58 protein-coding genes, 2 tRNA genes and 1 pseudogene (2 of these 61 only partly in view) are annotated in these 55772 nt (G+C 57.0%); 27 read left to right on the top strand and 34 right to left on the bottom strand.

Translation table 11 applies throughout. The annotated features are described in order from the left end of the window. The 3 genes in view from CU103_RS26280 to cobG are tightly spaced (each overlapping or abutting the next) and all read right to left on the bottom strand, a layout consistent with a single transcriptional unit that may run on beyond the window. Nucleotides 1-372, bottom strand: the beginning of a protein-coding gene (locus CU103_RS26280; RefSeq protein WP_106667051.1) for a precorrin-2 C(20)-methyltransferase. Its footprint begins 375 nt before the window's first position; 372 of the gene's 747 nt are visible here — the first part of the coding sequence; it begins with the start codon at nucleotides 370-372; the stop codon falls past the left edge of the window. Next, nucleotides 372-998, bottom strand: a complete 627-nt coding sequence (locus CU103_RS26275) for a precorrin-8X methylmutase (protein WP_106666983.1) — start codon at nucleotides 996-998, stop codon at nucleotides 372-374. Before CU103_RS26275 ends, CU103_RS26280 begins: the two co-directional genes overlap by 1 nt. Then, nucleotides 991-2373, bottom strand: coding sequence for a precorrin-3B synthase (gene cobG, locus CU103_RS26270; RefSeq protein WP_106666982.1), 1383 nt, complete (start codon nucleotides 2371-2373; stop codon nucleotides 991-993). The genes CU103_RS26275 and cobG overlap by 8 nt, the downstream gene beginning before the upstream one ends. A gap of 117 nt (nucleotides 2374-2490) precedes the next feature. On the opposite strand from cobG, the gene cbiE reads away from it, so the two are divergent. From cbiE to CU103_RS32920, 10 genes and pseudogenes are all read left to right on the top strand, one after another. Then, nucleotides 2491-3705, top strand: a complete 1215-nt coding sequence (cbiE, locus tag CU103_RS26265) for a precorrin-6y C5,15-methyltransferase (decarboxylating) subunit CbiE (RefSeq protein ID WP_106666981.1) — start codon at nucleotides 2491-2493, stop codon at nucleotides 3703-3705. A gap of 187 nt (nucleotides 3706-3892) precedes the next feature. Further along, complete coding sequence (locus tag CU103_RS26260) at nucleotides 3893-4939, top strand: DUF475 domain-containing protein (RefSeq protein WP_106666980.1); 1047 nt, start codon at nucleotides 3893-3895, stop codon at nucleotides 4937-4939. A gap of 92 nt (nucleotides 4940-5031) precedes the next feature. Beyond that, entirely contained in the window at nucleotides 5032-5832 is an 801-nt protein-coding gene (locus CU103_RS26255) for a mechanosensitive ion channel family protein (protein WP_106666979.1), read from the top strand. 92 nt (nucleotides 5833-5924) lie between these two features. Beyond that, nucleotides 5925-6512 (top strand): ANTAR domain-containing response regulator, encoded by a 588-nt coding sequence (locus CU103_RS26250; RefSeq protein WP_106666978.1) that lies wholly within the window; start codon nucleotides 5925-5927, stop codon nucleotides 6510-6512. A gap of 8 nt (nucleotides 6513-6520) precedes the next feature. Next, nucleotides 6521-7810 (top strand): CmpA/NrtA family ABC transporter substrate-binding protein, encoded by a 1290-nt coding sequence (locus CU103_RS26245; protein WP_106666977.1) that lies wholly within the window; start codon nucleotides 6521-6523, stop codon nucleotides 7808-7810. A 356-nt stretch (nucleotides 7811-8166) separates the two neighbouring features. Beyond that, entirely contained in the window at nucleotides 8167-9411 is a 1245-nt protein-coding gene (locus tag CU103_RS26240; protein WP_106666976.1) for an MFS transporter, read from the top strand. Between the two features lie 23 nt (nucleotides 9412-9434). Further along, nucleotides 9435-11888, top strand: coding sequence for a nitrite reductase large subunit NirB (gene nirB / locus CU103_RS26235; protein WP_106666975.1), 2454 nt, complete (start codon nucleotides 9435-9437; stop codon nucleotides 11886-11888). Between the two features lie 5 nt (nucleotides 11889-11893). Next, nucleotides 11894-12226 carry a nitrite reductase small subunit NirD gene (gene nirD, locus CU103_RS26230; RefSeq protein WP_106666974.1) on the top strand — a complete coding sequence of 111 codons (333 nt, stop codon included), beginning with the start codon at nucleotides 11894-11896 and terminating at the stop codon, nucleotides 12224-12226. Nucleotides 12227-12231: 5 nt separating this feature from the next. Further along, a complete protein-coding gene (locus CU103_RS26225; RefSeq protein WP_106666973.1) occupies nucleotides 12232-14898 on the top strand; it encodes a nitrate reductase in 2667 nt (888 codons plus the stop codon). Then, nucleotides 14870-15811, top strand: a pseudogene (locus CU103_RS32920) (precorrin-2 dehydrogenase/sirohydrochlorin ferrochelatase family protein); the annotation flags it as partial. The gene CU103_RS26225 and the pseudogene CU103_RS32920, both read left to right, overlap by 29 nt. Here CU103_RS32920 and CU103_RS26210 read toward each other — a convergent pair. Both CU103_RS26210 and CU103_RS26205 read right to left on the bottom strand, forming a co-directional pair. Continuing rightward, nucleotides 15793-15869, bottom strand: a tRNA-Arg gene (locus CU103_RS26210). The pseudogene CU103_RS32920 and the gene CU103_RS26210 overlap by 19 nt on opposite strands. 77 nt (nucleotides 15870-15946) lie before the next feature. Beyond that, a complete protein-coding gene (locus CU103_RS26205; protein ID WP_106666972.1) occupies nucleotides 15947-17116 on the bottom strand; it encodes a M20 aminoacylase family protein in 1170 nt (389 codons plus the stop codon). A 161-nt stretch (nucleotides 17117-17277) separates the two neighbouring features. Between CU103_RS26205 and CU103_RS26200 the strand changes: the two genes are divergently transcribed. Both CU103_RS26200 and CU103_RS26195 read left to right on the top strand, forming a co-directional pair. Then, a complete protein-coding gene (locus CU103_RS26200; protein WP_106666971.1) occupies nucleotides 17278-18393 on the top strand; it encodes a D-alanyl-D-alanine carboxypeptidase family protein in 1116 nt (371 codons plus the stop codon). After that, nucleotides 18393-19550, top strand: a complete 1158-nt coding sequence (locus tag CU103_RS26195; RefSeq protein WP_106666970.1) for a CobW family GTP-binding protein — start codon at nucleotides 18393-18395, stop codon at nucleotides 19548-19550. The genes CU103_RS26200 and CU103_RS26195 overlap by 1 nt, the downstream gene beginning before the upstream one ends. A 1-nt stretch (nucleotide 19551) precedes the next feature. Here the strand turns inward: CU103_RS26195 and CU103_RS26190 are convergent, their stop codons facing one another. From CU103_RS26190 to CU103_RS26175, 4 genes are all read right to left on the bottom strand, one after another. Further along, nucleotides 19552-19776, bottom strand: a complete 225-nt coding sequence (locus tag CU103_RS26190; protein WP_106666969.1) for a sulfurtransferase TusA family protein — start codon at nucleotides 19774-19776, stop codon at nucleotides 19552-19554. Nucleotides 19777-19795: 19 nt separating this feature from the next. After that, on the bottom strand, nucleotides 19796-21052 hold the full coding sequence (locus tag CU103_RS26185; RefSeq protein ID WP_106666968.1) for a L,D-transpeptidase family protein: 1257 nt from the start codon (nucleotides 21050-21052) through the stop codon (nucleotides 19796-19798). A gap of 284 nt (nucleotides 21053-21336) precedes the next feature. After that, complete coding sequence (locus tag CU103_RS26180; protein ID WP_099997835.1) at nucleotides 21337-21612, bottom strand: HU family DNA-binding protein; 276 nt, start codon at nucleotides 21610-21612, stop codon at nucleotides 21337-21339. A gap of 205 nt (nucleotides 21613-21817) precedes the next feature. Further along, on the bottom strand, nucleotides 21818-22759 hold the full coding sequence (locus tag CU103_RS26175; protein ID WP_106666967.1) for a LysR family transcriptional regulator: 942 nt from the start codon (nucleotides 22757-22759) through the stop codon (nucleotides 21818-21820). 167 nt (nucleotides 22760-22926) lie between these two features. Between CU103_RS26175 and CU103_RS26170 the strand changes: the two genes are divergently transcribed. After that, on the top strand, nucleotides 22927-23880 hold the full coding sequence (locus CU103_RS26170) for a ring-cleaving dioxygenase (protein WP_106666966.1): 954 nt from the start codon (nucleotides 22927-22929) through the stop codon (nucleotides 23878-23880). A gap of 23 nt (nucleotides 23881-23903) precedes the next feature. On the opposite strand, the gene CU103_RS26165 is transcribed toward CU103_RS26170, so the two are convergent. The 4 genes from CU103_RS26165 to CU103_RS26150 all read right to left on the bottom strand — a co-directional run bounded on the left by CU103_RS26165 (nucleotide 23904) and on the right by CU103_RS26150 (nucleotide 27430). After that, the gene (locus tag CU103_RS26165; RefSeq protein WP_106666965.1) at nucleotides 23904-25466 is read right to left on the bottom strand and encodes a VOC family protein; all 1563 of its coding nucleotides are present in this window, start codon (nucleotides 25464-25466) and stop codon (nucleotides 23904-23906) included. 216 nt (nucleotides 25467-25682) lie between these two features. Then, nucleotides 25683-25832 (bottom strand): DUF1127 domain-containing protein, encoded by a 150-nt coding sequence (locus tag CU103_RS26160; protein ID WP_106666964.1) that lies wholly within the window; start codon nucleotides 25830-25832, stop codon nucleotides 25683-25685. A 162-nt stretch (nucleotides 25833-25994) separates the two neighbouring features. Next, complete coding sequence (locus tag CU103_RS26155; RefSeq protein ID WP_106666963.1) at nucleotides 25995-26432, bottom strand: low affinity iron permease family protein; 438 nt, start codon at nucleotides 26430-26432, stop codon at nucleotides 25995-25997. An 89-nt stretch (nucleotides 26433-26521) separates the two neighbouring features. Further along, nucleotides 26522-27430, bottom strand: coding sequence for an SDR family oxidoreductase (locus tag CU103_RS26150; protein ID WP_106666962.1), 909 nt, complete (start codon nucleotides 27428-27430; stop codon nucleotides 26522-26524). A gap of 95 nt (nucleotides 27431-27525) precedes the next feature. Between CU103_RS26150 and CU103_RS26145 the strand changes: the two genes are divergently transcribed. Then, nucleotides 27526-28116, top strand: a complete 591-nt coding sequence (locus tag CU103_RS26145; protein WP_106667050.1) for a TetR/AcrR family transcriptional regulator — start codon at nucleotides 27526-27528, stop codon at nucleotides 28114-28116. Between the two features lie 12 nt (nucleotides 28117-28128). Here the strand turns inward: CU103_RS26145 and CU103_RS26140 are convergent, their stop codons facing one another. From CU103_RS26140 to CU103_RS26090, 11 genes are all read right to left on the bottom strand, one after another. Further along, nucleotides 28129-29007 carry an SDR family NAD(P)-dependent oxidoreductase gene (locus tag CU103_RS26140; RefSeq protein ID WP_106666961.1) on the bottom strand — a complete coding sequence of 293 codons (879 nt, stop codon included), beginning with the start codon at nucleotides 29005-29007 and terminating at the stop codon, nucleotides 28129-28131. 121 nt (nucleotides 29008-29128) lie between these two features. Beyond that, complete coding sequence (locus CU103_RS26135) at nucleotides 29129-29911, bottom strand: hypothetical protein (RefSeq protein WP_106666960.1); 783 nt, start codon at nucleotides 29909-29911, stop codon at nucleotides 29129-29131. Between the two features lie 10 nt (nucleotides 29912-29921). Next, the gene (locus CU103_RS26130) at nucleotides 29922-30509 is read right to left on the bottom strand and encodes a protein-S-isoprenylcysteine O-methyltransferase (RefSeq protein ID WP_106667049.1); all 588 of its coding nucleotides are present in this window, start codon (nucleotides 30507-30509) and stop codon (nucleotides 29922-29924) included. Between the two features lie 115 nt (nucleotides 30510-30624). Continuing rightward, nucleotides 30625-31251, bottom strand: coding sequence for a hypothetical protein (locus CU103_RS26125; protein WP_106666959.1), 627 nt, complete (start codon nucleotides 31249-31251; stop codon nucleotides 30625-30627). A 157-nt stretch (nucleotides 31252-31408) separates the two neighbouring features. Beyond that, nucleotides 31409-31540 (bottom strand): ABC transporter, encoded by a 132-nt coding sequence (locus CU103_RS32305; RefSeq protein ID WP_106666958.1) that lies wholly within the window; start codon nucleotides 31538-31540, stop codon nucleotides 31409-31411. 212 nt (nucleotides 31541-31752) lie between these two features. Continuing rightward, nucleotides 31753-32349: a L,D-transpeptidase gene (locus CU103_RS26115; protein ID WP_106666957.1), complete on the bottom strand. Its 597-nt coding sequence runs from the start codon at nucleotides 32347-32349 to the stop codon at nucleotides 31753-31755. A gap of 199 nt (nucleotides 32350-32548) precedes the next feature. Further along, nucleotides 32549-32625 (bottom strand) — tRNA-Arg (locus tag CU103_RS26110). Nucleotides 32626-32835: 210 nt separating this feature from the next. Beyond that, nucleotides 32836-33789: an acetyl-CoA carboxylase carboxyltransferase subunit alpha gene (locus CU103_RS26105; RefSeq protein WP_106667048.1), complete on the bottom strand. Its 954-nt coding sequence runs from the start codon at nucleotides 33787-33789 to the stop codon at nucleotides 32836-32838. A 138-nt stretch (nucleotides 33790-33927) separates the two neighbouring features. Beyond that, on the bottom strand, nucleotides 33928-34425 hold the full coding sequence (locus CU103_RS26100) for a hypothetical protein (protein ID WP_146147874.1): 498 nt from the start codon (nucleotides 34423-34425) through the stop codon (nucleotides 33928-33930). 45 nt (nucleotides 34426-34470) lie between these two features. After that, nucleotides 34471-35397 carry a site-specific tyrosine recombinase XerD gene (gene xerD, locus CU103_RS26095; protein ID WP_106666955.1) on the bottom strand — a complete coding sequence of 309 codons (927 nt, stop codon included), beginning with the start codon at nucleotides 35395-35397 and terminating at the stop codon, nucleotides 34471-34473. 4 nt (nucleotides 35398-35401) lie between these two features. Next, the gene (locus CU103_RS26090; RefSeq protein ID WP_106666954.1) at nucleotides 35402-35563 is read right to left on the bottom strand and encodes a histidine kinase; all 162 of its coding nucleotides are present in this window, start codon (nucleotides 35561-35563) and stop codon (nucleotides 35402-35404) included. 144 nt (nucleotides 35564-35707) lie between these two features. Here CU103_RS26090 and CU103_RS26085 point away from each other — a divergent pair, with 144 nt between their 5' ends. The 3 genes from CU103_RS26085 to CU103_RS26075 are packed head-to-tail and all read left to right on the top strand — an operon-like array spanning nucleotide 35708 to nucleotide 38744. Then, nucleotides 35708-36328, top strand: a complete 621-nt coding sequence (locus CU103_RS26085) for a shikimate kinase (RefSeq protein ID WP_106666953.1) — start codon at nucleotides 35708-35710, stop codon at nucleotides 36326-36328. Beyond that, nucleotides 36325-37458: a 3-dehydroquinate synthase gene (gene aroB, locus CU103_RS26080; RefSeq protein ID WP_410010337.1), complete on the top strand. Its 1134-nt coding sequence runs from the start codon at nucleotides 36325-36327 to the stop codon at nucleotides 37456-37458. The genes CU103_RS26085 and aroB overlap by 4 nt, the downstream gene beginning before the upstream one ends. Beyond that, nucleotides 37455-38744: an HlyC/CorC family transporter gene (locus CU103_RS26075; RefSeq protein WP_106666952.1), complete on the top strand. Its 1290-nt coding sequence runs from the start codon at nucleotides 37455-37457 to the stop codon at nucleotides 38742-38744. Before aroB ends, CU103_RS26075 begins: the two co-directional genes overlap by 4 nt. Nucleotides 38745-38769: 25 nt before the next feature. Here the strand turns inward: CU103_RS26075 and CU103_RS26070 are convergent, their stop codons facing one another. Next, on the bottom strand, nucleotides 38770-39072 hold the full coding sequence (locus tag CU103_RS26070; RefSeq protein ID WP_106666951.1) for a BolA family protein: 303 nt from the start codon (nucleotides 39070-39072) through the stop codon (nucleotides 38770-38772). A 133-nt stretch (nucleotides 39073-39205) separates the two neighbouring features. Between CU103_RS26070 and CU103_RS26065 the strand changes: the two genes are divergently transcribed. The 4 genes from CU103_RS26065 (at nucleotide 39206) to CU103_RS26050 (ending at nucleotide 43847) form a co-directional block, all read left to right on the top strand. Further along, entirely contained in the window at nucleotides 39206-39853 is a 648-nt protein-coding gene (locus CU103_RS26065; RefSeq protein WP_106666950.1) for a J domain-containing protein, read from the top strand. An 89-nt stretch (nucleotides 39854-39942) separates the two neighbouring features. Next, a complete protein-coding gene (gene cobS / locus CU103_RS26060; RefSeq protein WP_106666949.1) occupies nucleotides 39943-40929 on the top strand; it encodes a cobaltochelatase subunit CobS in 987 nt (328 codons plus the stop codon). A 13-nt stretch (nucleotides 40930-40942) separates the two neighbouring features. Next, nucleotides 40943-42829, top strand: a complete 1887-nt coding sequence (cobT, locus tag CU103_RS26055; protein WP_106666948.1) for a cobaltochelatase subunit CobT — start codon at nucleotides 40943-40945, stop codon at nucleotides 42827-42829. Between the two features lie 193 nt (nucleotides 42830-43022). After that, nucleotides 43023-43847, top strand: a complete 825-nt coding sequence (locus CU103_RS26050; protein ID WP_245449006.1) for an esterase-like activity of phytase family protein — start codon at nucleotides 43023-43025, stop codon at nucleotides 43845-43847. Here CU103_RS26050 and CU103_RS26045 read toward each other — a convergent pair. Both CU103_RS26045 and rpmB read right to left on the bottom strand, forming a co-directional pair. After that, on the bottom strand, nucleotides 43820-44470 hold the full coding sequence (locus CU103_RS26045; protein WP_106666946.1) for a VUT family protein: 651 nt from the start codon (nucleotides 44468-44470) through the stop codon (nucleotides 43820-43822). The genes CU103_RS26050 and CU103_RS26045 overlap by 28 nt on opposite strands. A gap of 98 nt (nucleotides 44471-44568) precedes the next feature. Next, a complete protein-coding gene (gene rpmB, locus CU103_RS26040; protein ID WP_099997886.1) occupies nucleotides 44569-44868 on the bottom strand; it encodes a 50S ribosomal protein L28 in 300 nt (99 codons plus the stop codon). Nucleotides 44869-45140: 272 nt separating this feature from the next. On the opposite strand from rpmB, the gene CU103_RS26035 reads away from it, so the two are divergent. Both CU103_RS26035 and yddG read left to right on the top strand, forming a co-directional pair. Then, nucleotides 45141-45947, top strand: coding sequence for a DUF3108 domain-containing protein (locus tag CU103_RS26035; protein ID WP_106666945.1), 807 nt, complete (start codon nucleotides 45141-45143; stop codon nucleotides 45945-45947). A 65-nt stretch (nucleotides 45948-46012) separates the two neighbouring features. Beyond that, complete coding sequence (gene yddG, locus CU103_RS26030; RefSeq protein WP_245449012.1) at nucleotides 46013-46840, top strand: aromatic amino acid exporter YddG; 828 nt, start codon at nucleotides 46013-46015, stop codon at nucleotides 46838-46840. Here yddG and CU103_RS26025 read toward each other — a convergent pair. Both CU103_RS26025 and gloB read right to left on the bottom strand, forming a co-directional pair. Next, nucleotides 46837-47271, bottom strand: coding sequence for a cupin domain-containing protein (locus CU103_RS26025; protein ID WP_106666943.1), 435 nt, complete (start codon nucleotides 47269-47271; stop codon nucleotides 46837-46839). The genes yddG and CU103_RS26025 overlap by 4 nt on opposite strands. Next, entirely contained in the window at nucleotides 47271-48056 is a 786-nt protein-coding gene (gene gloB / locus CU103_RS26020) for a hydroxyacylglutathione hydrolase (protein ID WP_425350659.1), read from the bottom strand. Before gloB ends, CU103_RS26025 begins: the two co-directional genes overlap by 1 nt. Nucleotides 48057-48151: 95 nt before the next feature. Here gloB and CU103_RS26015 point away from each other — a divergent pair, with 95 nt between their 5' ends. Beyond that, entirely contained in the window at nucleotides 48152-48892 is a 741-nt protein-coding gene (locus tag CU103_RS26015; RefSeq protein WP_106667045.1) for a class I SAM-dependent methyltransferase, read from the top strand. 125 nt (nucleotides 48893-49017) lie between these two features. Here CU103_RS26015 and metW read toward each other — a convergent pair whose 3' ends face one another. Together metW and metX are read right to left on the bottom strand one after the other, a co-directional pair. Then, entirely contained in the window at nucleotides 49018-49632 is a 615-nt protein-coding gene (metW, locus tag CU103_RS26010) for a methionine biosynthesis protein MetW (protein WP_106666942.1), read from the bottom strand. After that, entirely contained in the window at nucleotides 49629-50816 is a 1188-nt protein-coding gene (gene metX, locus CU103_RS26005; protein ID WP_106666941.1) for a homoserine O-acetyltransferase MetX, read from the bottom strand. Before metX ends, metW begins: the two co-directional genes overlap by 4 nt. 192 nt (nucleotides 50817-51008) lie before the next feature. On the opposite strand from metX, the gene hisC reads away from it, so the two are divergent. Together hisC and CU103_RS25995 are read left to right on the top strand one after the other, a co-directional pair. Continuing rightward, complete coding sequence (hisC, locus tag CU103_RS26000; protein ID WP_106666940.1) at nucleotides 51009-52115, top strand: histidinol-phosphate transaminase; 1107 nt, start codon at nucleotides 51009-51011, stop codon at nucleotides 52113-52115. Nucleotides 52116-52118: 3 nt separating this feature from the next. Then, nucleotides 52119-53051 carry a prephenate/arogenate dehydrogenase family protein gene (locus tag CU103_RS25995; RefSeq protein ID WP_106666939.1) on the top strand — a complete coding sequence of 311 codons (933 nt, stop codon included), beginning with the start codon at nucleotides 52119-52121 and terminating at the stop codon, nucleotides 53049-53051. 46 nt (nucleotides 53052-53097) lie between these two features. Here CU103_RS25995 and CU103_RS25990 read toward each other — a convergent pair whose 3' ends face one another. Continuing rightward, the gene (locus tag CU103_RS25990; protein ID WP_162707287.1) at nucleotides 53098-54117 is read right to left on the bottom strand and encodes a DUF2125 domain-containing protein; all 1020 of its coding nucleotides are present in this window, start codon (nucleotides 54115-54117) and stop codon (nucleotides 53098-53100) included. A 211-nt stretch (nucleotides 54118-54328) separates the two neighbouring features. Between CU103_RS25990 and CU103_RS25985 the strand changes: the two genes are divergently transcribed. Beyond that, entirely contained in the window at nucleotides 54329-54856 is a 528-nt protein-coding gene (locus CU103_RS25985) for a gamma-glutamylcyclotransferase (RefSeq protein WP_106666937.1), read from the top strand. On the opposite strand, the gene CU103_RS25980 is transcribed toward CU103_RS25985, so the two are convergent. Further along, on the bottom strand, nucleotides 54846-55631 hold the full coding sequence (locus tag CU103_RS25980) for a lysophospholipid acyltransferase family protein (RefSeq protein WP_106666936.1): 786 nt from the start codon (nucleotides 55629-55631) through the stop codon (nucleotides 54846-54848). The genes CU103_RS25985 and CU103_RS25980 overlap by 11 nt on opposite strands. Nucleotides 55632-55707: 76 nt before the next feature. Beyond that, nucleotides 55708-55772 carry the end of a YdcF family protein gene (locus CU103_RS25975; protein WP_245449005.1) on the bottom strand. It continues 646 nt past the right edge of the window, so 65 of the gene's 711 nt are visible here — the last part of the coding sequence; its start codon lies beyond the right edge, outside the window; its stop codon occupies nucleotides 55708-55710.

Raw genomic sequence — 55772 nt, 5'->3', positions numbered from 1 at the left:
CAGCCGGTCATGGATATACATGAAGGAGCCATAGAAGAAGGGATCACCTTCTGCGATTACCGCCACATCCTGCCCCGCATCGAGATGCGCACGCAGGACGCCGGTGATCTCACCATAGAAATCGCTGACAATGGCTTCGTAATTCATGTGCGCAGGCAATATTTCGGTTGTGACCGGATAGATGAGGGGCACCAGCAACTGATTATCGTTGAGATAGCGCTCGACGATGGTCAGTGCATTGCCCTTCTTGCCCTTGGCGGCATGATAGGCGACGACGGGCGCAGCTTGCAGCAGCCGCAACGCCTTCAATGTGATGAGTTCAGGGTCGCCGGGGCCAACGCCCAGCCCGAAAAGCCGGCCTGGTTGCGGCATCATTCTTTCTCCGAAGCAAGCGCGTTGATCGCGGCCGCGGCCATGGCACTGCCGCCGCGCCGTCCATGCACCACGACATAGGGAATGCCTCGGCTGTTTTCGGCAAGCGCGGCCTTGGATTCCATGGCGCCGACGAAGCCGACGGGAAAGCCGAGAATGAGCGCGGGCTTTGGAGCACCTTCATCGATCATTTCCAGCAGGCGAAAGAGAGCAGTCGGGGCGTTGCCAAATGCGACAACCGCTCCGCGCAGACGCGGACGCCACAGCTCCAGCGCTGCGGCCGAGCGAGTATTGCCCATGCCGCGAGCCAACGCCGCAACCGAGGGATCGCTCAAGGTGCATATCACATCGTTGTTGGCGGGCAAGCGGGCTCTTGTCACCCCTTCTGCAACCATGCGCGCATCGCAAAGAACAGGTGCGCCGTTCAGCAAAGCGTTGCGGCCCGCCGTGGCGGCATCTTCGGAAAATGCCAGATCCTGGATCACATCCACCATGCCGCAGGCATGGGCGACGCGCACGGCGAGTTTTTCCAGATCGGCCGGAATACGGCTGAGATCGGCTTCGGAACGGATGATGGCGAAGGAGCGATCATAGATCGCCTGACCGTCGCGAATATAGTCAAGCATTGAATGGCCCCCCAGAGCCGGAATTTTTGCCGATCAGTTCGGCGGCTTCCTCGATAGTGACGTTCGCAGCCAATAGCTTGCCAAAACGCGACGGTCCATTGGTCGCGCGCAGAAAGATGTCATAATGCCCGGCTGACGTTGCGACCAGTGTAACCGGCGTTGCGGATGGCGAGGCGCAGGATTTGCTGCAACCACTCATGTGAACCTGGGGAACGGCGGTTCTATCGCTTAGCAGTGTAGCGAGCTTCAGCCCGTCCGCTTGGGTGGCGGCCAATCCGGAACCGCATCCCGCGGAACCGGAACAACTCACCATCGTCGCAAGAGGCAGCCGCGGATCGGCGTTAAGACCAAGCGATTCGAGATCGACCAAGGCGCTTGTTGCGCGGTCGCTACGGACCTGAGGCAAGAGAATGCTCTGCCAAGGGGTCAGGCGCAATTTGCCGTTGCTGGATCTGTCGGCGACATCCGCAAGCGATCGCAAAAGATCCGGACCGAGCCGGCCAAGTCGGGGCATGGCACCGACGAGGCAGTTTGAACCATCGAATTCGGGCAGGATGCCAAGATGCCCGTTCTGCCGGGGCAGCGCCCTGCGCCAGCCGGCAGGTTCTTCGCTCGCAACCGGAAAACCAAGGCGTTTTTCAAGCTGCTCGACGAGACCATCGCTCCCGGCATCAGCAACCAGATGGCGCAGGCGGGAAGCGGCAGGATGCGACCTGTTCCAGTCGATAAACAGATCGAGAATCGTGGTGACGAGTTCGAATGCATTCTCGGCAGGGATGATCCCGAGGGCTGGCTGATCGCAGGTCGCCGTTGGCGGCACGCCAGCAACGCCAAAGGCGTAGCGCGGCGATTGGTTGCCGGGATCGATTGGGCTCAACCACAGATCATGAGGGTGTTCAACCATCGCCAGCCACTCGCCACCATCAATGAGCATGCAGAATTTTGGTGACAAAGTTTGGTATGACGGGTTCGTTTGCAGCGTTGACAGCAAACGGGCTGCCATAGGCTTCACATCAACCTTATTCTTGTCGAATCCGGCGATCGGGCTGATCATGATGTTGCGAACGTCGTCCCCCTTGTCGGTCAATGGCCCGAGGTCAGCGTCCAGCAGGGCGGCAATCAATGAATTGCCGGTTTCAGGACGAACACCCCTAATCTGCAGGTTGGCGCGATTGGTAATTTCGATAACGCCACTGCCGAAACGCCTTGCCGCATCAGCCACGCCCCTTGCCTGATCGGCGCTAAGGTCGCCGAAGGTCAGCTTGACCCTGCAAATTGAACCATCGAGTGCCTTGGCCATGCGAAACAGCCCTGGACAGGCGGAGCGCCGGTCTTCAATCCTTGATGGCAAGATATGTTTGGATAACAGGTCCATGGTATTCACGGTTTTACAGGATGGCTTGGTGTGTGCCAACCTTCTGATTGCGAGTGGCTTCGTTGACCGATCGAATGCTTTCGGGCATGCATAACACTAAGAATTCATGGAATGATAATGGCGCAGTGGCTGACAATCATTGGGATTGGCGAAGACGGATATGGCGGGCTCGGCCAGAACGCCCGGGAGGCGCTGGGTCGGGCGGAAACCGTTTTTGGCGGTAAACGGCATCTTGAGCTCCTGCCATCAGATATAATGGCGGAACGCATTGCCTGGCCGATGCCGTTTTCAGATGCCTACCCCATGTTGCGCGCCCTGCGCGGGCAACATGTTGTTGTACTTGCGAGTGGCGATCCGATGCATTTCGGTATGGGCGCGACGCTGACGCGCTTCATCGAACATGATGAAATGCGGATACTTTCGGCCCCCTCGTCATTTTCATTGGCAGCAGCTGCAATGGGCTGGCCGATCCAGGACTTGCAACTTCTGAGTGTTCACGGCAGGCCAGTTGAGTCCCTGTTCAAGGCGTTTGTGCCTGGCGCAAGGCTGCTTGTTCTCAGCAATGACGGGGACACGCCAGCGCAAGTGGCGCGAATGCTAAGCCAAAGCGGCTTCCCGTCAGCGCATTTGACCGTATTGGAACACATGGGCGGTGGCGCTGAACAACGTATAGAGGGCGTTTCCGGTACTTGGAATCATCCGCGCTGCGCCGACCTCAATGTGTTGGCGGTGGATTGCGGTGTGCCCACATCATCCGCTCGCGCCTATTCAGTATTGGCTGGCCTGCCAGATGAGGCTTTTGAAAATGATGGGCAATTGACAAAACGGGATATTCGCGCGGTCACTCTGGCGCATCTTGGGCCGCTGCCGGGCGAGTTGCTCTGGGACGTTGGTGCAGGCTGTGGATCGATCAGTATTGAGTGGATGCGGGCGCATGCGGCATGCAGGGCACTTGCCATTGAGGCCAATGAAAATCGTCAGGGTCTGATCTTGCGCAACAGCCGGGCCCTCGGCGTGCCGGATCTCCAGATCGTCTGCGGTGGGGCCCCGGCGGCACTGGCCGGTCTCGCGGTGCCCGACGCAATTTTCATTGGCGGGGGCGTCACCGATGAAGGCGTGATGCAAACATGCTGGCAAAGTCTGAAGCCCGGCGGCAGGCTCGTGGCCAATGCCGTGACGATCCAGAGTGAAGTGGCGCTGGTCGGCTGGCGGGAGGTCTTTGGCGGCGATCTCACCAAGCTCACGGTGTCGCACGCGCAGCCGCTGGGTAGTTTTGATGCGTGGCGAGCCGCTTTGCCAGTGACGATCTATTCCGTTCGCAAACCGGATTGATCTGATTGTTGATGTCGAGCGCGCGACAGGATGGCGACAGGTTTATGTCGTCTAAGGAGTGCGGGAGATTGCAATTTGATGCGAATTCATATTCAAACGGCGCATAAACCTCGGCCGTCCGGGAGTTATCGCTGCCCTGAATCCCCATCGTCTAAAGCAATCAGGGAGTCTCAAGCAGGATTTAAGTATGGCAACCTATAAATATTTCATCTGGCCGTTTCTTTTTACGTTTGTGGGACTGGCGCTCGGCACATGGATCGGTTTCGTATATTCCGGAACTGTGCAGGGCGCGCTTTCGGTACTGTTTATCTGCGCGGTCCTGGGAATTCTCGAAATCTCACTTTCTTTTGACAATGCGATCGTCAACGCCAAGATATTGCGTGATATGACGCCTGTCTGGCAGCATCGCTTCCTGACCTGGGGTATCATCATTGCCGTATTCGGCATGCGAATCATTTTTCCCCTTGCGATCGTGGCGATTGCCGCCTGGATTGATCCCATATCCGCACTAAAGCTGGCCATATCCAATCCGTCGGAATATGCCCGCATCATGCAGGAGGCACATGTCGCCATTGCCGCCTTTGGCGGGACGTTCCTGTTGATGGTGGGGCTCAAGTTCTTCTTTGATCATGAAAAGGACGTGCACTGGATCAAGGTGGTTGAAAGCCACGCTTCGCGGTTTGCTTCTGTGCAAGGCATCGAAGTCGCTGTAGCGCTTAGCCTGATCATTTTCTTCTCGCAGCAATTGGAAGGTGTAGAATCCATTACATTTCTGACCTCAGCGATCTATGGACTTCTTACATTCCTCATTGTTGAAGGCTTGGGCGCCATCCTCGATGCGACGCAGGAACAGATGGATTCCATTCACAAGGGCGGCCTTGGGGCGTTCCTCTATCTGGAAATGCTGGATGCCAGCTTCTCATTCGATGGTGTTATCGGCGCTTTCGCACTTTCGACCAATCTGTTCGTGATTGCCATCGGCCTTGGCATTGGGGCATTCTACGTGCGTGCGCTGACTATCATGATGGTGGACAAGGAAACGCTCGGCCAGTACCGCTATCTGGAACACGGCGCTTTTTATGCGATCCTTGTTCTGGCAGTGATCATGTATTGCCAGACGCTCTTCCATATTCCGGAAGTGATAACAGGCGTTATCGGTGCCGCTTTGATTTTTCTCTCGCTTTGGTCGTCGATCGTCTACCGGCGACGCAACGGGGAAACACAGGAGGCTTGAAGAGCTGCCAACGGGATGCAATGAAAAATACGTGATTAGATCCGGAACGCCTTCTAACGATTGAATTTTCCTGCCGAGAGGAGAATTGTCTTATGGAACTCGATCCCCAGAACGCGTTATCGGCTATCCAGGCGGGCATTCGTCAGGCCAGTGCCCTTATCGTGACCTATTCGTTTTCGGTACTTGGGGCAGTTCTCCTGCTGGTCATCGGATTTGTCGTCGCCGGCCTCGTGGAGCGGTGGATATATGCCGGGCTTGGACAGGTCAGCGGTTTCGACCTGACATTGCGACGCTTCTTCTCGAAGATTGCCCGCTACGTCGTGCTTGGGCTCGTCGTTGTCATGGTACTTGGGCAGTTTGGTATCCAGACAGCTTCCGTTATTGCCGCCATCGGTGCGGTCGGCCTTGCAATCGGTCTGGCGCTGCAGGGCACGCTGCAGAATATCGCAGCCGGGATCATGCTGCTGGCGCTGCGGCCACTTCGGATAGGCGAATATGTGGAAGTGGGCAGTATTGCCGGAACGGTTGAAGAGATCGGACTTTTCGCTACGCGATTGCGCGCTGCCGACGGCATCTACGTTCTTGCTCCCAATTCGACCCTGTGGACGCAACCAGTCAAAAACTTCACGCGAAATGGAGTCCGTCGCAACGACATCACGATTACGGTTCCAAACGCCGACAATATTGACGGAATTCAGAAAACCCTGCTCGGCTTGGCGGAACGGGATGTACGGGTTCGGAAGGAACCGGCCCCGACAGCTTTCGTCGCGGAACTTGGCGATAGCACCATGGACATCACATTGCGCTACTGGACGTCTGTAAGTGATTTCCTGTCAGCCAAAGTGGAATTGAACAAGAGCGTGAGGAACATTCTCAACGGCAGTGCGAAATGAACGGCCAGTGGGCCGCCGGTTCAAGGGCGGATTTCTTCCACTGTGGCTGAATGTAGCATTGCACAATATTCATGCATGCGCAAAAATAAGGCATGAAGGCTGCCTTATCCATCATGATCTTTGACGAAAACCGCATACGCGCCTCCATCATCGAAGAGGGGTTGCGGGAGGCGGGGCATGATCAAGTGGTGGTGCTCAACGATATCGTTGGACTGGCACGCCAGATCGAGGTGATCAGCCCGGATGTCATTGTCATCGATATCGAAACGCCAAACCGCGACATGCTGGAGCATTTGTTTCAACTGACGCGTTCTGTGCGTAAACCCATCGCCATGTTTGTCGATCGTTCCGATAGTTCGTCTATTGAAGCCGCGGTGGAGGCGGGCGTTTCGGCCTATGTGGTCGATGGCCTGAAGAAAGAGCGCGTAAAGCCCATTCTCGATATGGCCGTTAGCCGCTTCAAGGCATTCAGCCGGCTGCAGCAGGAACTGGCAGATGCCAAAAGCGCGCTTGAAGAGCGGAAAATCATCGAACGCGCCAAGGGCATTCTGATGAAGTCGCGAAAATTGTCGGAAGACGAGGCCTATGCGCTCTTGCGCCAGACAGCAATGAACGAGAAGAAAAAACTTGCCGATATTGCGCAAAGCGTCGTCATGGCCGCGGCAATTCTGGGAAGTTAGGAGCAGTCATGAGTTTCATCCGTACTGGGATTGAAAGAAGCGATGGGGCCCGGCTCGCAATGCCAGCTGCGATACGCAGCGAAGGAACGCGGCTGGTTCGTGCAGGATTCATTCCGCTTGTCGACGCCTCGGTGCTCATAGCAGCCGCGGAATTCGGCTTCGCTGCACGTGAAGGCATTCAGCTTGACCTGGTCAAGGATGTCTCCTGGGCCAATATACGCGACCGGCTGGCGTTCCGGCAGTTCGATATCGCACATATGCTCGCACCCATGCCCGTTGCGTCGGCGCTTGGACTTGGTTCCAACCCCTCGCCGGTGATCACACCCTTTTCCCTTGGCCGTGGTGGCAACGCCATTACACTATCGGTGCAGCTCTATCGCCGCATGCAAGCCAAGGCTGGTTTGACCGGGCATGAGGATGCGCTTGCCAATGCCAAGGCGCTCAAGCTGGTAATCGAGGAAATGCGGGAAAAGGGCGAGGCCCTACCGGTTCTGGGCATGACTTATCCATTTTCGTCGCACAATTACGAATTGCGGTACTGGCTGGCGGCGGGGGGCATTCATCCTGATCATGATGTGAAACTCGTCGTCGTTCCGCCGCCGATGACATCGGATGCTTTGTCGGCCGGTGCAATCGATGGGTTCTGCGTGGGAGCGCCGTGGAACATGGTGGCGGTAGCGCGGGATGTCGGCCGGATCGTTGCGGTCAAGGAAGACATCTGGCCATCAAGTCCGGAAAAAGTCATCGGAATGCGGCCCGAATGGGCCGCGCAGAATCCGGAGATCTTGTCACGGTTGCTCGTCGCGCTCGATCGCGCGGCAGCCTGGTGCGATGTTTCCGATAATCGGAGCGAACTGGGGCACGTACTCGCTGAACCGCGCTATCTGGATGCGCCATTCGACATTGTGCACCGCGTCTTGCTCGGCAGATTTACAACAGATCCTGATGGAACCGATCGGACCGTTCCGGAGTATTTTTCCTTCCATCGTGAAGGTGCCAATTTCCCCTGGATCAGTCAGGCGCAATGGATATTCAGCCAGATGGTGCGGTGGGGGCAGGTGGCCTATTCGCCGGAGACCAGCCAGCAAGTGTCCTCAGCCTTTCGTCCAGACCTGTATCGGCATGCTTTGGGCCCGCGTTCCGATATTCCATCCGATGATCTGCGGATCGAGGGCAATGCGACCGATGACGGATTTATCGACGGTGCTGTATTCGATCCGCAGCGTATTGCCGGTTATCTGCAGGGGTTTGATATCGCCAGCCTGGATACACGTTCGGTTGCCCCAAATGAGATTTGAGCGTGGCAAAAAATTGTGCTCTGCACAATAAATTGGCATGGCTTTGATGCAATTGCACAAATGGCTCGCTTTGGATTCCCGACTACGCCACTTAGCCTGACGGCTACTTAGTTAAATAACCATTGAATAACAACAAGTTATATTTTCTCCGTCAAACTGGCACGCGGTTTGCATAACTATTTCTGTTCCGTCAATGATGACAGGAACCGCAGGCACCGGCATCGGGTGCTTCAAAGACATCGACGTCGCTTGGCAAGTTCGTTCCACCAGTCTGGTTCTGGGGAATACGCTTCATCCAGCGGCGTTTTTTTATTGGCTGAACCGGCTGCAAAAGGCCGAAGCGTTTGAGGATCACGATGAAAGACAATCTGCCAATGGGTATTGAAGCAGGAGAGTCGCAGCGAGCCCTGTGGATATCAACTACTGCATTCACGATCTGTTTTGCCGTGTGGACGATCTTTTCGATCATCGGCATTCGTATCAAACAGGAACTCAATCTCAGCGAAGCGGAGTTTGGACTTCTTGTCGGCATGCCGATCTTGACGGGATCGGTCATCCGCGTCGTGCTGGGTGTGTGGACCAGCCGTTATGGCGGACGGGTTGTCTACACGGTTACGATGCTGGCGGCCGCGCTCGCTACGTTCCTCCTCGCCTACGCAAGAACCTATCCAGAAATGCTGATTGCCGGTCTCGGCGTCGGCATTGCGGGTGGGTCGTTTGCCGTTGGTGTTGCTTATGTATCTCCCTTCTTTCCGCCGAATAAACAAGGCACCGCGCTTGGCATCTTCGGTGCTGGCAATGTTGGTGCCGCTGTCACCAAGTTTCTCGCCCCACTTGTCCTTGTTGCTTTCGGATGGCAAGCGGTCGCCGAAATATGGGCTGCTGCTCTTGTCGTCATGGCAATCGTATTCTGGTTCACGACGACAGACGATCCGGCTTACCGGGCGCGCGCGCGTGGTAAAGACCGGCCAAAGAGTTTTCTCCATGAGCTGGCACCCCTGAAAGATCTTCGTGTCTGGCGTTTCTCGCTCTATTACTTCTTTGCCTTTGGGGGCTTTGTCGCCCTTGCGCTCTGGCTCCCGCGCTACCTCGTCGGCGTCTATGGATTTGGAATCGAAGCAGCAGGCATGCTCGCTGCAGCCTATTCGATCCCTGGCAGCATTTTCCGCGCCTATGGCGGTGTCCTCTCCGACAAGATCGGCGCGCGCAAGGTTATGTATATGACACTTGCCGCCGGGGGCGTAGCCACTCTCATTCTCTCGCTGCCGGCCGCGCAAGCCTCGCAACCAGTGCCTCTGGCCATAACGCCAACTGTGTTCGTTGCCGTGATCTTTGTCCTCGGCTTTTTCATGAGCCTCGGCAAGGCTGCGGTCTACAAGCATATCCCGGCCTACTACCCCAACAGTGTGGGCGCTGTCGGCGGTGTCGTCGGCATGGTTGGTGGGCTTGGAGGCTTCATCCTCCCGATCGCGTTCGGGCTAATGAAAGACCTGACGGGCCTGTGGTCGAGCTGCTTCATGCTGCTCTTCCTTATCGTCGCGATCTCTCTCATCTGGATGCATGTCTCCATCCGGCAAATGCAACGCCCTGCCTTCGCTTGAATATCGGTATCGGAAACATACTCATGAAAAAACAGAAGCTCATCATTGTCGGCAATGGCATGGCGCCGGGCCGAGCGCTCGAACACCTGTTCGAGCTGGCGCCCGACGCCTATGACGTCACGATTTTCAACGCCGAACCGCGTGTCAATTATGATCGGATCATGCTGTCGCCCGTGCTTTCCGGCGAAAAGGAATTCGAGGAAATCATCATCCACGGGGATGGCTGGTACATCAAGCACGGGATCATGCTGTATAAGGGCCATAAAGTCGTCAATATCGACCGTGCGGCCAAAACAGTTACTTCCGACGCGGGTACAACCGAATCCTACGACAAGCTGCTGATTGCCACCGGTTCTTCTCCCTTTATCCTGCCGGTGCCCGGTAACAATCTCCCCGGTGTTCTGACCTATCGCGATCTCGACGACGTCAGGGCCATGCTGCTCGCTGCGCAGTCGCGGGCTCGGGCCATTGTAATCGGCGGCGGATTGCTTGGCCTCGAAGCGGCTGCGGGCCTCAAATCCCGCGATATGGATGTGACGGTCCTGCACGTCATGCCGACATTGATGGAGCGCCAGCTCGATCCGGCAGCGGGCTACCTCCTGGAAAAGGCAGTCGAACAACGCGGCATCCGAGTCATGACCAAGGCCAGCACCAAGGAGATTATTGGTGAGAAGAAGGTCGAGGGGGTGTTGCTTGCCGATGGCACGGTGCTGCCTGCAGATCTTGTAGTAATGGCCGTCGGTATCCGGCCCAATGGCGCGCTTGCCAAGGAAGCCGGGCTTGAATTCAATCGCGGCATTGTCACCGATGCCGGCATGCGCACTTCCGATCCGGATATCTTTGCCATCGGAGAATGCGCAGAAGTGGGCGGGCAATGCTACGGCCTCGTCGCGCCGCTCTATGAAATGGCGCGAGTCGTGGCGGCGCAGCTTGCAGGAAACGGCGACGCCGCCTTTGTTCATAGCGAGACGCCGACCAAGCTGAAGGTTACCGGCATCAACGTCTTTTCGGTCGGCGATCTCGGCGAGGGCGACGATCGTCAGGAAATCGTATTGCGCGATGCTTCTGCAGGCATTTACAAGCGTCTTGTCCTCAAGGACGACCGTATTATCGGCACTGTCCTTTACGGCGAAACCTCCGATGGTGCATGGTTCCATGATCTCACCAAGAAGCGTACCGATATTTCGGAGATGCGCGACACCCTGATTTTCGGCCAGTCCTATCAGGGAGGGTCCCCACTGGACCCTATGGCGGCCGTTGCAGCCTTGCCAGATGATGCAGAAATCTGCGGTTGCAACGGCGTTTGTAAAGGTAAAATAACCGGTGCAATCACCGGAAAAGGGCTGACGTCGCTCGACGATGTACGCGCCCATACCAAGGCTTCCGCTTCGTGCGGTAGTTGTACGGGTCTCGTCGAGCAGCTTCTGTCGCTCACACTCGGCGATACCTACAATCCCGCTGCAGTCACACCGATGTGCAGTTGCACGAGCCTCAGCCATGACGATGTTCGCCGTTTGATCAAGGCCAAGCAGCTGAAATCGATTCCGGAAGTCATGCAGGAACTCGAATGGAAAACCTCCTGCGGCTGCGCCAAGTGCCGTCCGGCATTGAACTACTATCTTGTGGCTGATTGGCCGGATGAATATGCGGATGATTATCAGTCACGCTTCATCAATGAGCGGGTTCACGCCAATATCCAGAAGGATGGCACTTATTCCGTGGTGCCGCGCATGTGGGGCGGTGTGACCAACTCCAAGGAACTCCGCGCCATAGCCGATGTCGTCGACAAGTTCGACATACCTGCGGTGAAGGTGACCGGCGGTCAGCGTATCGACATGCTGGGCATCAAGAAAGAGGATCTGCCCGCCGTCTGGGCTGATCTCGGCAAGGCCGGATTCGTGTCGGGTCAGGCCTATGCCAAGGGCCTGCGTACCGTAAAGACCTGCGTCGGCACGGACTGGTGCCGTTTCGGTACACAGGATTCTACCGGCCTTGGTATCCGCATAGAGAAGTTCATGTGGGGATCCTGGACGCCAGCCAAGGTCAAGATGGCTGTCTCCGGCTGTCCACGCAATTGCGCCGAAGCTACTTGCAAGGATGTCGGCATTATCTGTGTCGATTCGGGCTACGAGATCCATTTCGCTGGAGCCGCCGGTCTCGATATCAAGGGGACCGAGGTTCTCGGTCTGGTGAAAACCGAGGATGAGGCCCTGGAGCATGTCGTGGCGTTGACGCAGATGTACCGCGAGCAGGGCCGCTATCTTGAGCGCATCTACAAATGGGCGAAGCGTGTCGGCCTTGATGAAATTCGCCGCCAGATCATGGGTGATGCGCAAAAGCGCAAGGCCTATTTTGACCGGTTTGTTTTCAGCCAGAAGTTCGCCCAGGTCGACCCATGGTCGGAGCGTGTGTCGGGTGTCGACAAACACGAATTCCAGCCCATGGCCACCATCGGCTTTCACCAGGCAGCGGAGTGAGCGTCATGAATGACTGGATTGAAATCGGATCGATTAACGATATTCCGCGCCGGGGCGCGCGCTGCGTAAAGACGCCGCAAGGCAAGATCGCCGTCTTTCGGACCATGGAAGATCAGATTTTCGCCATTGACGACCATTGTCCGCACAAGGGTGGACCACTCAGCCAAGGCATTGTGCACGGAGCCGCCGTGACGTGTCCACTGCACAATTGGGTGATTTCGCTAGAAACCGGCAAGGCTCTCGGCGCCGACGAGGGAAGCGTCAGGACCATTGCCATCAAGCTCGATGGTGACCGGATCCTTGCACTGCTCGAACTTGCCGCCGTAGCGGCGGAATAGACCTTATGGAAAGCGATTCTCCCACCAGTGTTCGCACCACCTGCCCTTATTGCGGGGTAGGCTGCGGCGTTCTCGCCACCAGGGAGGAGAGCGGAGTCATTGGCATTGCGGGCGACCCCCATCACCCCGCCAATTTCGGGCGTCTTTGCTCGAAAGGCTCCGCTCTTGGCGAGACCGTCGATCTGGAAGGAAGGCTGCTCGAACCGCGGATAGAGGGCGAGCCTGCAAGCTGGGACACGGCGCTTGATCTGGTAGCAGGCCGTTTCGCCGAAACGATCAGGGAGCACGGGCCGGACAGCGTGGCATTCTACGTTTCCGGCCAGCTTTTGACGGAAGACTACTATGTTGCCAACAAGCTGATGAAAGGTTTCATCGGCTCCGCCAATATCGACACCAACTCGCGTCTGTGCATGTCGTCTTCCGTGGCCGGTCATCGCCGTGCCTTCGGTTCGGATACCGTTCCCGGCACCTATGAGGACTTGGAACTGGCCGATCTCATCGTGCTCACCGGTTCGAATTTGGCCTGGTGTCATCCGGTGCTTTACCAGCGTATCGCGGCAGCCAAGGCCAGGCGTCCGCATATGCGCATTGTACTCATCGATCCACGCCGGACCATGACCGCAGATATTGCGGACATGCATTTGAAGATCAAGCCGGACGGAGATACGGCCCTTTTCGTCGGGTTGCTCGGTTACCTCGCCGCGCAAGGCGCAGTGGATCGAACCTATCTGGACAGGTACACCTCAGGTTTCGACGCAGCGCTGGCAATTGCCAAGAACCATGATCTGCGTAGCATCTCCGCACGCACGGGGCTTTCCCCGGAGGAACTGCGCGAGTTCTTCGCGCTGGTCACGCGGACCGAGCGCTGCGTGACGATCTATAGTCAGGGTGTGAATCAGTCCACAAGTGGAACAGACAAGGTCAACGCCATCATCAACTGTCATCTGGCGACAGGCCGCATCGGCCGTCCGGGCATGGGGCCGTTTTCGGTTACCGGCCAGCCCAATGCCATGGGCGGCCGCGAGGTTGGCGGCCTCGCCAATATGCTGGCGAGCCATATGCATCTGGAAGACGAAGATCACCGTCAGCTGGTTCAGGAGTTCTGGGCGTCGCCAACGATAGCCTGCAGGCCGGGGCTGAAGGCCGTTGATCTCTTCGATGCGGTGCGGGAAGGAAAGGTGAAGGCGCTGTGGATCATGGCGACCAATCCCGTCGATTCAATGCCGGAAGCCGATCTCATCGTTGAAGCATTGAAGGCCTGTCCTTTCGTTGTGGTATCTGACATCAACGCGGTGACTGATACGACGCGCCATGCGCATGTGCTTCTCCCCGCAGCCGCTTGGGGCGAAAAGGACGGTACGGTCACCAACTCCGAACGGCGGATCAGCCGGCAGCGTCCCTTCCTACCGCTACCGGGCGAGGCGAAGCCGGATTGGTGGATGGTCACACAGGTCGCCAGGCGCATGGGTTTTGCGACTAGCTTTGCCTATGAAAACCCCTCGCAGATTTTCGCAGAACATGCGGCACTGTCGGGAACCGGCAATCGTGGCGGCCGTGATTTCGACATCAGCGCACATGCTGCCATATCGGGAGAGGGTTATAATGCTCTGCAGCCATTTCAGTGGCCGCAAGAACGTGGGAAATCAGCATCGGAGCAACGGTTCTTCGCTGACGGGGACTTCTACACGCCGGACCGTCGCGCGCGTCTTGTCGCGGTGCATCCTGCGAATGATGAAGCATCCGACCCCCGATACCCGTTTGTCCTGAATACGGGGCGTGTAAGGGATCACTGGCACACGATGACGCGCACAGGAAAGAGCGCGCGTCTTTCCAGCCATTTCGCCGAGCCCTTTGCCGAAATTCACCCCCTCGACGCAGCGGAGCTGGGTATTGGCGACGCGACCCTGGTAAGGCTCGCAAACGACCATGGCGCAATTATCGTCCGGGCTTTGCTTACCGACCGGCAGGCGCGGGGCAATGTCTTCGTGCCAATGCACTGGACCGGGCAATTTGCCAGCAAGGCGCGCGTGGATACGTTGGTGACCGCAAACCTTGATCCGGTATCCGGTCAACCTGCGCTCAAAATGGCAAATGTTGCTGTCAGGTCATTTCAGGCTCGCTGGTATGGCTTTGCAGTCATGCGCGAAAAGCCTGCATCCGTCGAAGACTATTGGGCGCTCGCACGAACACAGGCGGGTTTCCGGCTCGAGCTGGCAAGCTGCGAGCAGCCCAGGGATTGGAGTTCATTCGCTCAGCAACTATTCCAGACCGAGGCCGATGTTCCGCTGCTCGCCTATCACGATCATCGTCAGGGTCAGCACCGCATCGCGGCGTTCGAAGGTGAGACACTTGCAGGTGTGCTCTATGTAGCGCGCGAACCGGTCACCGTTTCGCGTAGTTGGGCGAGCGAACAGTTGATGCAGCAATTCGCTGACGCACACCAGCGGTATCAGCTTCTGGCAGGAAAGCCTGGCAAGAACATGCCTGACAAGGGCGCAATCGTCTGCGCGTGTTTTTCGGTTGGAAAGAACGAGATTGCGGCCGCCGCCCGCGGGGGTTGCCATACGGTGGAAGCCATCGGACAGACGTTGAAGGCCGGAACCAATTGCGGCTCCTGCCGTGCGGAAATCAGGGGTATCATCGATGCAAATATTGTCGAAGCAGCAGAGTAATACCTTACCGGCCAGCATTGGCAGCCTGGCGGTGCTGCCGGTCTTCTTCAATCTTAAAGGCAGGCGCGCGCTTGTCGCTGGCGGCAGTGCGGCCGCGACATGGAAAGCCGAATTGCTGGCGGCTGCAGGCGCGGAGGTTCACGTGTATGCGCGGGTGTTGAGCGAAGAAATGTCAGCGCTGATATCGGCATTGCCGCTCGTTTATCATCCGTGCGGCTGGTCCGCGGCCAGCTTTGAGGATGTGGCAATTGCCGTTGCCGATACGCAGACGGATGGCGAAGCGCATGCCTTTCTTACTACAGCCATTCAAAAGGGCGTTCCGTGCAACGTGATCGACCGTCCTGAATTCTGCCAGTTCCAAATTGGCTCGATCGTTAGTCGTTCGCCGGTGGTGATCGGTATCTCGACCGGCGGAGCAGCGCCTATCCTCGGTCAGGCAATCAGACGGCGCATTGAAGCACTTCTGCCGGCCTCACTTTCGAGTTGGGCGCAGCTGGCAAAAGCCGTCCGCGGTCAAATCGGTGATCTGTTGAAACCAGGCGCGCAACGCCGCCGCTTCTGGGAAGAATTTGTCGATCGCGCCTTCGCTTCGGCCGATGCACCGGATGAAGTGTCGCTGATGCATTCTGCGGAGAAGATCGCCGCCAGCCCCGCAATTGCGGCCGTGACTGAAATTACGATCGAATCCGATGATCCGGAACTTTTGACGCTAAAATCAGTACGGGTCATGCAGATGGCCGATGCGATACTGTTCGATGCGTCCATCGCTCCTGCAGTCCTGCAGCTTGGCCGTCGCGAAGCGGCAAAGATCAGTCTTACCGGCGACAGGCAGAACGATGAGGGCTTGGCAGAGCAACTGCGGGCTGAAGGCAAAAATATCGTCGTGCTGAAAAGTGGTGATCCCGACTGGATTCGAACCAGTGGCCTACAGATTAGGAATCTGTCGCTCTATCCTACTGAGCTACGGGACCATATGCCCTGACATACTGTTTTTCGGCGCCGCCGCCAAGTCTGAAGATGCGCAGAAATTTCTGTGTTTTGCCCACAATCAGGACGAGGGCGGCAGCGCGCTTTCCGCCAATTGAACCCAGTAGCTGATACCGTGCGGGATCGCGTCATCGTTGAAATCGTAGGCGGGATTGTGCAGTGATGCGGTGTCGCCATTGCCGATGAAGATGAAAGCGCCGGGGCGTGCTTCCAGCATATAGGAGAAATCCTCGCCCGCCATCATTGGCGCGACCTCGTCGTTGACTGCGTTAATTCCAGCAACGTTCCGAGCCGTTTGTGCCGCAAAGTCCGTCTCACGACTGTGGTTGAATGTCACCGGGTAGTTGCGCGTATAGTGGACAGTTGCGCTCGCCCCCAGTGCGCCCGCGACACCTTCGGAAACTTCGATCAAGCGCCGTTCGGCAAAATCACGCATTTCCGGGCGCAGGGTGCGGACGGTGCCGGCAAGTTCAGCCCTCTGCGGGATGATGTTATGGGCGTCACCGGAGTGAAACCTGGTGACGGAGAGAACGACAGAATCCAGTGGATCCGTGCCTCGAGAGACGATTGTTTGTAGCGCGTTGACCACCTGGGCACCAATGACAACCGGATCGATTGTCCGGTGCGGCTGTGCCGCATGCCCGCCCCGTCCTTCCACCGTTATCGTGAACTCGTCAGTGGCAGCCATGATCGGCCCTTTGCGAATGGCAAACTCGCCGATCGGCAGGCCGGGGATATTGTGCATCCCATAGATTTCCGAGATGGAAAAGCGTTCCATCAGGCCGTCCGCAACCATTTCGCGGCCACCGCCGCCACCTTCTTCGGCAGGCTGGAAGATCACGGCGACAGACCCCTTGAAATTGCGTGTCTGTGCCAGGTATTGCGCGGCGCCCAATAGCATTGCCGTGTGACCATCATGACCGCATGCGTGCATCGCGCCGGTTATATGGGAGGCCCAGGGCTTGCCAGTGACTTCCGTCAATGGCAGGGCATCCATGTCGGAGCGAAGGCCGACTGTCTGGCCCTCGCCGTGGCGTCCGCGTATGATGCCGACGACGCCGGTCCGGCCAATACCGGTTTCGACTACGTCACAACCGAACTGGCGAAGTTTGTCAGTGACAAACCGGGCTGTCTCATGCACATCGAACATCAATTCCGGATTCTGATGCAGATGGCGCCGCCATCCGGAAACTTCGTCTTGCATTTCGATCGCGCGATTGAGCAAAGGCATTTCGAAACCAACTCCAATCCAAGCCTAACAATTCGGTGAACAGAATAAAGGTGTTTTGCCTTTTGCCTGCCACATAAGATAGATAAAGGCATTGCCGCCCGGCGTGAAGCGCGGCTTAATGCCTTTCCAGGTTCTTTATACAGACAGGTCGGATTTCAGGAATGCGGAAAACTGTAGCACTCTTTCTTTCGAGCTGCGTGATATCGACAATTGCAGGTCTACCGGCGGCGCTTGCCGGTGCGAACATTACGGTAGACGTCGGTAACGGCGAAATCCTGTCGCAAGAAGATGCTTTCCAGCGCTGGTATCCCGCGTCGACGACCAAATTGATGACGGCCTATGTTGCGTTCCGCTTGATTGAGTCTGGACAAGTTACACTCGATACGCCGATAAAGATCACCGCTCTTGCTGCCAAACAACCGCCGAGCAAGATGGGATACAAAGTTGGTTCCGAACTCACCCTCGATAATGCATTGAAAATCATGCTCGTGAAATCTGCCAATGATATCGCAATGGCAGTTGGCGAGACTTTGGGCGGCTCGGCTGACAAATTTTCAATGCTGATGAATGAGGAAGCCAGGCGCCTTGGCATGTATGGCTCACACTTCGTCAATCCCAATGGGCTTCATTCGGATGATCACTATACGACGGCACGGGACATGGCGATATTAACGCTGCAGCTGCGCCGCGAATTTCCGCAATATGCGCACTACTTTGACATTGAGGCCATCGACTATGGCGGCAAGAAGCCCCAACCGAATCTGAACGCGCTGATTGGCCGCTTCCAGGGCGCCGACGGCATGAAGACCGGCTTTGTCTGCCCGTCCGGCTATAATCTCATTGGTTCTGCGACCCGCAACGGCAGGACGATTGTTACGGTCGTATTCGGCGAACTAAAGCTGACGACACGCGCGACAAAGGCTGCAGAGTTGCTTGCCAAGGGCTTCGACACCCGTGGTACCGGCACAACGATCGACGCGCTGCGGCCCTATGGTGCGCCGACCCGGGATGTGGCGGTCAACATGCGTCCCACGGTCTGTCCGAAGGAAGTTTCGGGGTCCGATACGTGGGACGGGAAAGATTTGGAAGGGCATATCGTTCAAGGTTCGCCCTACATGAACCGGATGGATCATGAACCGGCCGTGGAAAAGGTGGCATTGCTGCCCGCCAAGATCAATTCCCTTGGAATGGAAATGAACCGGATACCGATTCCGATGCCGAGGCCGGACCGTTCATCCCTGACCGATGCCAGCAGTGCATTGAAGGCGGTAAACTAGTGGTCGACGCTCCCATTCCAGTCTCTGTGTTGACGGGCTTTCTGGGCTCGGGAAAAACTACATTGCTCAACCGGCTGCTAAAGGATCCGGCTCTCGCGGACACGGCCGTTATCATCAACGAATTTGGCGATGTCGGTATCGATCATCTGCTTGTTGAGAAAGCCAGCGAGGGCATTATCGAACTCTCCGATGGCTGCCTGTGCTGTACAGTGCGAGGTGAACTGGTGGACACGCTGGCCGATCTGATTGACCGGCTGCAGACAGGCAAATTGCAACGTCTGAAACGGGTAATCATTGAGACCACCGGACTCGCTGACCCGGCGCCGGTTCTGCACGCCATCATGGGACATCCGGTGTTGATTCAGGCATTTCGTGTCGACGGCGTCATCACAACGGTTGATGCGATCAACGGCATGGCGACGCTCGATGGGCATGAGGAGTCGGTCAAACAGGCTGCTGTTGCTGATCGCATCGTCATTACAAAAACGGATTTGCCGGGAGCCAAGCAGGGCCTTCCCGCGCTGCGGGCGCGTCTGTCCGCGCTCAATCCCGGTGCCGATCTCGTCGATGTCGATGACCGGCGTACCGGCTATGCGGCACTGTTCGAGTGCGGCGTCTACAATCCCGAGACAAAGACAGTTGACGTGCGGCGCTGGCTGAGAGCCGAAGCCTATCGCGATCGCGAGCACGAACGCGGTGATATCGACCACCATCACCACGCGCATGACCACGACCACCGTCATCACGGCCACCATCATCACGATGTCAACCGGCACGATGCGTCGATACGCTCATTCTCGCTGAAGCATGACGCGCCGGTGCCGCTATCCAGCTTTGATATGTTTCTCGACCTGTTGCGCTCGGCGCATGGTGAGAAACTGCTGCGGGTCAAAGGCATCGTGCAATTGGCGGATGATCCGGAGCGCCCGTTGGTCATTCACGGCGTGCAACAGATCTTTCACCCGCCCGCACGGCTTGCTGCCTGGCCGAATGGTATCCGCGAGACCCGGCTTGTCATGATAGTCAAGGATTTGCCGGAGAGTTACGTAACGCAGCTCTTCAATGCATTTCTGGGGCAGCAGCCGCAGATCGACACGCCAGATCGCACAGCATTGTTCCACAACCCTTTGGCAATTTCTGGTGTGAAACTAGGGTGAATCAGCCGCGCTCGATGTGAAAGCGGTGTCCGCCGGCGAGACTAAGGGTTTCAATCAGCCGGTGGCCGTCGGTCAGGCAAAAATTCGGCATGTCGATCACAGCGAGAGGGTCGCTCGTCTCGACCCATAACCGGCTGCCCGCCACCATGTCCTGCAGTTTCCTACGCGTTTTCAGAACGGGCAACGGACAATTCAGACCGCGAAGATTGTAAAGCTCGGCATCCATACAGTGCTCTTTCTGCAGTCTAGTTGCCAATTATCTTCCACCAGGCCTTTTTGGCAGGGGCTGGCTGTTCGGCCGCGGCCGCGGGCGCGCCTGATGTCAGAGCTGCCGTGGTTTGCGGAGCTGATGCCGGCTGCTGAACGGCAGGTGCAGGGGTCGTGGTGGGGATGGACATTGGCGCGGCCGAAGCCGTCATTCTCGTCATGCGAGACCTTTTGGAAGCTTCGCGCTCTTCCTTTGCCTTGTCCGCTGCAACTGCTGAAGCAAGCCGAACCATGACCTGCGGCTTCGACGCCGCATCCTTGTCTTGCGGTGACAGGGAAGGCGGCTCCTGCGTAACGCGCTCACCACGGGCACGACGAGCGCTCCAGTCCGCAATGATCTTTGCCTCGGTAAGACCTTGAATGGAGCGGCTCGGCGGCTGGATCCTGCCCTTGCCTACCATGGATGAGAACGCTGTCTCGTAGCTGGACTGGTAGGACTGGTAGGCCATTTTCAATGATTCGGGCTGATCGGCGGGCGGGCAAGCGCTTGTTGCAGCAATTGGCGCATTGGGATCAGAGGTATGATTGAAGACATATTTCTTCTCGCACACATCCACCTTCGGCGGCACCTTCGTGATTTCGAAGTGATCATAGCCCTCCTTCAGGTTCTTCCAGAAAGCGTAGTTGGGATCATCGCGATACCGCGCCATATTGGCGGCCGTCATGCGGAAGGGAAAGGCCTCAAGCTGGATCGACTCCTGACCGCCCTTGAAGGCATCGCGTGCGAAAGCATAAATCTGTGCAACTTGCCCATCGGTCATCGAATAGCACCCCGACGACGAGCAGGCGCCGTGCACCATAAGATTGGCCCCGGTGCGACCCAGCGTACGGTCCAGGGCATTGGGAAAACCGGTGTTGAACGACAGATAGTAGCTTGATTTCGGGTTCATTTGCGCCGGACGCACTGCATAGAAACCTTCCGGCGCCTGGCGGTCACCCTCGATGAACTTTGGACCGAGTTTGCCGGACCATTTGCAGATCTGGTAGCTCGTGACCATGTCGTAACGGCCATTGTCCTTGCGCTTCCACACTTCAAGGACGTTCTCCTCCTTGAATATTCGGAACATGACGGGCGAGGTCGTGCTCATGCCCTTTGCTTTCATGCTCTTGACGAGCTTATCGGGCAGCTGCGTTCCGGCGCCATTCGGAGAAAGGTCGTCGATCGATGAACCCTGGCATGCCGCAAGGAACAGAGTGAGCATCAATGGCGCAAGAATATGTGTTGGTATTTTCATCGCTGCAGCTACTACCGGTTTGCCAATCTCATTCGCCAAGGTCCAAATCGCGCGGATTTGGCACCCGCAAGTTCATAAATGCATCCGCTATAGTTGATAAAGCCTTACCGCACTTGCGCAAATTGCTCAATCACGCAAACGTCTCCTGCAACAAAGACAGGGCGGATTTATGGCAATTGTTCGAAAACGCCGCTGCGAGACCATGGTAGGGTCAGGACCTAATCAGGCCAATAAAAAAGGCGGTGCATTGCACCGCCCTTTTTTGAATTCACAACGAACGGGTATCAGCCGTTCAGCGCGTCCTTCAGAGCCTTTGCAGGCTGGAAGGCAACCTTCTTCGAAGCGGCGATTTTGATCGTTGCGCCGGTTGCAGGGTTACGGCCTTCGCGAGCGGCGCGCGACTGTACCTTGAACTTGCCGAAACCTGGCAGCGATACTTCATCGCCGGCTACGACGGAATCGGTGATACCTTTAAGAACGCTGTCAACAATCGCCTTGGACTGAACTTTTGTAAGACCCTGATCAGCAACGAGCTTCTCGATAAGATCGGACGTATTCATGTTGGCGGTTTCCTCAGTATATTCGTTGATCGGAGGCGTCTGTATGGCACGCGATTTCCGCCCTGTCATCAGGGATAGCGCCCAAAAAGCTGGTTTATACCCAGTGTTTACAGGGTTTTTTGCGAAACCGGCTATGAAAGTCAGGATTACACTCCCGTGAGGCAGGCAAACGGCGAAAGGTGATTCGGTTGGATGGGGGCCGGAATCAGATGCGTTCCGCGCGAAGAATATCTGTCATATGCCAGATGGGGGGATCGCCGATGTGACGGACGAGATGATCGACGAAGGCACGCACCTTCGCCGATACATGCCGTGTCGGCGGATAGACAGCGTATATTTTATAGGGAAGCGGCCTGGCCTCAGACAAGACGGAAACAAGGGTTCCAGCACGCAAAGCATCTGCCGCGATAAACATAGGCAGCAGGACCAAGCCTAAACCGGCGATTGCCATATCGCGCATTGCCTCGCCATTATTGGCAACGATACGTCCGTGCATCGCTACAGAAATCGGCTCGGCCGGGGAGGCCGGATTCTCGAATTGCCACAACTGGCTGGTGTTGACGTTGGAATAGTCGATACAGGCGAACAAACTTAATTCGTCAATGTTCGTTGGCAGACCGTTGGCGGCGGCAAAGTCCGGACTACAGCAAATGACACGATCATCTGTACAGAGCTTTCGAGCAATCAGGCTTGAATCCCGAAGGATCCCGATGCGGATGCCGACATCGTAACCGCCACGAACCAAATCTACCATGCGGTCCTCAAACTCAACGGCGATTTCCAGATCAGGATACTGACGGGCGAAATCCGCGATCATTCGACCGAGATAGAGTGTGCCGAATGTCATTGGAGCGGCAATACGCAGACTACCGCGAACGGCACTGTTCCGTTCCCCAACCTTGTCGGCGCTCTCCATGAGTTCGCGAACCAGCGGCCTGACGCGCTCGACAAAATCGAGAGCATTGTCCGAAGCAAGCAGTTTTCGCGGTGAGCGCTGGAACAATTCTATGCCAAGTGCACCTTCCAGATCAGAGATGCGTTTGCTGACCACTGATTTCGATAGATTGAGGCGCGCTGCAGTCGCTGTGATACTGCCGGTTTCCATCATATCCAAAAAAGTGAGAAGATCGTCAAAGCGCCACTTCATAGTTCTACCATAGTGCACAAAGTGGCGATTTGGAAGGCTATGTTCACCCATCTGTTCGTTTTTATCGAACGTGGGTTGCAAAGAACCGCTCTTTATTGAGGAGGGAGCAGCGCAGATATTGGGCCCAACGGCGATTAGGCCGCAACAAACCAAATCAGGAGGCTTCAATGACCTTACAGCTAACAGGCATTCATCACCTGACTGCCATAACGGCGAATGCGCCGGAAAATCTTCGCTTCTACACGCAGACTCTTGGCTTGCGACTAGTCAAGAAGACCGTCAATCAGGATGATACAAGCGCCTACCATCTGTTCTACGCGGATGGCGAAGCGACCCCAGGCACCGATCTGACATTCTTCGACTGGCCAGTTGGTCCAGAGCGTCGTGGCACGCATAGCATCGCGCGCACCGGCTTGCGCGTTGGAAGCAAGTCGAGTCTCGACTGGTGGAAAGCCCGATTTGTCGAGCTTGGCGTGAAATCTGGCGATGTTGCGGAGATTGGCGGCTATGATTCGCTCGATTTCGAGGATGCTGAAGGACAGCGCTTCCGTCTGATCAATGATGGCGGCGCCGAGCCATCTTATCCGTGGGACCGAAGCCCTGTTCCGGCAGAGCATCAGATCCGCGGTCTTGGCCCGATCACGATCAGCGTGCCTGACATCACCAATACCGAGGCTATCCTCCTGCGTGTAATGAACATGCGTCACGTCAATACCTACCAATCTCCGGATGGCGCGGGCCATGTTCACGTGTTCGCAATGGGTGAGGGCGGTCCGGCAGCTGAGTTGCATGTGGCAGTTCAACCAGACCTTCCTGTTGCAAGGCAGGGCGCAGGAGCCGTGCACCATGTGGCGTTTCGCGCACCGGACGTGCAACAGCTGCATGAATGGACCGAACGGTTGAAGGAGTTCCGCATGCCGTCAAGCGGCGAGGTCGAACGCTACTACTTCCGTTCGCTGTATTTCCGCGAACCGAATGGCATTCTATTCGAAATCGCGACGGACGGTCCGGGATTCACAGTCGATGAACCTCTGGCGACTTTGGGCGAGGGTCTGTCGCTGCCGCCCTTCCTTGAGAGCAAGCGTGCTTCGATCGAAGCCGGACTTAAGCCGCTTGTATAAGAAATGACAGAAGACAGGCTGGATCAAGTCTGGCCTGTCTTCGACATCAACCATTGGCGGACGACCTCGATGTCATGCGCCCCCGTTTCGTGCCCTGCAGGTACGCTTGCGGTCGTAATGTCGGCGCCGGCTTTCTTTAATTCCGCTTCGAGCGCGGGCGAGTGTGCCCCAAAGAGGTCGTGGTCGCCGGTGACGGCAAGAATTCTCGTGCCGCTCAGATCAGCTTCTGGCGCTTCTTCCAGAACTTTCGTTGCGCGGAGCAGAACCGCGTTGCGGACCAGGTGCGGATGCAACTGCATCATTGCTGCAAGCAGATTCGCGCCATTGGAATAACCGAGAAATATCGTCTGCTGGAGATCAAGCCCATAGGACTCTACCGCGCCCCCGATGAAGGCAGCAAGTGCGCCTGCTTCGGAGCGAATATCCTTCTGGTCAAAGCTGAGCGGCCCAAAACGCCGAAACCAGCGGGCCGAGCCTTCTTCATTGCTGCGCCCGCGCAGACCGATCAGCGTTGCATCGGGCGCTACCTTTGCGGCGAGAGGCATGAGGCTGGCTTCATTGCCGCCAGTTCCATGCAGAAGCACAATGGTCTGCCGATCTGGACGGTCTGGCGCGTAGACGCGGTGAATGAACGGAAGCTCGCGATAGATGAAGCGTTCTTCCTTGGGCATGCCGAATTGCGGCAGCATGACTTTCAGGTTTTCAGATTCCTCCGCGAAATGTGGCGGGATGAATAATCCGGAGCCGAGCGCCTCCGAGGTCTCGTCAATCAGCATGCCGGGTCCATCCGTTGCCATTTCGAACAGCGTACCGCCGGGCTCGCGCACATAGATTGAATGGAAATATTTGCGGTCATGCATCGCTGTCGCATCTGCACCATTCGATATCAGATGATCATAGGTCGCGGTTACTTCGGAAATATCCCCAGCGCGAAAGGCGATGTGGTCAATAGTTCCGGTCCCGGGCGCGGAGCTCCAGAAGCCCGTTGCATCGCGAACGTCGACACAATCACCGGATGCCGAAACCATTCTTGTAACCGTCTCGCTTTGATCGCCGGCGGTATATGAGAAATAACTTTCGAGGAAAGCACGTGTTTCCTGGGGTTTTTCAGTGAGGACCGTTGCACCCCGGATGCGACGCACCGCATCGCTTGCAGGAATTCCGTCACTGCTCCATGCATGACCTGGTTGGACACTTTCTGAGCCCACGAGCTTCACAATGACACCGTCAGGATCGAAAAGGCGCAGGACGGGCTCACCGAATTCCTGGACAGGGCCTGATGCCGCGATGTTGAATTGCAGGGCGCGGGTCAACCAGAACCCAATGCTCTCGGGGGCGATGGCCAACGATATCTCACTGGACTGCCCATAACCGACACGGCCCGGGGCACCGTCTTCCCAAACGAGAAAGGTAATGAGCGATCCAGGTGTGCCCGACGCATCGCCATATAGCAGGTGGAGCTGGGTCGCGTCCTCAAAACCACCCGTTTTCTTGACGAGACGCAGCCCAAGGAACCCGACGTAAAAATCGACGTTTGCCTGCACCTTGCGCGTGATCAGGGTGATGTGGTGGATACCGCCCGCCATAAGTGTCTCCCGACTGTCCGTATCCGACTGTTACGAGGAAAGGGCGAAGGGCGCAATGCTGCCGTGCGGCAACGATGTTGCTCAAAAAACAACACCCACCGCGGGAGGAGGTGCGGTGGGTGCTATTTGTAAAGACCGGCTGGGAGGGAGGAGTGCCGGTCTTTATACGTCCGTGGCTTGGGAGGAGGAGAGCCCCGGACGTGAACCATATTTCGATTACTGAGCCGAAGCGGCCTTCTTGGCGACGAAGGAGATATCGCCGCGGGAGATGCCGAGGTCATTCAGTTCACGTGCAGACAGGCGGTTCAGTTCCGTGACGGTGTCACGATAGCGGCGCCAGTTGTTGTAAGAGCGGATCAGATTCATTTCACTCACCTATAAGTTCTTGTTTGTTGGATCATTTCTCGATCGGTGAGCTGGATATAGTGAACGGCTCGCGAAACTTGCAGTGACAGTTTTGCATAGCTGCTTTGCAACGAAATGATGGGTCAATCAGGCGAAATCTGGGCGTTCAAACTTATGCCGCAATCAGGCTCGCGCTTTCGCCCTCGACGTTCTCGATGGAGAGACGCGCTGCGTCTTTTTTGCAGCCCGTTGGGCAAGCTCCTTGTCCGCCTTCTTGGCCGCTGCTTCGCATTGCTTGCGAAACTTTTCCACTTCTTCCTCGGTCAGATGCTCGATGCCGATGAAGGTGTTTTTGGCTTCCGATACGCGTACGAGCTCATCGAGTTTTGCCTGAATCGCAATGCCGTCGCGATTTTGGGTGTTCTGAATGAGGAAGACCATCAGAAAGGTGATGATGGTGGTGCCGGTATTGATGATCAGTTGCCAGGTGTCGGAAAAACCGAAGATCGGACCGCTGATACCCCACACGACGACGATCAGGCAACATAGGATGAAGGCAATGGGTTTACCGGCTGCAAATGCGATTTCATTGGCAATGCGAGTGAATAATTTGCCTGACATCATCTGGCTCCGCGCGTGAACCGGCGTCGATGCCGGCCCTCGATAACTGCGCGACGGCTCGAATAGTTCCACAAGCTATCGGACGTGGATTATCGATAGCCGGTAGCGTCGGCATGCTTGCCGGCATCTTGCACCTCCGGAACATACCGCCACGCATCGGGACGGGAGCCGTCAAGGTCGGTAAAGCCATAGACCTGTGCCAATCCACCGCTCGAAAGTGATTGTCCGTTCCAGCGCGAGCGATCCGGGTCAGACGCGAGGGCGGCCACGGCACGCCCGACGAACCTCGGTGTCTCAGAAATCACAAAGTGCGGTATCCTCGCCGTCGCATCGCGCCAGTTTTCTTCTGTCACGCCAAATGCTTCCAGCATCATTTCCGAACGTAACCACCCCGGCGTCACGCAGACCGAGGTAGCGCCATGCGGTGCGAGATCTTTGGCGTGCGCCCAGGCCAAGCGATTTACTGACACTTTCGCCAGATCATAGAAGGGCGAAAGGCGGTAGTGATCCGCGTTGTATTCGGCCGTTCCATCCGTCACCTCCACCAGTAGGCCTCCCGGGCGCTCGATCAGCAGAGGGAGCGCATAATGCGCCGTGATCAGATGCGTATCAATTCCGAGTCTCAGCATACGCAGCCCGTTCTGAAGATTGTGTTCCCAGACCGGCTTGTTCCATTCGAACAGCTTCTCTCCGCCCCATATATCGTTGACGAGGACGTCAAGACGACCCTGTTCGTCCCGGATGCGCTCAACCAGCCTTTGGACCTCATCGGCAACGAGGTGGTCAACCCGAACGGCAATGCCCTTGCCGCCAGATGATGTTACCAGTTCTGCCGTTTCCTCAATGGTTTCGGGGCGTGCATATTCGGATTGGCGCTCGTGCGTCGTCCGGCCAGTCACATAGACCGTTGCGCCGGCGGCTCCCAATTCCACCGCGATACCTCGACCCGCACCGCGCGTTCCGCCGGCAACCAAAGCGACTTTTCCTTCAAGCGTCATCGAACTCTCCCAAAGTTGGAACTTTCCCGTTAACGGACTGGTATCGGCCTCGGAATGATATATAAATGATTATTCGGTTATAAATGGATGTCAAGATGACTCGACCTAAAACGCTATCTGACGAGAGCGTATTGAAGATCGCTCACCAGCTGATACACGAGCACGGACCGGAGGTACTCACCTTTGCGCGACTGGCAAAGGCGTGCGGTCTTTCTCCTGCAACGCTCGTTCAGCGCTTCGAGAACATGGCTGGACTCAAGCAAAAGACATTGCTTTATGCTTGGGATCGACTGGATGAAAAGACCGTGGCGCTCGCGGCTATCGTTCCAAAAACCGCCGAGGGTGCAATCGCCCTCCTGGTAGCCCTTTCCAGGGACTATGGGGGAATCGAGTCCTACGCGGAGGGCCTCCTCGTTTTGCGCGAAGATCTCCGCGATCCCGCCCTTCGATCGCGGGGAGCAGGCTGGAAGGTTGCATTGTCGAGTGCTCTTGAAGATTGTTTTGCCGGGGTGCCGAATACCCCTCCGGGCATAGGGCTGCTGATGGCTTCGCAATGGCAAGGCTCACTGCTTTGGTGGAGTTTTGATCCGCAGGAAAAGGTGGAACGCTGCGTCGAGGACAGCCTCATTCGTTTTGTTGACGCGATCATCCCGTCCAGACTAGCGGCTAAGGGTCGACCATATTGACAGGTCCTGACCCTAATGGTTGCTGTGCAAGTGCATGCGGAGGCGGCGACCGCAGCATTTCTTGAACTTCTTGCCGGAACCGCAAGGGCACGGATCATTGCCGCTGCGCTGTAGCCGGCCGATCAGGGGCAGCATCATCGCGGCAGGCAAAAAATTTGCGGCAAGAACTGCCAGCTTTGCCGAGATGCCTGGCACGACCAGGCGTCGGCCGGATTTGAACCCTCGCCATGCGTGCTCGGCCACGTCCTGTGGATCCAGCTTGGGCAAAAGGCTGAAGAGCGATGCATGTTTGGCGCCGGCGCGTTCGTAAAACTCTGTCGACACCGGTCCCGGCGCTACGCATGTAACCGTGACACCGGTGCGGCGCAGTTCCTGATGAAGCGCTTCCGAAAAAGATCGAACGAAACTCTTACTGGCGTAGTACAACGCCATGTAGGGCCCAGGAACGAATCCAGCGACGGAACTGAGATTGAGCACTCCACCCCGCCCGCGTGTCACCATTGCCGGCAGGAAATGCAGCGTAAGTTCCGTAAGGGCGCGAATGTTGAGATCAATGATGCCAAGCTGATCATCCATAGGAAGCGCTGTCGCTGCGCCTCGCAGGCCGTAGCCGGCGCTGTTGACCAAGACATCGCAGATCAAGCCATGCGCGGATAGAAACTCTTCGAGAAGCGCCGGCGCATCACGCGCCAGGAGATCCAGCTCGAGCGTGAATGCCTCGCCACCTGCCTCCCGCACCTCGACCGCCGCAGCGCTCAAGCCCCCCGGTGAGCGCGCGATAAGCACCACCGCCCCGCGTTCCCGGGCGGCGACTCTGGCAATTGCCCGTCCAATACCGCCCGATGCGCCAATCACGACGACAGCCGGACGGAGCTCACTTGACGAAATCATGACGTTTTCCCCGAGGCTGCCGTTTCGATGGAGCGGGCCCTTCTTTCGCTTGGCCAACCCTGAGCGCATCCATTATCGCGCTTTCAAACATGTTCTCACCATAAAAATGCGTCTCGGCAACTCACCCTGTTTGGTCTTCCTGCTTTTCAATAACAGTAGCATTTTGAGCCCGCCCGCCCAGCTCGTCGGCGACAGGGCCGTTCAGAATTTTTTCGAACCTCTCCAGTGCCCGCGCGACATTGGCTCCATCCATGACCCGGTGGTCATAGTGGATGCGGACCCTCACCGACCCATCATCGCCGATCAAACCGTAATTGAGGAGCGTGGTCAAAGGCGTAAGCGGATTGAGCGACTCTGCCCCAAGGCCCGAATATACGGACAGCTGGAATGTTCCGAAACGGTTTGCTCTCTGCCGTCCAATGTTCAGTCCGAGCCACATCAGCGTCCGCCTGATTGGTGTCGGGAGGCGCGCAACGCCCAAGGCCCGACGGAACTCCTTCACCTCAAGGACGGGACGTGTCCGTGCAGCTTGGACCAGCGCCTCAAGTTCTGCGACAGATCGGTGTTCAGGGTCCTTGATAAGGCTTAAAAGTACGACCCGCTCACCGTCATGCTCCCGCTCATGGGCAATTGAGGCAACGCTGAGGGGATATTCGTAAAGCTGGGGCCAAGGAAACTTTACGTAGGCGCGCCGTAGCTCCGGGGTTTCCGCAGCGAGAAGCGCGTACCCTTTCAAAAAGAGTACCGTCCAGGAGGGCTTGGTATGCAGCGCCTTTCTGGCCTTTAAGAGAGAGCCAAGGTCCATTTGGCGCTGCACGGTGACTCGCGGCACACCGATCGAAAATCTCATCAGGTCGTTGACCAGGCGCCGGGGCGCTGAAAGCTTGAGAGCACGGCCTCGCATCGTATGACCTCTAATAGATATAAGGGATAATTCTTTTGGTCCTCTCCATATACGTACGGTACTGCGGGCCGAAATTCTCCAGCATCATACGTTCCTCCTTGCTTACCCGCAGAAAAAAAAGGACTGCAAAGCCGATCAATCCTGCCAGACCGGCAACCCAATTGGCCAGCAGAAAGGCTTGACCGAGCCCCATGAGAAGGAAAGAAGTGTACATCGGGTGACGGACAAAGGCATACGGTCCGGAGGAAACCAGTCTATGCTGCTCGCGAATTTCCAGTGTGATCGACCAATTCCGGCCCAATTCCTTATGGGATCTGCGAAAAACCCAAAGCGCTAAAGCGAAAATGACCGTTCCCAGTGCAACGGCCCAAGCGCTGGCGGCATAGTCTGCTGATCCAGGTATGCCGGTGGCGACATAAAATCCGGGCAAGATCGCGAGGCCAAAGAGAGCCGAGACAAGCCCGATGATTTCGGAGCGCGAGCGAACGTCACTTACGACGCGCACGCGCTTGGCGCGACGCTCGAACGGGTACCGGATGACATACCAAGCGACGATGCCGAGCACCCATACGATCTCGCCAACTGAACCCACTGATATGTTCACTCTATTTCACCAAAGCCTTTTCTGCGATCTGAATCGCCATGAGCCGTGCTCAAGATGCTTGAGGCTTTGTCGGCTGAGAGCCGCTTAGGAACAGCGATTCTCTCAAAATCTAACCTGCAGGCCCGGTGTACCCGATCGCATTCGGCCCTCCGTTCATCTCTCGAAGCTTGGTTACATATTGTTGCGGACGGAGCCAGATGCCGGGTGTTTCATACCCCATGGAGCGCGCGATTTCCCCTACGAAGGCATTACAGTTATATATCGTTGCCTGCCAAAATCGGGATTTGGCTTGCAGCTTGCGTATGTAAGCGACAACTTTATTGTACTCGGCTTCGCTCAATGTGACGCGCCAGCTTGCCGATCTGTACCGGTCGTCCAGGTCGCCGTCACTCTCACCGGTTTCAGCGGGCACGGGTATGTAGTGGCCGAGAACATAAGGAACGGCACTATTTGAAGCCGGGTGGAGGCCGGCTACTTCGCGGTCGACCACTTTTCCCGATTTGTCCAGACGGCCAAAAATCACGTAGGTGTGCCCATAGCTAAGGGCGTAGCGGGAGCGGAACTCGATATAGTAGCGCGCGGCCCTTTGTTGAGGTGATTTCACCGTTGCCGAGGTAACTGCGACGGCTGCTCCACCATTGCTGACACTCGATTCGGTAGCTCCGCGCGACTGACACGCCGCCAGCGCCAGTGCCAGCGAAACTACGAGCAATAGACGACCACTCATGAGCGTCATCCTATTCACGAACTCCGAAAAAGCGCAGACCTAAAGCCAGTTCATGCCCGATACCAATAAACAGGCAGCCGCACCGCAAGTTGTGAAGCAGACCAAAGTCCGGGTCTTGTCGTGGAAGGGCCATTCGGCCCTTCCACATCCTGACTAAAGCAAGTGCTTATTTGTATACTGGCGCCGCTGCGGGCTCTTCAGCGACTGGCGGCGGAGCTTTCCCCTTACCGATCGACCCACAGGCGCTTAGACTGGCAACAGCTAACGTGGCAACTACAACAAATAGAATCCGGCTCATCAGACAATCCTTTCCCTCAAAGGCGAGTAGGCTACCGATGGTAGAGTACTACCAATGGTAGAGTACCATAAATGGTAGTGATGGCTAGGGCCCGGTGCAGGAAAGGCAAAAATTGTGTCCGGTTTGCAACAGCCCGGCGATTCACCCCACGGACGGCGCGGCGCGGCGGCTCTCACCGCGCTGCGAGCAGATGATGGCGTGACGCGAAAATGTCAGATGATCACCACCGGCGTTCCCAAAGGGGTGCGGTTATAGAGATCAACGATGTCCTCGTTCGTCAAACGGATGCACCCGTTCGACACTGCTTGGCCAATCAACCAGGGCTCATTTGTACCATGCAGCCGGAACAAGGTGTCACGCCCGTCGCGGTAGAGGTAAAGTCCCCGCGCACCAAGCGGGTTGTCTGGACCGCCGGGAACACCGTTTGCGTACTGCAGAAGGCGTGGCTTGCGCTTCATCATACTTGCTGTTGGCCTCCACGAGGGCCATTCTTCTTTGCGGCCGATCGTTGCTCTCCCCTTGAGCGTTAGTCCCTCCTCGCCGACGGCAATGCCATAGCGTGTCGCCCATCCGTTTCCCTCAACCGAATAGAGGAAACGCTCTGATGTATTGACGACGAGGGTCCCAGGCGGCTCGCTTCCCTCATAGGGGACTTCCTGCCGCCTCAGACGAGGGTCCATGCCTGATGGCACAGCAAAGGCAGATGAAATAGGCGCGAAAGTCTGGCGTACGGCTGGCGTGCAACCGGACGTTATCAGTGCCAGGCTACCCAGCATGAGTCCCCGACGTGTGATCTTCTCATTATTCATATTTGCCCTGCCCAGGTGAACCGCATTGCGTTCTTCTTAACATTCCAGCGCCTGCTGGCCAAGCCTTGCTCGTGGCTTGGGTGCGGAGATGCAAAAAACGCCGGTTGGCCCGATGTTTTGGTATTGTAATGTGAGTGGATTGCCTTGCAGGAGCCCCAGGCACTATCCGGTGTTTCAGGCTTGGGCTGGGCGAAGTAAATGGCGCGCCCGAAAGGATTCGAACCTCTGACCCCCAGATTCGTAGTCTGGTGCTCTATCCAGCTGAGCTACGGGCGCGTGCCACAATTGCGCGTTAGTCTGCGCAGCGCGGTTCGTAATGGGTTGAGAACTGAATTGCAAGCTGCTTCGGTAAAAAAACCGCAACTATTTTCCACGCGATGATTGGCCTGTGGATTCTTCGGTGGCTTATCTGTTGGTACGGCCACTTGGCTGCGGCTGGTGTCATACGAAGCAAAGGCCCGGACTTTGCCGGGCCTAATGATCGGATCAAAGATTGCGGCCGATCGCCAGATATTTGTCGCGCCGGTCCTGTCGCAATGTGTCACCGTCCATGTTGCCCATGGATTTGAGGGCAACGTTTATAATGTTGCCGGTCGCCTCGATTGCAGCTTCCTTGCCCCGATGGGCGCCGCCTACGGGTTCGGGAATGATGCCATCGATGATTTTTAGCTCGTATAGATCCTGAGCGGTGATGCGCATCGATGTGGCGGCATCCTTGGCGCGGGTGGAATCGTGCCAAAGGATAGATGCAGCACCTTCCGGAGAGATTACAGAATAGATCGAATGCTCAAGCATATAAACGCGATTGGCGGTAGCGATGGCGATAGCGCCACCCGAGCCACCTTCACCGATGATGACAGATACGATCGGTACTTTCAGACTAAGGCACGCCGCCGTCGAACGAGCAATGGCTTCGGCCTGGCCGCGTTCCTCGGCAGCGATCCCGGGAAACGCGCCTGCCGTATCGACAAGGGTCAACACCGGCAGTTTGAAACGGTCTGCGAGTTCCATCACGCGCACGGCTTTGCGGTAGCCTTCGGGCATGGCCATTCCAAAATTGTGCTTGAGGCGGGTCTTCGTGTCGTTGCCTTTTTCCTGACCGATCACCGCAACAGCTTGGCCATTAAAGCGGGCAAGCCCTGCCTGGACTGCATCATCGTCGGCATAATTGCGATCGCCGGCAAGCGGGGTGAAGTCAGTAAAGAGCTTGGAGATGTAGTCCACGCAATGCGGGCGGTCTGGATGGCGGGCGATCTGGGCCTTCTGCCAGGGAGTGAGCTTGCGGTAAAGATCCCGCAGCGCTTCGGCAGACCTTTTTTCCAGCCGGACGATCTCTTCATTGGTATCGAGTGCGTCGCCTTCTTCCGCGAGCTTTTTCAGTTCGAGAATCTTGCCATCGAGATCGGCAACCGGCTTTTCAAAATCAAGGTAGTTGTACATGGACGAGGTGTCTGCCTGCAAAACGGTGGATTTTTCATGGTCTAACTGGCTGTTGCCGAAGCGCATGTCAAGGAAGCAAGCCGAGATGGCGCCTTGGCCGCGCAACTTATGCGGGGAATTCCGGCGAACGTGTGGTGGCTATTTGGCTCTGCTCGCGCGTTTTGCTGTTTTTGCAGGCGCTGGTATCTTGGCCACGCGCCGTCGCCTTTTCGGTTTCGTACGTTGCCAGCCGATCCATCTTCCTTCGCCTTCATAATTGTGGAAACCCACTGCCGCTGCATCAAGCCCGCGCCGCAATTCATCAAGATCAAGCCCTGGCATCTGCTGGAGGAAGGCGTCCGGCAGGCGATTGATATCAAGGCAGTCAATGTCGAAATAGATATGCTCCGGTCCGTTTTGGCCTGCTACCGTAATGAACCACTGACTTTCCATATAGTCTCCAAACCAAGGATCCGGGAACATTGACGGCGAAAAGGCAAAACCAAACGCGGTGATTTCCTCCCAGCGCCAGTGCTGCCGCCAGCCCATGGTCCGTATCAGGTGGCTGGAACGGGTAAATCCGGCGGCGTCAAAACGGATTACTTCGCCGTCGGGTTCAACAGGCGGTGGCTCAGGTCCGGAAAATATCTTTTTCAACAGTTGCCACATGGACATTCCGCCAGAAGCTTCAGGGTCCTGACCCTAGTCTGCCAGAGGGTGGTGCTCCGTTACAAGCCTATGTAGCCGTTCTTCCATGACGTGAGTGTAGATCTGTGTTGTCGATATATCGGAATGACCAAGCAATTGCTGTACGGCACGCAAGTCGGCACCGTTCTGCAGCAGGTGGCTGGCAAAGGCATGGCGAAGGACATGAGGAGAAATTGCAGATGTTTTCAATCCAGCCCGCGCAGCCAAACCCTTCAGTTCCCGTGCAAACACCTGTCGCGCCAGGAAGCCGCTTTCCGATAGGGCCGGGAACAGCCAGGGACTTTCCGACAGGTTGGGCTGCCTGTCCCGCACCGCCAGATATATCGCCATGCTATCCCGCGCCTTTCCCGAAAGCGGAACCATGCGATCTTTCGAACCCTTACCGCGCACAATCAGGAACCGATTATCTGATCTTGCTACCGTAACCGGCAAGCCCACGAGTTCGGAGACGCGAAGGCCCGTTGCATAGAGAATTTCAAGAAGCGCATGCAGTCGAAGGGCGTTAAAATGCATTGCACTGGACGAATTCGCATCCTTGGTCTCTAATTCGGCACGCGAGAGCAGTTTCTCCACATCGGCTTCACTGAGAATTTTGGGCAGAGAGCGATCTTTTTTAGGTGTGTCCAGAGTACTGGTGGGATCATCGGCACGGATATTCTCCGTATAAAGAAAACGAAAGAACTGACGCAATGCCGAAAGGCGCCGAGCCTGTGATGTCGCGGCAAAGCCACGGCCGGCGATATCGTCGAGATAGGAGCGGATGAGAGTGGGGTGCGCCTGGGTCAGTTGCAGACCCCTCGCGGCACTGAAGGCAGCGGCATCTTCGAGATCGCGGCGATAGGAATCCAACGTGTTCTGTGCCGCTCCCCGTTCTGCACTCATCATCTCAAGGAAAGTCTCAATAGCAGCGGCTGCGCGCATCGGCTTACTTCGGCTTATCGGGTTTGGGATTAAGCTTTTCTGCTGGAATACGAATGGTCATTTCCGTCTGTGTCGGATGCACGAATGTCACCAGCACAATCATTCCCGCATAGACAAGCCCGGCGAGAACCGCGAGCATTATGATCAATCGTGTAAGCGTCGGCATTTGCTATTCGAATCGTTTGGCGGCCTTCATTGTAGGTTCCATAATCCTGCAATCAAACCCTTATGATTTGATGAAGCTGGCGAGACCGTGTCTAACGCTATAGTTTGCTTGACGACAGCACGGTTTTCCTGTCGAAACGCAGTCATGAGCACACCTGAAGACATCGTTGTTGCAACACAGATACCGGAGTTGGCAAAATCCATTCGTGAGCGTCTTGGACATAGGTCGATCGTGCTCGTCGGATTGATGGGAGCGGGCAAATCCACGGTTGGCAAAAAGCTCGCGACGATGGTTGAATTGCCATTTTTCGATGCTGATCATGAGATCGAAAAAGTGTCGACCATGACCATTCCGGAACTCTTCGAAGCCTATGGCGAGGCAGAGTTTCGCGATCTGGAGCGCCGTGTCATCGCGCGCATGCTGGAGGATGGACCGATTGTGCTGGCCACCGGCGGGGGCGCCTACATGAACGATCAGACGCGCCAGGCCATTGCCTCGGAAGGTATCTCGCTTTGGCTAAAGGCAGAGCTTGATGTGCTGATGGGGCGCGTTGTCCGGAAACAAAACAGACCGCTGTTAAAAAATGACAATCCGCGGGGTGTGATGGAACGGCTTATGTCTGAGCGCTATCCTGTCTATGCCCTTGCCGATCTGACGATAAATTCTCGCGAAGAGAAGAAAGAAATCATTGCCTTGGAAGCAATGCAGGCTATTGCCAATCACCTGGATGGCATTGCCATGACCAATGAGGAAACCGGTTCATGACCGAGATGACTGCCCCGCGCGCAACCACCACCGTTCCGGTCAAGCTCGGCGACCGTTCCTATGACATCCTCATCGGATCAGGCCTGATCGAGCGGGCCGGGCACGAGATTGCCAGACGAGCCAACTCCGTGCGCGTCGCCATAGTCAGCGATGAGACGGTTGCCGGATTGCATCTTGATCGCCTCACCCAAAGCCTTGACGCTGCCGGCATCGACTCCACCCCGATCCTTGTCGCGCCCGGCGAGAAATCCAAAGGGTTTGCGACACTGGAAACCGTGACCAATGCAATCCTTGCTGCACGGCTTGAGCGTGGCGATATCGTGGTCGCATTCGGTGGCGGTGTCGTTGGTGACCTGGCCGGTTTTGCGGCGGGGATTGCCCGCCGTGGCATGGGGTTCATTCAGATGCCAACGTCACTATTGGCGCAGGTCGATTCTTCCGTTGGCGGCAAGACCGGGATTAACACCGGACATGGCAAGAATCTCGTTGGCGTATTCTATCAGCCACTCCTGGTTCTGGCCGATACGGATGTTCTGGATACGCTTTCCCCGCGTGAATTCCGGGCGGGTTATGCTGAAGTTGCCAAATATGGCCTGATCGACAGGCCGGATTTCTTTGCATGGCTGGAAAAAAACTGGCGCGGGATCTTTGCTGGCGGCCCGGAGCGGACCGAGGCAATCGCGATATCATGCCAGTCCAAGGCGGACGTAGTGGCAAGAGATGAGCGCGAGACGGGAGATCGCGCGCTGCTCAATCTTGGCCACACTTTCGGTCATGCCTTGGAAACCGCCACGAATTATGATTCCACGCGGCTCGTGCATGGCGAAGGCGTCTCGATAGGCATGGTTCTCGCTCACCAGTTTTCCGCCAAGATGAACCTGGCGAGTCCTGATGACGCACGCCGCGTCGAAACACATCTGCGTGGTGTGGGGCTTCCGGTATCAATTGCTGACATTCCCGGCGATTTGCCACCCGCAGAACAATTGATGGACTATATTGCACAGGACAAGAAGGTAGCGCGCGGGGCGCTAACTTTTATTCTCACGCGCGGCATCGGTCAGTCCTTTATTGCAAAAGACGTACCGCCATCAGCCGTATTGAGCTTCCTGCTGGAGAAACATCCAAAATGAACCTGGAAATCTGGATCTTTTGCGGAATTATATTCGTTTTGATCCTGATGTCTGCCCTGTTCTCGGGGTCTGAAACCGCTCTGACCGCTGTATCGCGGGCTCGAATGCACCGCCTGGCAAAGCGCGGCGACGAACGGGCCGCCGTGGTGGAGGCCCTGATCGAAAAGCGCGATCGACTGATCGGCGTCATGTTGATCGGCAACAACCTCATCAACATCCTGGCATCGTCGCTCACGACAAGCATGCTGCTTACCCTGTTCGGTCAGGCCGGTGTTGCCTACGCAACCGCGATCATGACTGTCCTTCTCGTTATTTTTGCAGAAGTCCTACCCAAATCCTGGGCCATCTCCGGCCCCGACCGCAATGCACTCGCACTTGTTAGGTTTGCTCAGATTGTCGTCATTCTGTTCGGTCCTCTTTCCGATTTCGTCAACTGGATTGTCCGGAAGATTCTGGGCTTGTTTGGTATCAACCTCGCTGCGGGCGCTTCCATGCTCTCGGCGCAAGAAGAGTTGCGCGGTGCAGTAGACCTGCTGCACAAGGAGGGCTCTGTGGTTAAGCGTGATCGCGACCAGATCGGCGGGCTGCTCGATCTGCGCGAGCTTGAGGTCTATGACGTCATGATCCATCGGACCAATATGGATTCGGTCAATGCCGATGATCCGATCGAAACCATCATCAACCAGATCCTGGCGAGCCATCACACCCGGATCCCGGTTTGGAAGGACGCCAATGACAATATTGTCGGGGTTGTCCATGCCAAGGATCTCGTGCGGGCGATCCGTGATGCGGACCGGGATTTCTCCAAGATCAACATCATGAAAGTGGCAACGAAGCCATGGTTCGTGCCGGACACGACAACGCTTCAGGATCAGCTTAATGCGTTTCTGCGGCGCAAGGCGCATATAGCAATCGTTGTTGATGAGTATGGCGATGTGCAGGGCCTGATCACACTCGAAGACATCCTGGAGGAGATCGTCGGTGAAATCGCCGATGAGCATGATATCGACGTGCAAGGCTGCCGCCCGCAGCCGGATGGCTCGGTTCTAGTGGATGGCTCCGTGCCGATCCGCGATCTTAACCGTGCCCTCGACTGGCATCTGCCTGACGCCGAGGCAACTACCATAGCCGGACTTGTCATCCACGAAACGCAGAGCATTCCCAAGGAGAAGCAGGCGTTTACCTTTCACGGTAAGCGTTTCACGATCCTGCGGCGGGAAAAAAATCGTATTACGCGTTTGCGCATTCGACCGATCGAAGACGAAGACAAGGCAAAGTTGATCTGAGTTCGGTCTCAGACCGGAACATTCTTCAGCGCCGTGTTTCCTCGCCCGGTGCAGCGGGTTCCAGCGCCAGCGCGTGCACGCTGCCCTTCAATTCGTCCTGCAGAACTTCGTTGATGGCGCGATGTCGCGCAACACGCGACATGCCGGTAAAAGCCGCCGCGACAATCCGCACGCGAAAATGCGTTTCGCCTGAACCATCAAATGTGCCATGATGATCGCTGTCAGAATGATGGTGACCAGCGTGGAGGTGGCTTTCATTGATGACTGCCAAAGAAACGGGATGAAAAGCCTGCGTCAGTTTGTTTTCGATCGCTGACTGAGTGGACATTTCGTTCTCCTGCGCCCATATGGTAGTTTCACTTGGCAAATCCGTACATGATCACAAATTTACCGCCATTTCAGGCGTTAGGTCGATCCATGGGTAAATGTCAATTCATGCTTAGATCAGATAACTTGACTCGATGACCTCAAATTCGAAATATTTTGACAGCATCCGCATCCGGCCCAAGAAGGCGGAAGAGGAAAAATCGCGCACTCCGGTGTGCCAGTGGGATGGGTGCGACAAGCCCGGCCCGCATCGTGCACCTGTGGGCCGCATGAAAGAAGGCGAGTTTTTTCACTTCTGCATCGATCATGTGCGTGAGTACAACAAGGGCTACAATTATTTCTCGGGCCTTTCCGACGCCGAGGTGGCACGCTATCAAAAAGAGGCGTTGACGGGAGACCGCCCGACCTGGACGATCGCCGGCTTGCCGGGAAGCGGTGCCGGCGCCAGTGCGCAAGCTGCAACCGCTGGCGGATCCAGGACATCGCCTGATTTTTCGAAACTGCGCTCGGGCCGCGCTGCCTACCAGAACCGGTTCCGAGATCCCAACAGCGTCTTCAACGAAGCGAGGGTGCATGTCCGCAAGCCCAAGCCCCTGGAAGCAAAAGCGCTGGATACGCTTGGACTTGGTGCAAAAGCCAGTGGCGAAGATATTAAGTCGCGCTATAAAGAACTGGTGAAGCGCCACCACCCCGACGCAAACGGCGGTGATCGGGCTTCCGAGGATCGTTTCCGTGACGTAATCCAGGCCTATCAATTGCTCAAACAGGCAGGTTTCTGCTAACCACGGTTGAGCCGAATTCGAGACCCTTCCGGGTTTCAAGACTGTGACTATCTTTATGCGTCTGCGCGTGCAGTCGCGCTGGAGGCATGATGAACAAGGTTGATCGCGATATTGCGAATTTGCCGGATACAACGGTTTCAGTTTCAAGGCTTTTCGGGTTTGAATCCGACATGATGGTTCCTGCCTATAAGGCAGGCGACGCCTACGTACCCGAAATCGATACTGACTATTTGTTCGACAAACAGACGACGCTCGCCATTCTTGCGGGCTTTGCCTACAATCGCCGCGTCATGGTTTCCGGTTATCACGGCACAGGCAAATCAACCCACATCGAACAAGTCGCGGCACGTCTCAATTGGCCCTGCGTTCGCGTCAATCTCGACAGCCATGTCAGCCGTATCGATCTGGTCGGCAAAGATGCGATCGTCGTCAAGGAAGGCATGCAGATCACGGAATTCCGCGATGGTATCCTGCCCTGGGCCTATCAGCACAACGTCGCCCTGGTTTTCGACGAATATGACGCGGGCCGTCCGGACGTAATGTTCGTGATCCAGCGCGTTCTCGAATCATCTGGTCGTCTGACGTTGCTCGACCAGAGCCGCGTTATTCGGCCGCACCCGGCCTTCCGCCTATTTGCTACGGCCAACACAGTCGGCCTCGGAGATACGACGGGTCTTTACCATGGGACACAGCAGATCAACCAGGCGCAGATGGACCGCTGGTCCATCGTGACGACGCTCAACTACCTGCCGCACGACAATGAGGCGGCCATCGTTGCGGCAAAGGCCAAGCATTACCAGAACAAGGAAGGCAAAGAGATCATCTCCAAGATGGTCCGCGTTGCCGATATGACGCGTTCCGCTTTCATCAATGGTGATTTGTCGACAGTCATGAGCCCTCGTACGGTTATCACCTGGGCGGAAAATGCCGATATCTTCAAGGATGTCGGTTTTGCCTTCCGTTTGACCTTCCTCAACAAGTGCGATGAACTGGAACGCCCGATCGTTGCCGAATTTTATCAGCGCGCCTTTGGCAAGGAACTGCCTGAATCAACGGCCAACGTCGTCATAAGCTGAGCATCACCAAAAAATGGCTGGTCCGGGAGATAACTCACGTGCAAATCCGAAAGGTCCGGTTGATTCCGAGCCTTTCAAGCGTGCCGTTACTGCGTGCATGCGCGCGATCGCGGGCGACCATGAGATGGAAGTCAGTTTCGGCAACGATAAGCCTGCGCTGACCGGGCACCGTGCAAGGCTTCTCGATTTGCCGAAGCGCCCCTCGGCCAATGACATCGCGATTACCCGCGGCATGGGCGATTCAATGGCGCTGCGCAAGGCATGCCATAATGATCGCATTCATGCCACGTTGGCACCCGAAGGCAAACAGGCGCGGGCGATCTTCGATGCCGTAGAACAGGCACGTGTTGAGGCGATCGGGGCTCTGCGCATGGATGGCGTTGCCGAGAACCTGACCTCGATGCTGGCGGACAAATACGCCCGCGCGAATTTCCCGGCAATTACGGACAAGGCTGAAGCTCCGCTCGAAGAAGCGGTGGCGCTGCTGGTTCGCGAAAAACTGACCGGACGCAAAGCACCCGAATCGGCTGGCAATGTGCTTGATCTCTGGCGCGACTGGATCGAGGAAAAAGCTGCGGCCGATCTCGATCATTTGACGTCAAAAATTAACGATCAGAATGCGTTCGCCCGGGTCGTACGCGAAATGCTGGCTTCGATGGAGATGGCAGAGGAGCTCTCCCAGGAGAGCGAACAGGACGAGAGCCACGATAACGAGGACGCGCCGGAGCCCGAAGAGAACAACGAAGGCGGGTCGGAAGAGGATCAGGGCAGCGATTCGTCGGAGAGCGATGATTCCGATACATCCAGCGATGACAGTCAGGCCGGCGAGACGGAAGCTGCAGATGCATCTTCCGATGACATGGATGAGGATTCGGACGCTGATGCGGAAATACCGGGTGAAGCGCGCCGCCCCAATCCGCCCTTCTCCAATCTTGGCAGTGAAAGCGGATACAAGATTTTCACCCAGGAGTTTGACGAGACGACCGATGCGGAAGAACTCTGCGACGAGGCCGAACTGGAACGCCTGCGCTCTTTCCTCGATAAACAGCTTGCCAATCTTTCCGGTGTCGTCGGCCGGCTGGCAAACAGGCTGCAGCGCCGCTTGATGGCGCAACAGAACCGCTCGTGGGATTTCGATCTTGAGGAGGGGTATCTCGATTCTGCCCGTCTGGTGCGCATCGTGATCGACCCGACGCAGCCGCTTTCCTACAAGCAGGAACGCGATACCGATTTCCGCGATACGGTCGTGACTCTTCTCATCGACAATTCCGGCTCTATGCGCGGTCGCCCTATTACGGTGGCGGCCACATGCGCCGACATCCTGGCACGCACGCTAGAGCGTTGCGGCGTGAAGGTGGAAATTCTTGGCTTCACCACGAAAGCGTGGAAGGGAGGGCAAGCGCGCGAGGCATGGCTGGAGCGCGGCAAGCAAGCCAATCCCGGGCGCCTCAACGATTTGCGCCATATCGTCTACAAGCGCGCCGATGCCCCTTGGCGGCGTGCCCGCCGCAATCTCGGCCTGATGATGCGCGAGGGCCTTCTGAAAGAGAATATCGACGGTGAGGCACTGATCTGGGCACACCAGCGCCTGCTTGGACGTCCAGAGCAGCGCCGGATTCTGATGATGATCTCCGATGGTGCGCCAGTTGACGACTCGACCCTGTCAGTCAATCCCGGCAATTATCTCGAACGGCATTTGCGTGCGGTGATCGAAGAGATTGAAACACGCTCGCCGGTAGAACTGATTGCTATCGGCATCGGGCACGACGTGACTCGCTACTATCGCCGTGCCGTGACGATTGTCGATGCCGAAGAGCTTGCCGGCGCCATGACCGAGCAGCTGGCCTCGTTGTTCGAAGAGCCGGAGCGACAGACTGCAAAAAAGTCGGCGCGGCGATAACATGAATCGTATCGCGCTGCTATCCAGGCGCGTTCTCGTACTATTTGCAGTTCAATTTTTCCTGGCCGCACCTGCCATGGCTGAGGATAGTGGGGTTGTGCCCGCAGTCATCACCTCCCGGCCTATCTCAAATTTCCGAATTGGATCATCAGAAACGCATTTCGGGTCCCTCGAGTTTGTGGGCGGCTTGGAAATGACCTCTACCAACCGCGAATTCGGCGGCCTTTCCGCATTTCGCTATCTGGATTCGGGGAAAGAATTTCTCGGTATTACCGACACCGGTCTCTGGTATGCGGGCAAGATGGTGCGCGACGAAAAAGGCAGACCCGCGTCAATTGGCGATTTTCGACTGGCGCCGATCCAGAGCGAAGAGGGAATGCCGGTCGAGGGCAAGTGGAATTCGGACGCGGAGGGTATGAGTGTTTCGGGCAAGACCGTTACGGTGTCGTTCGAACGGATCCACCGCATCGCCGAGTTTGCGCTCGACCTCGAAAACTTTGCCTCAAAGCCACGTGACCTTCCGCTGCCGATGCCGAAGGACGAACTGCGCAACAATCGCGGCATTGAAACCATTGCCTATGCGCCAGCCGCTGGTTCGCTGTTGGGTGCTCGCGTTGCGGTAACCGAGAAGAGTATCAACGAGTCGGGCGATATGTTCGCGGCAGTGCTTGAGGGACCGCGGAAAGGAATTTTCTACGTCAGGCGGCTCGATGATTTTGATATCAGCGACGGTGACTTTCTTCCCAGCGGTGACTTACTGCTGCTGGAGCGGCGGTTCAGCATCGCCAGCGGCGTGACATTGCGCATTCGCCGTATTGCGGCGGAGGATATCCGGCCCGGAGCTACGGTGGACGGGCCATTCATCCTGCAAGCGGATATGCGCGATCAGATCGACAATATGGAAGGGCTGGATGTGTGGCAGGCCGAAGATGGGAGCACCCGCCTCTCGATGGTGTCAGACGACAACCATTCGATCGTCCAGCGTAATCTTTATCTCGAATTCCGGTTGGCTGAGTAGATCGCCGGAGCGAAGATAGCGAGGATGGCGCCGTAGGGCACAAGCATCACGATTGCCATCACCATCTTGACCATCAGGTCGCCAAAGCCGAGCGACATCCACAACGGTATCTCCTTACCGAAGAACGGTACGAGCATGGCGAGCGATGAGTCCGCCTGACCAGTTGCCGCATCGATCCAGGCGAAGTTCGCGGCAAAGGCAATCGAGAAAAACAGCAGCGTATCGAGAAGCGATCCGAAAATGGCCGAGGCGAACGGCGCCTTCCACCACGTCAGCTGCCGCAATTTGTTGAAGACAGTGATATCGAGAAGCTGAGCTGTCAGAAATGCCGTCCCGGAGGCAATCGCAATGCGGGGTGTCGCCAGCCAGATCGACAGGATGACGGCGATTGTAAAACCGACATAGACGACCTTGCGCGCGAAGGCGGGTCCATAACTGCGATTGGCTAAGTCATTGACCAGAAACGCTATGGGATAAGTGAAGGCGCCATAGGTGAGTATATCTCCCAATCCGAAGTGATTGAAAGGGTACTGAACCAGGACATTCGACGCAGCGACGACCCCGCACATGGCGAGCACTGGAAGGACAAAATCCGACGGAGAATAAGCGCTTTTGAGCGGCATTTTTTTATCCTGGGTAATGGAACCAGCAGCGGCGATGACGACAGCAATAAGGCCAGCCGAAGCTGGCCTTAACCACAAATGAACCGCGTACCTGCTATTTAAGCAGCAACCGGTGCTTCGAGAAGCTTCTTGGCAATCTGCCGCTTCAGGAGGCGAGCGCGCTGTGACAGTTCCTTTTCGTCAGCCTTGACAAGGAACGCATCCAGACCACCGCGATGCTCCACGCTACGCAGGGCATGAGCCGATACGCGCAGACGGAAGCTCTGACCGAGGGCTTCGGAGATCAGCGTTACGTGGCAGAGGTTCGGCAAAAAGCGGCGGCGCGTTCTGTTGTTCGCGTGGCTCACATTGTTACCGTACTGTACCGATTTAGCGGTCAATTCACATGTGCGGGACATTGGGTCTCACCTTCAAATTTCATTACCTATAGCCCGAATGTTTCTCGTTACCATCACACGTCGCCGTGCAGCGGCGCGCTTATCGGACAGGCGGCCTATTGGGAAGTCGCGTTTCTATAGTGATATGAGCTGCGCGCGTCAAGTGCGCTTATATGAAGTTTGGCACGGCTTTTGCGTAATAGCGGCGGCTTTCCTATGTTTATCACAACTTTGCCTGCTTTATGCAGTCGAAGCCTTGGGACAGGCGCAGCATTGGACGGGATTGACAGAAAATGAGAGCCAACCGGCATTATGCCAGTCGAACAGTTTGGACAGTTCCCTTGGCCATGGTCGCCATGATGGCTGCCGCACCAGCTCAGGCTGCTCAATCCTATCAGACGGACTATCGTGTTTCGCTGTTTGGCCTGTCGATCGCCAGAGCCAATTTCTCGACCAATGTCTCGGATGATGGGGCCTACAAAGTCACCGGGGATCTTTCGAGTTCGGGGCTTGCCAGTCTGTTCGACGACACCAAAGGCAAGCTCGATGTGACAGGTCAGCTGGCCAAAAGCGGCCCGGTACCGATTTCCTATGTGGTCAAGTACAGGCATGGGAAGCGCGACAAGAGCACATCAATTACCTTTGCCAATGGGAATGTGACCAATACGACCAATGTTCCACCCATCAACAAGAAGAAGAACTGGGTGGAGCTATCGCCTGCCGATCTTCAATCGGTTGCCGATCCGATTTCTGGGGTGATGATTTCGGCTACCAGTCTTGAGCAGGTCTGTGCGCAGACACTGCACCTCTACGACGGTCAGACTCGCGTCGATCTGAAACTTTCTCCCGCTGGGGGAGCGCGGCCCTTCTCTACCAAAGGTTTCAAGGGCAACGCCATCACCTGTACGGCCAAATTCGTGCCCATCGCCGGCTATCAGTCGGGTCGAAAAGCCATTGAATACCTTAAAAACTCCAGCAAGATCAGTCTCACCTTTGCATCGCTCGGCAAGTCCGCTATCTATTCGCCCGTGCAGGCGAAGATCGGCACGCAGATCGGGACGGTGACCGTCTACGCGACACGTTTCGAGAAGACTAGATAAGCGGCTGGGGCGGCTAAAGCGTTGGGGGCGGTGTGGCTACATTCATCGGGTTTCTTGCGATCATCATGTGGGCGATGCTCGCGCTTTTCACCGATGTGTCTGGCAAGGTTCCACCATTTCAGCTGACAGCCATGACCTTTGCCATTGGCGCGAGCCTCGGATTGGTTTCGTGGCTCTGGCGACCGGGTGCCGCGCGGCACCTGCGCCAGCCGGCCAGGGTCTGGCTGCTCGGTGTCGTCGGGCTCTTCGGGTATCATTTCCTCTATTTCACGGCGCTGCGCAACGCCCCCGCAGTTGACGCCAGCCTGATCGCCTACCTCTGGCCGCTGTTCATCGTGGTCGGATCGGCGCTGATGCCGGGCGAAAAGCTGCGCTGGTTCCACATTGTAGGCACGCTGCTGGGGCTGTCCGGCACGGTGTTGATCATCACCAAGGGCGGTGGTGTTGGCTTCGATCCCCAGTACAGTTTCGGTTACGCGATGGCAGGGCTGTGTGCGCTGACCTGGGCAGCCTATTCGCTACTGTCCCGACGCTTCGCCAACGTCCCAACCGACGCGGTTACGGGGTTCTGTGTGGCGACATCGGCACTATCGCTGATTTCGCATCTGCTGCTGGAGCAGACTGTCTGGCCTGAAGGGATCATCCAATGGCTCGCCGTGCTGGGCCTGGGTCTCTTTCCGGTCGGCGCCGCGTTCTATGTCTGGGACTACGGTGTCAAGCGCGGCAATATTCAGGTCTTGGGTGCTTCGAGCTATGCGGCACCGCTATTGTCGACGCTTGTACTGATCATCGCCGGCGTGACCGAACCGACGACACGCGTCTTGCTTGCCTGCCTGCTGATCACACTTGGCGCGGTTCTGGCCGCCAAGGATATGCTGCTCAAACGGCGTTAGGGTTCCCAACCGGGCTCTGCCAGCTCGAACTGAGCGAAATCAAAGCCGGGTGCAACAGTGCAACCGACAAGTGTCCAATCGCCAAGACTAGTCGCTGTTTGCCATTGCCCAGCTGGAACAATGGCTTGCGGGCGCTCTCCGGCCGCAAGATCGAGACCTAGCCTGTGCGTCACGTGCGGAGAGCCTTCGGACGCGATGGTCAGGAGCAGGGGTGCCCCGCCATACCAGTGCCAGACCTCCGCCGCATCCTTTACCCGGTGCCAGGCTGACACTTCGCCCTTTTCGAGAAGAAAATAGATCGCGGTGGAGTGGCCGCGCCCGCCGACCGGCCAGCCGCTTTCATTGTCCCGGAACGTCTGTACGTAGGAGCCGCCTTCGGGATGTGGCGCAAGCCCGAGATGCAGGCGTATTTCGTCTGGTGTCAACGTCATCAGAAGTTGTCCTTACGCTTGCGAATCTCGGCGAAGACGGCTTCATCACTGGCCTTTTCCATGTTCAAGTTCTTGCGGATCGAGGGGTCATACCAGCGAAGAAACGGATTGGTTGCCATTTCACGCAGCAGCGTCGTCGGCAAGGTCGGCAGGCCGGCTTCACGCAACGCCGTGATTTGTCTGGCGCGTTCCTTGAGCGCCGAGTTTTCCGGATCGATCGTCAGCGCAAACCGGGCATTGCTCTCGCTATATTCATGGCCGCAATAGATCTCCGTCTCACCCGGCAATGCGACCAGCCGCTGCAGCGACTTGAACATCATGGCCGGAGTTCCTTCGAACAAGCGGCCGCAACCAAGCGAAAACAGGGTGTCACCCGTAAAGGCGATCTTGGCTGCGGGTATATGAAACGAGATTTCACCAGCGGTATGGCCCGGCGTGGCGATGACATCCACATCGAAATTGCCGAATTTAAACCGCTCGCCGTGGCCGACAGCGCGATCGATGCCCGGTATTTGGGCTTTCTCGTCCTCAGGTCCGATAATCTCGACGCCGAATCGTTTCTTCAGCGCGGCATTTGCCTCGACATGATCCATATGGTGGTGCGTGGTAAAGATATGCGTCAGCGTCCAGCCGCGGCGACCCAGCGCATCGAGAATCGGTTTCTCTTCGGGTGCGTCGATAGAGGCCGTCAGATTGGCATCCGGATCGTGGATCAGCACGCCGAAATTGTCGGTCCGCGCGGTAAACTGTTCGATTTGCAGATTGGACATGGTCATTCTCTTCATGCTTGCTACGTGCAGGATAGTCCGCCCTCACACGGGCGCAACCCATGTTACAGGCATTTCTTGATGTTCTTGATTGCCGTGTTAGGTTGCCCGCCATGCATCTCGACATCATCGATCTTCGCGCTTTCTACGCTTCAACACTCGGCCACCTGACCGAACGCTCCATTACCATGGCACTGGCGTCCATCTGGCCCAAGTTGCCGGGCGAACGGCTGGTGGGTCTCGGCTATGCCGTTCCCTACCTCGATCGCTTTCGCGGCGATACGGAGCGAACCTTCGCCTTCATGCCCGCCGGGCAGGGCGCTGCAAGCTGGCCGCCGGCCGAGCCGTCCGCTACCGCGTTGATTTTCGAAGAAGATTTGCCCTTGCCGGATTCGGCTGTCGACAGAGTGTTGATGGTCCATGCGCTGGAACATGCCGAGGATCCGCGCGAAACTTTGAAGGAAATGTGGCGCGTGCTGGCACCGAACGGGCGGCTGGTTATCGTCGTTCCCAACAGGCGTGGGCTTTGGGCGCGTTTCGAGCACACGCCATTCGGCAGTGGGCGGCCTTATAGCCGGGGGCAGCTAATCCGTATTCTGCGCGAGGCGAATTTCACCCCGGGTCCCTGGGCCGAGGCTTTGTTCTTCCCGCCGTCGTCGCGCCGCTGGATGATGCGCCCCTCAGGCCTGCTGGAGCGGATGGGCCGGCGCTTTTGGCCGATGTTTTCCGGTGTACTGATCGTCGAGGCTCAGAAGCGGATCTATCAGGGGCTGCCGGTGGCCAAGCGGTCGTCGCGACGTGTCTTTGTGCCGGTTCTCTCGCCGCAGGGTACGGCGAGCGCCAGTTCGCGTTGACACAACCAAATTGCCCGCGCCGGTTTCGTTTCGTGAGCCGGATTCGAGGTTTCTTGAGCCAGAACCATCAGGTTCTGAGCGAGTTTTGAAAGTTCCTGTGCGTTCTTCTGTTCGGGGAAGCTGGTTCAGCGTTTGAGCAGGAACACCGCCTGCTGGCCGAAGAGGTTCCAGAAGCCCCAAGGCATGTTGAAGCCGAGGCGGCCGCCGAAGGCGTTGAGCGCGACGGCCGATTCCACATGCGCACCGACTTCCTTGGTCATGTCGACAAAGTCATTGATCGTGCAGAAGTGGATGTTGGGCGTGTCGTACCAGCTATAGGGCAGATCCTTGGTTACGGGCATACGCCCGTTGATGGCGAGCGACGCGCGTACCCGCCAATGACCGAAATTCGGAAACGAGACGATGGCCTTTTCGCCGATGCGCAGAAGCTCCGTCAGAACATTCTTCGGATTGCGGGTGGCCTGCAAGGTCTGCGACAGGATCACATAGTCGAAGCCGGCATCGGGGTAGTATTTCAGATCACTGTCAGCGTCGCCCTGAATGACCGACAGACCGCGCGCGACCGAATCGTTGACGCCTTTTTGCGACAGCTCGACGCCGCGGCCGTCAACACCCTTGGTGGTTTGCAGAAGCTCCAGAAGTTCGCCGTCGCCGCAGCCAACGTCAAGCACGCGTGAGCCGGGCTCCACCAGCGAGGCGATGACATCAAAGTCGACGCGGGGATGGACGTTGACGCTCATGACGGTAGAAGACCCTTGGCACGGGCTGCTGAACGGATGAACCCGTTGATGGCGGAGAACATCTCCGGCTCATCCAGCAGGAAAGCATCGTGGCCGCGATCGGATTCGATCTCGACAAAGGAAACGGAGGCTCCCGCCGCGTTCAGCGCATGGGCGACGGTGCGGCTCTCGCTGGTGGGGAACAGCCAGTCACTGGTGAAGGAGACGATGCAGAAGCGAGTCTTCGATCCGGCGAAGGCATCGGCCAGCCGGCCTTCATGCTCCGCCGCAAGATCGAAGTAGTCCATGGCGCGGGTCATGTAGAGATAGGAGTTGGGATCGAAACGCTCGACGAAACTCATGCCCTGATAGCGCAGATAGCTCTCGATCTGGAAATCCGCATCGAAGCCGAAGGTCACATTCTGCCGGTCCTGCAGATTGCGCCCGAACTTGCGGTGCAAGGCGGTCTCGGACAGATAGGTGATATGTGCCGCCATGCGGGCGACGGAGAGCCCTTTGCGCGGGACGGTGCCATGTTCGAGATAGCGGCCTTCCTTCCACTCCGGGTCAGCCATGACCGCCTGACGGCCCACTTCATGAAAGGCGATATTCTGCGAGGAGTGACGCGCACCGGTCGCGATGGCCACCGCGGCAAACACCTTGTCGGAATGGCTCGACGCCCATTCGAGGACCTGCATACCGCCCATTGAGCCGCCGATAACCGCAAAGAGCTGTTCGATGCCAAAATGGCTGACGAGCATTGCCTGGGCGCGAACCATGTCGGCGATGGTGATGACGGGAAGGTCAAGCGCATAGGCCTTGCCGGTCTCAGGATTGATCGAGGCGGGACCAGTCGAACCAAGGCATCCGCCAAGCACATTGGAACAAATGACAAAATAGCGGTCCGTATCGACGGGCTTGCCCGGGCCGACCAGCGTTTCCCACCAGCCGGGCTTGCCGGTCACGGGATGCAGATTGGCGACATGCTGGTCGCCGGTCAGGGCATGACAGATCAGGATGGCATTGGATTTGTCAGCATTGAGCTCGCCATAGGCCTGGTAGGCGATTCGGAACGGCGACAGCGAAACGCCGCTATCGAGATGCAGCGGCTTGTCCGCCCCAAACTCCACCACAGGACTATGGGGATTTGTTGCTTCCTGGCTTTTCTGATCATTCTTGGACGTTGATCGGCTGGTTCTGGTCATGGTTACGCAGTTTAGAGCGAGGTGCCGGGTAGGTATGGTTGCAGCGCATACAAAGTCAATGGTTTCTTTGCATTCAAGGGCTCTCAAACCCAAGTGGATCAACTTGTTCTCGACATGAGGCTCTTTGGCGGCTATGTCCGCACGGTTGCTTGACAGCAAAGACCATCGACCGAACGATGTTACGGATCAATCATGACAACGACAGTGAAAGACATGCGCCCAACCCCGAAAGCCGGTGTGCTTGACATAGCCCCCTATGTCCCCGGCAAGGAACATGCTCCTGGTGTCGCAAAGGTCCACAAGCTGTCTTCCAATGAGACGCCGATCGGCGCCAGCAAACACGCGATCGAAGCCTATCGCGCGGCAGCGGAGCGTCTGGAAATCTATCCGGATGGACAGGCAACGGCGCTGAAAAAGGCTATTGCCGATGTGCATGGCCTGAATGCCGATAATATTCTGTGCGGCAATGGCTCTGACGAGTTGCTAGGTCTTTTGTGCCAGACCTATCTTTCACCGGGAGACGAGGCCATCTACACCGAACACGGCTTCATGGTGTACAAAATCTACATCATGGCTGCCGGGGCGACTCCAGTCGTCGCCAAGGAAAATAATGAGCGCGCCGAAGTCGACTCCATCCTGGGGTCGATCACACCGCACACAAAGATTGTTTTCCTTGCCAATCCAAACAATCCGACCGGCACATATCTGCCTTTCGAAGAAGTGCGCCGCCTCCACGCCGCTCTGCCGAGAAACGTATTGCTGGTGCTGGATGCCGCCTATGCGGAATATGTGCGCCGCAATGACTATGAGGCCGGTGTCGAGCTGGTGTCGTCATGTGAAAACGTCGTCATGACGCGGACCTTTTCGAAGATCCATGGCCTTGCTGCGCTTCGCATCGGCTGGATGTTCGCTCCCGCCCACGTTATCGATGCTGTCAATCGTATTCGCGGCCCGTTCAATCTGAACTCCGCTGCCATCGTTGCCGGAGCTGCGGCAATCCGCGATCGTGCGCATGTCGATCAGGCGATTGCCTTCAATGAAAAATGGCTGCCCTGGTTGACCGAACAGCTGACGGCTCTTGGTCTTCGTGTTACGCCGTCAGTCGGCAACTTCGTGCTGGTTCACTTCCCCGACAATGTGGCGAAGTCCGCCGAGAAAGCCGACAGCTACCTCACGAGCAAGGGCTATATTTTGCGCCGCGTCACGGGATACGGATTTCCGAACGCGTTGCGCCTTACCGTTGGATCCGAGGAAGCCAATCGCGGCGTAGTCGCTGCACTCTCCGAATTCCTGAAGTAGAACATGTCCAAGATCCATTTCGATACAATCGCACTGATCGGCATAGGTCTCATCGGTTCGTCGCTGGCGCGCGTCATCAAGCGCGAGGGCCTTGCCGGTCATATCGTCGTTTCCACCCGCAGCGAAAGCACGCTGGCTCGGGCTCAGCAGCTGGGCCTCGGTGACAGCTACACGCTTGATAGCGCCGAGGCAGTAAAGAGTGCGGATCTTGTTATCGTCTCGGTGCCGGTCGGTTCATCCGGGGCGATTGCCCGGCAGATTGCCGGTTCGCTGAAACCGGGCGCAATCGTAACCGATGTGGGCTCGACCAAAGGCTCGGTCATTGCGCAGATGCAGCCAGAACTTCCGGCAAACGTGCATTTTATTCCGGGCCACCCGCTCGCTGGAACAGAATATTCCGGCCCCGACGCGGGTTTTGCCGAACTCTTTGCCAATCGATGGTGCATCCTGACGCCATTGGAAGGAACCGAACCCGCTGCCTTGAGCCGGCTGACCAAGTTCTGGCAAGCCTGCGGTTCGCGGCTCGATACGATGGACCCGGTGCATCATGACCGGGTTCTCGCCATCGTCTCGCACCTGCCGCACCTCATAGCCTACAACATCGTCGGTACGGCGAGTGATCTCGAAGAAGTGACGAATTCCGAAGTCATCAAATATTCAGCGTCGGGTTTTCGCGATTTCACCCGCCTGGCCGCATCGGATCCGACCATGTGGCGCGATGTCTGCCTGCACAACAAGGAAGCGATCCTTGAAATGCTGGCGAGGTTTTCAGAAGACCTCGCGTCGCTCCAGCGCTCAGTCCGGTGGGGTGATGGCGATGCGCTGTTCGACCTGTTCACGCGCACGCGTGCGGTGCGCAGGGGCATCATCGATGCCGGTCAGGAAGTGGATGCTCCGGATTTCGGCCGCCAGCAAGCCAGCCATCCTTCCAAGTGATGTGACGCTGCCTGCCCCTCCCGCCAGGGGAGGTAACTGGCGGCGCCTACAACGCCGGCAACCGGCCAATATTGATGAAGCCCACCGACATCTTTCCTTTCTTGACCGTGATGGGGAGTGTCGGCGCGCCTGTCTCGTCTTTCGGGACGAAGGCCATCGCCTGAAGCACCGAGGCAATCGTATTGCCGGCCTCAGGGAATATGCCCTGGAGTGCCTTGGCAACGCCTTCGGGGTTGCGCATCGTCACTTTGAAGTCGCCGCTGACGCGGCCGTCATCAGCGATTGAAAACGGGCCAGAGATTCCGATCCCGCTACCATCGTCAAACGCCACGTCGACTCTGCGCAATGTGCCCGACTGCCCGCGCAGCACCGTCAAATCCCGTTCCGGTTTGCCGAGCAATGCGAAGCCGTTGGCGAGTTGGACATCGGCGACGCCAGTCAATTCAGGCAGCGGCCTGTCGTAAATGACGTTGTCGGCGATTTTCAGCTTGTTGAAAGAGAGGACGACGTCCATTTGCGGGTCTTGAGTAGCGAAATGCAGCTCACCTTCCTGCACCACGGCCACCGGCGCATCGCCGGGTGCTGCGTTGCGTTGATTGACGATGACATTGCTGCCTTCGATCTCTATTTGTTTTGGAAGGGGTTTGTCGAGCCGAATGCTGGATGTGAGATTGTCCCATTTCGCATCGAGCGGCATGATGCCCGGCACATTGATAGCAGCGGGCCCGTCGATCCTGCTGACGATCTGCAATGGGTCATAGATCTGCGCCGCGGAGCGGAAAGTTCCGGCGGTAACTGACAGGTTCTTGGCCGGATCCGCCCAGCCTACCTTGGTGCAGTCGAGGCCGACCCGCAAGGGAAAGCCGCTTGCCGTGGCGTTCTCACAGGTGGCGTCTATGCCTTTTTCCTTGAAAGCCGCGATATTCGTCGCAACGCGGTTTTCCAGCTCGTTAGCCAGATAATACCAGCCGCCACTGTAGAGCACGCCGAGCAGTATAATACCGCCGCCGCCATATTTCAGAAGTCTTCCGCGTCTTGTTGTGTTTTTGGGGGTGCTTGACGGCATGGTCCGGCTCTCGCTATCCATCAGGGGAAGATGCTTCAGAGCCCTGTTGCAAACTCTACTGCGGCTGTCACCTGACGCGGTTTTCTGCGCTTCCGGTGCACACGTACTCAAAGTACGTTGCGCTCCGGTTCTCGAAAACCACGCCACATGCCTTGCCGCAGCGATTTTTCAAACGGGCTCTCACAGTTCTCTAACTGCTATCAGGACGGATATGGGCGATTTTTGGGTCTTTGGCTACGGATCTTTGATGTGGAAGCCTGGCTTTGCACATGTCGAGACGATGCACGCCCGACTATTTGGCTATCGCCGCGCGCTTTGCGTTCGCTCCTATGTGCACCGGGGAACGCCGGAGCGGCCCGGCCTGGTGCTCGGCCTGGACCATGGCGGATCCTGCCTTGGGATGGCGTTTCGCGTGCCTGGCGAACTTGCGGACGAGGTGGTCGACTATCTGCGGGCGCGCGAGCTGGTCACGCATGTCTATCTCGAACGGAGGTTGGGGATCCGGCTGGAGGACGGACGCAAGGTCGAGGCGCTGACCTACATCGTCGACCGCAGCCATGTGCAATATGCGGGTGCGCTCTCGGTGAACGATGCCGCTACGGCCGTGCGCGGTTCGGTCGGTCAGTCAGGCCGCAACGAGGACTATGTGCACAACACCCTGGAACACCTGCGCAAGATGAATATTCGCGACCACTGGATGGAAGCAGTTGTCGCGGCAGTCGATGGTTCTAGATCTTGACGCCAAGTTCCTTCAATCGCTCGATAGCGGTCGGGGGCATGGGGGGTGGGTCATCCGATTTGGCAGCTTCGATCAGGAGTTCGTCGCACGCCGCTTCGGTCACTTCTTCGAGCTTTTTCAAGAACGCATCATTGTCCAGGCCTGGCTGTATCGGCGGCAGGATGCGGCAGCGAATGACACCGGGATAACGCATGAACTTGCGGCGGGGCCAATAGAGCCCGGCATTATGCGCGATCGGGACTACAGGAATGCCGAGTTCCCCGTAGATGTGAGCGACGCCATATTTGTAGCGGGGCGGGGCTCCCGGAGCCGTGCGCGTGCCCTCGGGATAGATCATCAGCTGCCTGTTTTCGGCAACGGCCTTCCGCGCGCCCCTGACCGCGGTCTTCATGGCGGCCGAGCGTTTGCCGCGATCGATCGGCACCATCTTCATCTTCTGGATGTACCAGCCGAACAGCGGAATCCACGTCAACTCACGCTTGAGGATGTAGACCGGATCGGCAATGTGGGGAAGGAAAGCATAGGTATCCCAGAATGACTGGTGCTTCGCCGCGCAGATATAGGGCCCGTCGGGGATATTCTCGAGCCCATCAATGTGGTGGTCGGCACCGACAATGATTTTTTGCAGCCACAGGTTGGACTTTGCCCAGTTTTTCGGAACACTCCACGCCTGTTTGCGCGGGCTGAGAAAATAATAGGGCGTGAAGATGATCATCTGGATGATCAGGTTGAGATAGAACGCGGCATTGAAAACAAGTGATCGGATGATCGTCATTGGGATCCCGGATGGCATCGATTGGTCTGCGCCTTCGTTATACCAAATGGGAGGCGCGGTGAACTGGCGAAAGACACTAGCCCTTTATTCTGTGGAGCAGGGCGGCCGTCGCCTCCGACAGGCTGTCGGGTAGCTCCGAGC

The sequence above is a fragment of the Phyllobacterium sophorae genome (assembly GCF_003010965.1).
In the GTDB taxonomy this organism is placed as follows: Bacteria; Pseudomonadota; Alphaproteobacteria; order Rhizobiales; family Rhizobiaceae; genus Phyllobacterium; species Phyllobacterium sophorae.
Note: the sequence above shows the minus strand (reverse complement) of the source record. Positions and strands in the feature narration are given on the sequence as shown.

Bases quoted from the DNA above. Each gene is read 5' to 3' on its own strand.
- CU103_RS26275 (WP_106666983.1), bottom strand. From the start codon at position 998: ATGCTTGACTATATTCGCGACGGTCAGGCGATCTATGATCGCTCCTTC.
- cobG (WP_106666982.1), bottom strand. From the start codon at position 2,373: ATGGACCTGTTATCCAAACATATCTTGCCATCAAGGATTGAAGACCGG.
- cbiE (WP_106666981.1), top strand. From the start codon at position 2,491: ATGGCGCAGTGGCTGACAATCATTGGGATTGGCGAAGACGGATATGGC.
- CU103_RS26260 (WP_106666980.1), top strand. From the start codon at position 3,893: ATGGCAACCTATAAATATTTCATCTGGCCGTTTCTTTTTACGTTTGTG.
- CU103_RS26255 (WP_106666979.1), top strand. From the start codon at position 5,032: ATGGAACTCGATCCCCAGAACGCGTTATCGGCTATCCAGGCGGGCATT.
- CU103_RS26250 (WP_106666978.1), top strand. From the start codon at position 5,925: ATGAAGGCTGCCTTATCCATCATGATCTTTGACGAAAACCGCATACGC.
- CU103_RS26245 (WP_106666977.1), top strand. From the start codon at position 6,521: ATGAGTTTCATCCGTACTGGGATTGAAAGAAGCGATGGGGCCCGGCTC.
- CU103_RS26240 (WP_106666976.1), top strand. From the start codon at position 8,167: ATGAAAGACAATCTGCCAATGGGTATTGAAGCAGGAGAGTCGCAGCGA.
- nirB (WP_106666975.1), top strand. From the start codon at position 9,435: ATGAAAAAACAGAAGCTCATCATTGTCGGCAATGGCATGGCGCCGGGC.
- nirD (WP_106666974.1), top strand. From the start codon at position 11,894: ATGAATGACTGGATTGAAATCGGATCGATTAACGATATTCCGCGCCGG.
- CU103_RS26225 (WP_106666973.1), top strand. From the start codon at position 12,232: ATGGAAAGCGATTCTCCCACCAGTGTTCGCACCACCTGCCCTTATTGC.
- CU103_RS26205 (WP_106666972.1), bottom strand. From the start codon at position 17,116: ATGCCTTTGCTCAATCGCGCGATCGAAATGCAAGACGAAGTTTCCGGA.
- CU103_RS26200 (WP_106666971.1), top strand. From the start codon at position 17,278: ATGCGGAAAACTGTAGCACTCTTTCTTTCGAGCTGCGTGATATCGACA.
- CU103_RS26190 (WP_106666969.1), bottom strand. From the start codon at position 19,776: ATGGATGCCGAGCTTTACAATCTTCGCGGTCTGAATTGTCCGTTGCCC.
- CU103_RS26185 (WP_106666968.1), bottom strand. From the start codon at position 21,052: ATGAAAATACCAACACATATTCTTGCGCCATTGATGCTCACTCTGTTC.
- CU103_RS26180 (WP_099997835.1), bottom strand. From the start codon at position 21,612: ATGAATACGTCCGATCTTATCGAGAAGCTCGTTGCTGATCAGGGTCTT.
- CU103_RS26175 (WP_106666967.1), bottom strand. From the start codon at position 22,759: ATGAAGTGGCGCTTTGACGATCTTCTCACTTTTTTGGATATGATGGAA.
- CU103_RS26170 (WP_106666966.1), top strand. From the start codon at position 22,927: ATGACCTTACAGCTAACAGGCATTCATCACCTGACTGCCATAACGGCG.
- CU103_RS26165 (WP_106666965.1), bottom strand. From the start codon at position 25,466: ATGGCGGGCGGTATCCACCACATCACCCTGATCACGCGCAAGGTGCAG.
- CU103_RS26160 (WP_106666964.1), bottom strand. From the start codon at position 25,832: ATGAATCTGATCCGCTCTTACAACAACTGGCGCCGCTATCGTGACACC.
- CU103_RS26155 (WP_106666963.1), bottom strand. From the start codon at position 26,432: ATGTCAGGCAAATTATTCACTCGCATTGCCAATGAAATCGCATTTGCA.
- CU103_RS26150 (WP_106666962.1), bottom strand. From the start codon at position 27,430: ATGACGCTTGAAGGAAAAGTCGCTTTGGTTGCCGGCGGAACGCGCGGT.
- CU103_RS26145 (WP_106667050.1), top strand. From the start codon at position 27,526: ATGACTCGACCTAAAACGCTATCTGACGAGAGCGTATTGAAGATCGCT.
- CU103_RS26140 (WP_106666961.1), bottom strand. From the start codon at position 29,007: ATGATTTCGTCAAGTGAGCTCCGTCCGGCTGTCGTCGTGATTGGCGCA.
- CU103_RS26135 (WP_106666960.1), bottom strand. From the start codon at position 29,911: ATGCGAGGCCGTGCTCTCAAGCTTTCAGCGCCCCGGCGCCTGGTCAAC.
- CU103_RS26125 (WP_106666959.1), bottom strand. From the start codon at position 31,251: ATGACGCTCATGAGTGGTCGTCTATTGCTCGTAGTTTCGCTGGCACTG.
- CU103_RS32305 (WP_106666958.1), bottom strand. From the start codon at position 31,540: ATGAGCCGGATTCTATTTGTTGTAGTTGCCACGTTAGCTGTTGCCAGT.
- CU103_RS26115 (WP_106666957.1), bottom strand. From the start codon at position 32,349: ATGAATAATGAGAAGATCACACGTCGGGGACTCATGCTGGGTAGCCTG.
- CU103_RS26105 (WP_106667048.1), bottom strand. From the start codon at position 33,789: ATGTACAACTACCTTGATTTTGAAAAGCCGGTTGCCGATCTCGATGGC.
- xerD (WP_106666955.1), bottom strand. From the start codon at position 35,397: ATGCGCGCAGCCGCTGCTATTGAGACTTTCCTTGAGATGATGAGTGCA.
- CU103_RS26090 (WP_106666954.1), bottom strand. From the start codon at position 35,563: ATGCCGACGCTTACACGATTGATCATAATGCTCGCGGTTCTCGCCGGG.
- CU103_RS26085 (WP_106666953.1), top strand. From the start codon at position 35,708: ATGAGCACACCTGAAGACATCGTTGTTGCAACACAGATACCGGAGTTG.
- aroB (WP_410010337.1), top strand. From the start codon at position 36,325: ATGACCGAGATGACTGCCCCGCGCGCAACCACCACCGTTCCGGTCAAG.
- CU103_RS26075 (WP_106666952.1), top strand. From the start codon at position 37,455: ATGAACCTGGAAATCTGGATCTTTTGCGGAATTATATTCGTTTTGATC.
- CU103_RS26070 (WP_106666951.1), bottom strand. From the start codon at position 39,072: ATGTCCACTCAGTCAGCGATCGAAAACAAACTGACGCAGGCTTTTCAT.
- CU103_RS26065 (WP_106666950.1), top strand. From the start codon at position 39,206: ATGACCTCAAATTCGAAATATTTTGACAGCATCCGCATCCGGCCCAAG.
- cobS (WP_106666949.1), top strand. From the start codon at position 39,943: ATGAACAAGGTTGATCGCGATATTGCGAATTTGCCGGATACAACGGTT.
- cobT (WP_106666948.1), top strand. From the start codon at position 40,943: ATGGCTGGTCCGGGAGATAACTCACGTGCAAATCCGAAAGGTCCGGTT.
- CU103_RS26050 (WP_245449006.1), top strand. From the start codon at position 43,023: ATGACCTCTACCAACCGCGAATTCGGCGGCCTTTCCGCATTTCGCTAT.
- CU103_RS26045 (WP_106666946.1), bottom strand. From the start codon at position 44,470: ATGCCGCTCAAAAGCGCTTATTCTCCGTCGGATTTTGTCCTTCCAGTG.
- rpmB (WP_099997886.1), bottom strand. From the start codon at position 44,868: ATGTCCCGCACATGTGAATTGACCGCTAAATCGGTACAGTACGGTAAC.
- CU103_RS26035 (WP_106666945.1), top strand. From the start codon at position 45,141: ATGAGAGCCAACCGGCATTATGCCAGTCGAACAGTTTGGACAGTTCCC.
- yddG (WP_245449012.1), top strand. From the start codon at position 46,013: ATGTGGGCGATGCTCGCGCTTTTCACCGATGTGTCTGGCAAGGTTCCA.
- CU103_RS26025 (WP_106666943.1), bottom strand. From the start codon at position 47,271: ATGACGTTGACACCAGACGAAATACGCCTGCATCTCGGGCTTGCGCCA.
- gloB (WP_425350659.1), bottom strand. From the start codon at position 48,056: ATGAAGAGAATGACCATGTCCAATCTGCAAATCGAACAGTTTACCGCG.
- CU103_RS26015 (WP_106667045.1), top strand. From the start codon at position 48,152: ATGCATCTCGACATCATCGATCTTCGCGCTTTCTACGCTTCAACACTC.
- metW (WP_106666942.1), bottom strand. From the start codon at position 49,632: ATGAGCGTCAACGTCCATCCCCGCGTCGACTTTGATGTCATCGCCTCG.
- metX (WP_106666941.1), bottom strand. From the start codon at position 50,816: ATGACCAGAACCAGCCGATCAACGTCCAAGAATGATCAGAAAAGCCAG.
- hisC (WP_106666940.1), top strand. From the start codon at position 51,009: ATGACAACGACAGTGAAAGACATGCGCCCAACCCCGAAAGCCGGTGTG.
- CU103_RS25995 (WP_106666939.1), top strand. From the start codon at position 52,119: ATGTCCAAGATCCATTTCGATACAATCGCACTGATCGGCATAGGTCTC.
- CU103_RS25990 (WP_162707287.1), bottom strand. From the start codon at position 54,117: ATGCCGTCAAGCACCCCCAAAAACACAACAAGACGCGGAAGACTTCTG.
- CU103_RS25985 (WP_106666937.1), top strand. From the start codon at position 54,329: ATGGGCGATTTTTGGGTCTTTGGCTACGGATCTTTGATGTGGAAGCCT.
- CU103_RS25980 (WP_106666936.1), bottom strand. From the start codon at position 55,631: ATGACGATCATCCGATCACTTGTTTTCAATGCCGCGTTCTATCTCAAC.